Origin of the sequence: Orrella sp. 11846 (assembly GCF_048820935.1) — a bacterium.
Classification (GTDB): domain Bacteria; phylum Pseudomonadota; class Gammaproteobacteria; order Burkholderiales; family Burkholderiaceae_B; genus Algicoccus.
Map to the genome: position 1 here is coordinate 1 of NZ_JBMERD010000015.1, position 57,671 is coordinate 57,671.

50 protein-coding genes (1 of these 50 running past the window's edge) are annotated in these 57,671 nt (G+C 49.3%); 32 read left to right on the forward strand and 18 right to left on the reverse strand.

What is annotated here, in order from left to right:
• Nucleotides 1–44: 44 nt before the first annotated feature.
• A complete protein-coding gene (locus ACOI06_RS11850) occupies nucleotides 45–1,529 on the reverse strand; it encodes an NAD-dependent succinate-semialdehyde dehydrogenase (protein ID WP_420662799.1) in 1,485 nt (494 codons plus the stop codon).
• Between the two features lie 150 nt (nucleotides 1,530–1,679).
• Nucleotides 1,680–2,309, reverse strand: coding sequence for a TIGR00730 family Rossman fold protein (locus ACOI06_RS11855; protein ID WP_420662847.1), 630 nt, complete (start codon nucleotides 2,307–2,309; stop codon nucleotides 1,680–1,682).
• Nucleotides 2,310–2,358: 49 nt separating this feature from the next.
• On the opposite strand from ACOI06_RS11855, the gene polA reads away from it, so the two are divergent.
• Nucleotides 2,359–5,088 (forward strand): DNA polymerase I, encoded by a 2,730-nt coding sequence (gene polA / locus ACOI06_RS11860; protein ID WP_420662800.1) that lies wholly within the window; start codon nucleotides 2,359–2,361, stop codon nucleotides 5,086–5,088.
• Nucleotides 5,089–5,176: 88 nt separating this feature from the next.
• Here polA and htpX read toward each other — a convergent pair whose 3' ends face one another.
• Both htpX and ACOI06_RS11870 read right to left on the reverse strand, forming a co-directional pair.
• Nucleotides 5,177–6,052, reverse strand: a complete 876-nt coding sequence (htpX, locus tag ACOI06_RS11865; RefSeq protein ID WP_420662801.1) for a protease HtpX — start codon at nucleotides 6,050–6,052, stop codon at nucleotides 5,177–5,179.
• A gap of 84 nt (nucleotides 6,053–6,136) precedes the next feature.
• Nucleotides 6,137–7,294 (reverse strand): aromatic ring-hydroxylating oxygenase subunit alpha, encoded by a 1,158-nt coding sequence (locus ACOI06_RS11870; RefSeq protein WP_420662848.1) that lies wholly within the window; start codon nucleotides 7,292–7,294, stop codon nucleotides 6,137–6,139.
• A gap of 389 nt (nucleotides 7,295–7,683) precedes the next feature.
• Between ACOI06_RS11870 and ACOI06_RS11875 the strand changes: the two genes are divergently transcribed.
• From ACOI06_RS11875 to ACOI06_RS11910, 8 genes are all read left to right on the forward strand, one after another.
• Entirely contained in the window at nucleotides 7,684–8,586 is a 903-nt protein-coding gene (locus tag ACOI06_RS11875) for a polyprenyl synthetase family protein (protein ID WP_420662802.1), read from the forward strand.
• Nucleotides 8,587–8,600: 14 nt separating this feature from the next.
• A complete protein-coding gene (dxs, locus tag ACOI06_RS11880) occupies nucleotides 8,601–10,478 on the forward strand; it encodes a 1-deoxy-D-xylulose-5-phosphate synthase (RefSeq protein WP_420662803.1) in 1,878 nt (625 codons plus the stop codon).
• Nucleotides 10,479–10,496: 18 nt separating this feature from the next.
• Nucleotides 10,497–10,736, forward strand: coding sequence for an addiction module antitoxin (locus ACOI06_RS11885; protein WP_420662804.1), 240 nt, complete (start codon nucleotides 10,497–10,499; stop codon nucleotides 10,734–10,736).
• Between the two features lie 167 nt (nucleotides 10,737–10,903).
• Entirely contained in the window at nucleotides 10,904–11,281 is a 378-nt protein-coding gene (gene rpsF, locus ACOI06_RS11890) for a 30S ribosomal protein S6 (RefSeq protein WP_420662805.1), read from the forward strand.
• A gap of 24 nt (nucleotides 11,282–11,305) precedes the next feature.
• Nucleotides 11,306–11,620, forward strand: a complete 315-nt coding sequence (gene priB / locus ACOI06_RS11895; RefSeq protein WP_420662806.1) for a primosomal replication protein N — start codon at nucleotides 11,306–11,308, stop codon at nucleotides 11,618–11,620.
• A gap of 11 nt (nucleotides 11,621–11,631) precedes the next feature.
• Entirely contained in the window at nucleotides 11,632–11,901 is a 270-nt protein-coding gene (gene rpsR / locus ACOI06_RS11900; RefSeq protein WP_420662807.1) for a 30S ribosomal protein S18, read from the forward strand.
• Nucleotides 11,902–11,915: 14 nt separating this feature from the next.
• Nucleotides 11,916–12,371, forward strand: a complete 456-nt coding sequence (rplI, locus tag ACOI06_RS11905; RefSeq protein ID WP_420662808.1) for a 50S ribosomal protein L9 — start codon at nucleotides 11,916–11,918, stop codon at nucleotides 12,369–12,371.
• Between the two features lie 191 nt (nucleotides 12,372–12,562).
• Nucleotides 12,563–13,939 (forward strand): replicative DNA helicase, encoded by a 1,377-nt coding sequence (locus ACOI06_RS11910; protein ID WP_420662809.1) that lies wholly within the window; start codon nucleotides 12,563–12,565, stop codon nucleotides 13,937–13,939.
• Between the two features lie 15 nt (nucleotides 13,940–13,954).
• Here the strand turns inward: ACOI06_RS11910 and pdxA are convergent, their stop codons facing one another.
• The 4 genes from pdxA to ACOI06_RS11930 form a co-directional block, all read right to left on the reverse strand.
• Nucleotides 13,955–14,989, reverse strand: a complete 1,035-nt coding sequence (gene pdxA / locus ACOI06_RS11915; protein WP_420662810.1) for a 4-hydroxythreonine-4-phosphate dehydrogenase PdxA — start codon at nucleotides 14,987–14,989, stop codon at nucleotides 13,955–13,957.
• A gap of 2 nt (nucleotides 14,990–14,991) precedes the next feature.
• Nucleotides 14,992–16,782, reverse strand: coding sequence for a PhoH family protein (locus ACOI06_RS11920; protein WP_420662811.1), 1,791 nt, complete (start codon nucleotides 16,780–16,782; stop codon nucleotides 14,992–14,994).
• Between the two features lie 87 nt (nucleotides 16,783–16,869).
• Nucleotides 16,870–17,337, reverse strand: coding sequence for a peroxiredoxin (locus ACOI06_RS11925; RefSeq protein ID WP_420662812.1), 468 nt, complete (start codon nucleotides 17,335–17,337; stop codon nucleotides 16,870–16,872).
• Complete coding sequence (locus ACOI06_RS11930; RefSeq protein WP_420662813.1) at nucleotides 17,334–17,783, reverse strand: Mth938-like domain-containing protein; 450 nt, start codon at nucleotides 17,781–17,783, stop codon at nucleotides 17,334–17,336. Before ACOI06_RS11930 ends, ACOI06_RS11925 begins: the two co-directional genes overlap by 4 nt.
• 305 nt (nucleotides 17,784–18,088) lie before the next feature.
• On the opposite strand from ACOI06_RS11930, the gene alaC reads away from it, so the two are divergent.
• The 3 genes from alaC to thrC are packed head-to-tail and all read left to right on the forward strand — an operon-like array spanning nucleotide 18,089 to nucleotide 21,986.
• Nucleotides 18,089–19,273, forward strand: coding sequence for an alanine transaminase (gene alaC / locus ACOI06_RS11935; RefSeq protein WP_420662814.1), 1,185 nt, complete (start codon nucleotides 18,089–18,091; stop codon nucleotides 19,271–19,273).
• Nucleotides 19,273–20,577 (forward strand): homoserine dehydrogenase, encoded by a 1,305-nt coding sequence (locus tag ACOI06_RS11940; protein ID WP_420662815.1) that lies wholly within the window; start codon nucleotides 19,273–19,275, stop codon nucleotides 20,575–20,577. Before alaC ends, ACOI06_RS11940 begins: the two co-directional genes overlap by 1 nt.
• Nucleotides 20,577–21,986, forward strand: coding sequence for a threonine synthase (gene thrC, locus ACOI06_RS11945; RefSeq protein ID WP_420662816.1), 1,410 nt, complete (start codon nucleotides 20,577–20,579; stop codon nucleotides 21,984–21,986). The genes ACOI06_RS11940 and thrC overlap by 1 nt, the downstream gene beginning before the upstream one ends.
• A 114-nt stretch (nucleotides 21,987–22,100) precedes the next feature.
• On the opposite strand, the gene hpnE is transcribed toward thrC, so the two are convergent.
• From hpnE to hpnC, 3 genes are read right to left on the reverse strand one after another with little or no spacing between them, the layout of a single operon-like run.
• A complete protein-coding gene (gene hpnE, locus ACOI06_RS11950; protein ID WP_420662817.1) occupies nucleotides 22,101–23,489 on the reverse strand; it encodes a hydroxysqualene dehydroxylase HpnE in 1,389 nt (462 codons plus the stop codon).
• Nucleotides 23,486–24,364, reverse strand: coding sequence for a presqualene diphosphate synthase HpnD (gene hpnD / locus ACOI06_RS11955; RefSeq protein ID WP_420662818.1), 879 nt, complete (start codon nucleotides 24,362–24,364; stop codon nucleotides 23,486–23,488). The genes hpnE and hpnD overlap by 4 nt, the downstream gene beginning before the upstream one ends.
• 4 nt (nucleotides 24,365–24,368) lie before the next feature.
• Nucleotides 24,369–25,229: a squalene synthase HpnC gene (gene hpnC / locus ACOI06_RS11960; RefSeq protein WP_420662819.1), complete on the reverse strand. Its 861-nt coding sequence runs from the start codon at nucleotides 25,227–25,229 to the stop codon at nucleotides 24,369–24,371.
• A gap of 131 nt (nucleotides 25,230–25,360) precedes the next feature.
• On the opposite strand from hpnC, the gene alr reads away from it, so the two are divergent.
• The 16 genes from alr to ACOI06_RS12040 all read left to right on the forward strand — a co-directional run bounded on the left by alr (nucleotide 25,361) and on the right by ACOI06_RS12040 (nucleotide 40,704).
• Complete coding sequence (alr, locus tag ACOI06_RS11965) at nucleotides 25,361–26,548, forward strand: alanine racemase (protein ID WP_420662820.1); 1,188 nt, start codon at nucleotides 25,361–25,363, stop codon at nucleotides 26,546–26,548.
• A 74-nt stretch (nucleotides 26,549–26,622) separates the two neighbouring features.
• Nucleotides 26,623–28,005 carry a DNA repair protein RadA gene (gene radA / locus ACOI06_RS11970; protein WP_420662821.1) on the forward strand — a complete coding sequence of 461 codons (1,383 nt, stop codon included), beginning with the start codon at nucleotides 26,623–26,625 and terminating at the stop codon, nucleotides 28,003–28,005.
• A 17-nt stretch (nucleotides 28,006–28,022) separates the two neighbouring features.
• Complete coding sequence (locus ACOI06_RS11975; RefSeq protein WP_420662822.1) at nucleotides 28,023–30,569, forward strand: ABC transporter permease; 2,547 nt, start codon at nucleotides 28,023–28,025, stop codon at nucleotides 30,567–30,569.
• Entirely contained in the window at nucleotides 30,566–31,285 is a 720-nt protein-coding gene (locus ACOI06_RS11980; RefSeq protein WP_420662823.1) for a 3-deoxy-D-manno-octulosonic acid kinase, read from the forward strand. The genes ACOI06_RS11975 and ACOI06_RS11980 overlap by 4 nt, the downstream gene beginning before the upstream one ends.
• Nucleotides 31,286–31,393: 108 nt before the next feature.
• Nucleotides 31,394–32,494, forward strand: coding sequence for a polyamine ABC transporter substrate-binding protein (locus tag ACOI06_RS11985; RefSeq protein WP_420662824.1), 1,101 nt, complete (start codon nucleotides 31,394–31,396; stop codon nucleotides 32,492–32,494).
• A 21-nt stretch (nucleotides 32,495–32,515) separates the two neighbouring features.
• The gene (locus ACOI06_RS11990) at nucleotides 32,516–33,646 is read left to right on the forward strand and encodes an ABC transporter ATP-binding protein (RefSeq protein ID WP_420662825.1); all 1,131 of its coding nucleotides are present in this window, start codon (nucleotides 32,516–32,518) and stop codon (nucleotides 33,644–33,646) included.
• Nucleotides 33,643–34,554: an ABC transporter permease subunit gene (locus ACOI06_RS11995; protein ID WP_420662826.1), complete on the forward strand. Its 912-nt coding sequence runs from the start codon at nucleotides 33,643–33,645 to the stop codon at nucleotides 34,552–34,554. The genes ACOI06_RS11990 and ACOI06_RS11995 overlap by 4 nt, the downstream gene beginning before the upstream one ends.
• On the forward strand, nucleotides 34,547–35,374 hold the full coding sequence (locus ACOI06_RS12000; RefSeq protein WP_420662827.1) for an ABC transporter permease subunit: 828 nt from the start codon (nucleotides 34,547–34,549) through the stop codon (nucleotides 35,372–35,374). The genes ACOI06_RS11995 and ACOI06_RS12000 overlap by 8 nt, the downstream gene beginning before the upstream one ends.
• Nucleotides 35,371–35,733, forward strand: a complete 363-nt coding sequence (locus ACOI06_RS12005; protein ID WP_420662828.1) for a Spx/MgsR family RNA polymerase-binding regulatory protein — start codon at nucleotides 35,371–35,373, stop codon at nucleotides 35,731–35,733. Before ACOI06_RS12000 ends, ACOI06_RS12005 begins: the two co-directional genes overlap by 4 nt.
• A complete protein-coding gene (locus ACOI06_RS12010; protein WP_420662829.1) occupies nucleotides 35,733–37,067 on the forward strand; it encodes a DNA recombination protein RmuC in 1,335 nt (444 codons plus the stop codon). Before ACOI06_RS12005 ends, ACOI06_RS12010 begins: the two co-directional genes overlap by 1 nt.
• On the forward strand, nucleotides 37,048–37,728 hold the full coding sequence (gene rpiA / locus ACOI06_RS12015) for a ribose-5-phosphate isomerase RpiA (protein WP_420662830.1): 681 nt from the start codon (nucleotides 37,048–37,050) through the stop codon (nucleotides 37,726–37,728). Before ACOI06_RS12010 ends, rpiA begins: the two co-directional genes overlap by 20 nt.
• A gap of 252 nt (nucleotides 37,729–37,980) precedes the next feature.
• Entirely contained in the window at nucleotides 37,981–38,211 is a 231-nt protein-coding gene (locus ACOI06_RS12020) for a hypothetical protein (protein WP_420662831.1), read from the forward strand.
• An 8-nt stretch (nucleotides 38,212–38,219) separates the two neighbouring features.
• Nucleotides 38,220–38,465, forward strand: coding sequence for a YbjN domain-containing protein (locus tag ACOI06_RS12025; protein WP_420662832.1), 246 nt, complete (start codon nucleotides 38,220–38,222; stop codon nucleotides 38,463–38,465).
• Nucleotides 38,466–38,628: 163 nt separating this feature from the next.
• Entirely contained in the window at nucleotides 38,629–38,970 is a 342-nt protein-coding gene (locus ACOI06_RS12030; RefSeq protein WP_420662833.1) for an ArsR/SmtB family transcription factor, read from the forward strand.
• Nucleotides 38,971–38,980: 10 nt separating this feature from the next.
• Nucleotides 38,981–40,291, forward strand: a complete 1,311-nt coding sequence (locus ACOI06_RS12035; protein ID WP_420662834.1) for an arsenic transporter — start codon at nucleotides 38,981–38,983, stop codon at nucleotides 40,289–40,291.
• Between the two features lie 179 nt (nucleotides 40,292–40,470).
• The gene (locus ACOI06_RS12040) at nucleotides 40,471–40,704 is read left to right on the forward strand and encodes a YbjN domain-containing protein (protein ID WP_420662835.1); all 234 of its coding nucleotides are present in this window, start codon (nucleotides 40,471–40,473) and stop codon (nucleotides 40,702–40,704) included.
• 105 nt (nucleotides 40,705–40,809) lie between these two features.
• On the opposite strand, the gene ACOI06_RS12045 is transcribed toward ACOI06_RS12040, so the two are convergent.
• The gene (locus ACOI06_RS12045) at nucleotides 40,810–41,085 is read right to left on the reverse strand and encodes an oxidative damage protection protein (protein WP_420662836.1); all 276 of its coding nucleotides are present in this window, start codon (nucleotides 41,083–41,085) and stop codon (nucleotides 40,810–40,812) included.
• A gap of 107 nt (nucleotides 41,086–41,192) precedes the next feature.
• Nucleotides 41,193–42,542 (reverse strand): amino-acid N-acetyltransferase, encoded by a 1,350-nt coding sequence (gene argA, locus ACOI06_RS12050; protein WP_420662837.1) that lies wholly within the window; start codon nucleotides 42,540–42,542, stop codon nucleotides 41,193–41,195.
• Between the two features lie 241 nt (nucleotides 42,543–42,783).
• Here argA and hrpA point away from each other — a divergent pair, with 241 nt between their 5' ends.
• The gene (gene hrpA, locus ACOI06_RS12055) at nucleotides 42,784–46,650 is read left to right on the forward strand and encodes an ATP-dependent RNA helicase HrpA (RefSeq protein ID WP_420662838.1); all 3,867 of its coding nucleotides are present in this window, start codon (nucleotides 42,784–42,786) and stop codon (nucleotides 46,648–46,650) included.
• Nucleotides 46,651–46,704: 54 nt separating this feature from the next.
• On the opposite strand, the gene ACOI06_RS12060 is transcribed toward hrpA, so the two are convergent.
• Nucleotides 46,705–47,604 (reverse strand): aspartyl/asparaginyl beta-hydroxylase domain-containing protein, encoded by a 900-nt coding sequence (locus ACOI06_RS12060; protein WP_420662839.1) that lies wholly within the window; start codon nucleotides 47,602–47,604, stop codon nucleotides 46,705–46,707.
• A gap of 31 nt (nucleotides 47,605–47,635) precedes the next feature.
• Between ACOI06_RS12060 and dnaE the strand changes: the two genes are divergently transcribed.
• Together dnaE and ACOI06_RS12070 are read left to right on the forward strand one after the other, a co-directional pair.
• Nucleotides 47,636–51,121 (forward strand): DNA polymerase III subunit alpha, encoded by a 3,486-nt coding sequence (gene dnaE, locus ACOI06_RS12065; RefSeq protein ID WP_420662840.1) that lies wholly within the window; start codon nucleotides 47,636–47,638, stop codon nucleotides 51,119–51,121.
• On the forward strand, nucleotides 51,099–52,214 hold the full coding sequence (locus ACOI06_RS12070) for a glycosyltransferase family 9 protein (RefSeq protein ID WP_420662841.1): 1,116 nt from the start codon (nucleotides 51,099–51,101) through the stop codon (nucleotides 52,212–52,214). The genes dnaE and ACOI06_RS12070 overlap by 23 nt, the downstream gene beginning before the upstream one ends.
• Here the strand turns inward: ACOI06_RS12070 and ACOI06_RS12075 are convergent.
• Genes ACOI06_RS12075 through ACOI06_RS12085 form a run of 3 tightly spaced genes read right to left on the reverse strand, consistent with a single transcriptional unit; the run spans nucleotide 52,150 to nucleotide 55,112 of the window.
• Nucleotides 52,150–53,385, reverse strand: coding sequence for an O-antigen ligase family protein (locus tag ACOI06_RS12075; RefSeq protein ID WP_420662842.1), 1,236 nt, complete (start codon nucleotides 53,383–53,385; stop codon nucleotides 52,150–52,152). The two genes, ACOI06_RS12070 and ACOI06_RS12075, sit on opposite strands and share 65 nt — an antisense overlap.
• 33 nt (nucleotides 53,386–53,418) lie before the next feature.
• On the reverse strand, nucleotides 53,419–54,189 hold the full coding sequence (locus tag ACOI06_RS12080; protein WP_420662843.1) for a YdcF family protein: 771 nt from the start codon (nucleotides 54,187–54,189) through the stop codon (nucleotides 53,419–53,421).
• The gene (locus ACOI06_RS12085; RefSeq protein WP_420662844.1) at nucleotides 54,186–55,112 is read right to left on the reverse strand and encodes a glycosyltransferase family 9 protein; all 927 of its coding nucleotides are present in this window, start codon (nucleotides 55,110–55,112) and stop codon (nucleotides 54,186–54,188) included. The genes ACOI06_RS12080 and ACOI06_RS12085 overlap by 4 nt, the downstream gene beginning before the upstream one ends.
• 285 nt (nucleotides 55,113–55,397) lie before the next feature.
• Between ACOI06_RS12085 and msbA the strand changes: the two genes are divergently transcribed.
• Nucleotides 55,398–57,176 carry a lipid A export permease/ATP-binding protein MsbA gene (msbA, locus tag ACOI06_RS12090; protein WP_420662845.1) on the forward strand — a complete coding sequence of 593 codons (1,779 nt, stop codon included), beginning with the start codon at nucleotides 55,398–55,400 and terminating at the stop codon, nucleotides 57,174–57,176.
• Between the two features lie 142 nt (nucleotides 57,177–57,318).
• Here the strand turns inward: msbA and rng are convergent, their stop codons facing one another.
• Nucleotides 57,319–57,671 carry the 3' portion of a ribonuclease G gene (gene rng / locus ACOI06_RS12095; RefSeq protein WP_420662846.1) on the reverse strand. 1,123 nt of this gene lie beyond the right edge of the window, so only the last 353 of its 1,476 coding nucleotides appear in the window; its start codon lies off the right edge, out of view — the gene reads right to left on this strand; it ends in the stop codon at nucleotides 57,319–57,321.

The window sequence follows — 57,671 nt, forward strand, 5'->3', positions numbered from 1 at the left end:
GACGTTTTTGCTAAAAAGTGGGGCGTCTTGGCTTTACATGGAGTTTAGATACCGCCTAAGCAGACGTATTTCATTTCCAAGAAGTCATCAATTCCGTAAACAGAACCTTCGCGACCCAAGCCGGATTGCTTCACACCACCAAATGGACCCACTTCGCTGGAAATAATCCCTGCGTTTACACCGATAATTCCATACTCCAATGCTTCCGCCGTTTTAAAGATACGGCCAATGTCACGGCTATAGAAGTATGCAGCCAATCCAAACTCGGTGTCGTTTGCCTGACGGATGACGTCTGCATCATCTTCAAAACGAACGATGGGTGCCACTGGACCGAACGTTTCTTCACGCATGCAAACCATGTCGGATGACACGTTGACCAGAACAGTGGGTTCGTAAAAACGGCCACCACGTGAATCAGGTTTACCACCTGTTAATACTTTGGCGCCTTTGCTAACAGCATCTTTGATGTGGTGTTCGACTTTGGCGATGGCTTGCTCGTCAATAAGTGGGCCGGTGGTGGCTTGTGGATCAAAGCCTTCACCGACGTGTAATTGCTCCTCAACGGCTTGAGCTAGCTTTTCGCTAAATGCGTCATAGACCTTGGTGTGAACGTAGAAACGGTTCGTACACACGCATGTTTGACCGGCGTTGCGGTATTTAGAGGCCAAAGCGCCTTGCACAGCAGCATCGAGATCCGCATCTTCAAAGACGATAAATGGGGCGTTACCACCGAGTTCAAGAGATAGTTTTTTGATGGTGGGTGCGCACTGACGCATGAGAATGCGACCCACTTCTGTGGAGCCTGTAAAAGTCAGCTTACGCACGACAGGGCTTTCGCACAGTACATTACCTGCCTTGATTGAGTTGTCGCTGTCAGCGGTCACAATGTTGAGCACACCAGCTGGAATACCTGCCTGATGGGCGAGTTCTGCTAATGCCAGTGCAGACAAGGGAGTTTGCTCAGCAGGCTTGAGAACCACGGTACATCCGGCTGCCAATGCGGGAGCCACTTTACGAGTGATCATGGCATTGGGGAAGTTCCAGGGTGTGATTGCGGCGCAGACACCGACGGGTTCACGCAAGACCAGAATACGTGAGTTGGGCATTGGTGCATCGATGGTGTCACCCATGACACGTTTGGCTTGCTCGGCAAACCATTCGACAAATGAGGCGCCGTAGGTGATTTCACCACGGGCTTCGGCAAGAGGTTTACCTTGTTCAACGGTGAGTAACTTGGCGAGATCTTCTGTGTTGGCCACAATGAGATCAAACCAACGACGCAGGATGTCGGCTCTTTCTTTGCCGGTTTTAGCGCGCCAAGCCGGGAAGGCTTTTTCTGCAGCTGCAATGGCACGTTCGGTTTCAATATCACCCATATTGGCAACTTGCGCAATGGTTTGACCGTTGGCGGGGTTGTCGACATTGAAACGTTGATCGTCTTGTGCCGTTTGCCACTGACCGTCGATATAACCCAATGTTCGAAGTAATGCAGGGTTGTCTAAGGTGACGGGGAAGGCTGTGTCGGACATAGTTGACTCCTATGTGTTTGATTCTTTCAAGCAACTCAGAGAAATCGATGGACGTATCCAGATTGAATGACGCAGCGATTTGCTGAGTTGGTGATTTGTTTTTAATTTGTTGGTGCACTAGTGTAACGCCGTGAACCTCTTTTGTTGATATTAAGACCGAGGCAAACTGCTCTTACGGTGTGAGGTTTCTGTGTGTGTTTTGGCATAACTGACGATCTGCGCGACAATGGTGTCTAGGTTGTCTTCGATTGTGAACAAATCCATGTGATCTGGTGTGATCATGCCCAGTGGCAGCATTTGTTCCCTGATCCAGTCCACCATCCCGCACCAGAATTCGGATCCGACTAGATAGACCGGGCCTTTTGGGAGTTTTCCAGTTTGTATAAGGGTGAGCGCTTCAAATAATTCATCAACTGTTCCAAAGCCGCCTGGCAATGCGACATAAGCGCAGCTGTGCATAAAGAAGGTGGCTTTGCGACCGTAGAAATACTCAAACTGTAAAGCGGTGGTCTGATAACCGTTATCGGTTTGTTCGGCGGGTAATTTAATATTTAAGCCAATACTCGTTCCTCCAGCGTCATAGGCGCCGCGGTTTGCGGCTTCCATAATGCCGGGTCCGCCACCGGCGATGACTGCTAGGCCGGCTTTGGCGAGTTTGTGGCTGAGCTCGTAGCTCATTTTGCAGTAAGGCGAATCGCTCGGTAAACGAGCGCTTCCAAATACGCTGACAGCAGGTCCCAGATCAGCCAGGGTGACCGCGGCTGTCAGCATCTCTGACATAATTTGCGGTACCTGCTTCAATGCAGGCAATGAATTTGAGGTGTTGCTCATGAATAAAACCTTGTTACTTGTTGATGGTTCTAGCTATTTGTATCGTGCGTATCACGCGATGCCGGATCTGCGAAATCAGCAGGGTGATCCCACTGGCGCGCTCTACGGCGTTATTAATATGATGCGAAAAATACAGGAAGAGTTCCAGCCACAGTATGCCGCATGTGTGTTTGATTTTCCCGGAAAGACTTTTCGTGACGAGATATTTACTGACTACAAAGCGAATCGTGAGTCGATGCCTGAAGACTTGCGTGCACAGATAGAACCGATCCATCGTGCGATTGCAGCGATGGGGTGGCCAGTGATTGGTGTGGAAGGCGTTGAAGCTGATGATGTGATTGCGACATTATGTGAGCGCGTCAAGGATATGGACATCGAAACCATTGTGTCGACTGGTGATAAGGATTTGGCTCAGTTGGTGACGCCCAAGTGCACTTTGATCAACACCATGACCGGGGTGCGGATGGATGAGGCCACTGTGGAGGAAACATTTGGGGTGCGCCCAGACCAGATTGTAGATTACCTGATGCTGGTTGGAGATACTGTTGATAACGTCCCCGGTGTGAGCAAGGTTGGCCCCAAGACTGCCGCAAAATGGCTGCAAGCGTATGGCAGTGTTGCGAACCTTCTTGAGCATGCCGATGAAATTAAAGGGGTAGTCGGTCAGAATTTGCGCGAAGTGATGGATCAGTTCCCACTGACGCGTGAGTTATTAACCGTAAAAACCGATTGTGAATTGCCCGAAGAGTTTACGCAAATGGATAGTTTGGCTTTGCGTGAACCCGATCAGGATGCGTTACAGGCTGTGTATGAAACATACGGGTTTCGGACTTGGTTGCGGGAGTTAACGGGTGATCAAACCCGAGTACCGCAGGGTGATAGTCGAGCGGTTGCGCAAGAGGTGCTTGAGGCAGAACCAAAAGAGAGCGTGTATGAAACAGTGACAACGATGGAAGCCGCAAAGGCTTGGTTGGCGCGTTTGCAAAAAGCAGAGCTGGTCGCTTTAGACACAGAGACGACTTCTTTGGATTCAATGACGTCCCGTCTCGTGGGATTTTCTGTGTCGGTTGAGCCTGGGCATGCTTGCTATGTGCCGGTTGGGCATTGTGGACCCGATTTGCCTGAGCAGTTAAGTAAGGAGGATGTGTTGGCGTTATTTGGCCCGTGGTTCTCTGATCCGAAGGCCAAGAAGCTTTTACATCATGCCAAATTTGATATGCATGTTTTAGCGAACGAAGGCATTGTCCTGAAAGGGGTTGAGCACGATACGATGTTGCAGGCTTATGTGCTTGAGTCGCATCGGACAGTGGGGTTAAACGATTTGTCATTGCGCTGGTTAGGGCGTAAAGGCGTCAACTACGAAGATCTGTGCGGAAAAGGAAAAAACCAAATCGGGTTTGAGCAAGTTGCCCTCGACGTTGCAAGTTATTACGCTTGCGAAGACGCAGACTTAACGCTCAGATTACACCAGTTGCTTTACCCACAAATCGAGTCTGAGCAAGGCTTGGAGCAAACGTATCGTTTAGAAATGGCGGTCTCGACGGTGCTTTGGCGTATCGAACGTCAAGGTGTTTCCATCGATGTGAAAGAGCTTAAGTCACAAAGTCAGACGATAGGGGACACCTTGCAGGCACTCGAAACGCAAGCCTATGAGCTGGCCGGGCAACCGTTTAACTTGAACTCACCCAAACAGTTGGGTGAAATTCTATTTGAAAAAATGGGTTTGCCAATTATCAGTAAAACACCGGGCGGTGCCCCATCGACCAGTGAAGATGTGTTGTCACAATTGGCGCTGGATTACCCATTACCCAAAGCTCTATTGGAATACCGAGGTTTAGCGAAGCTGAAATCCACCTATACGGACAAGCTTCCTAAAATGGTCAATTCCCAAACAGGTCGTGTGCACACGCATTACGCACAGGCCTCGGTGGTGACAGGGCGTTTGTCATCTTCTGATCCGAACTTACAAAATATCCCGATTCGCACTGAACAAGGTCGACGTGTACGTCGAGCTTTTGTGTCGGAGCATCCGGGTGGCCGCATTGTCTCAGCGGACTATTCTCAGATTGAACTGCGGGTGATGGCCCATGTGTCGTCAGACCCAGGTTTGCTCAATGCTTTTATGCGTGGTGAAGATATTCACAGAGCCACGGCCAGTGAAATTTTTGGGGTTGCGTTGGAAGATGTGAGTCCTGACCAGCGCCGTGCCGCCAAAACGATTAATTTTGGGTTGATCTATGGCATGGGCGTGCATGGTTTAGCCAATGCACTAGATATTGGTCGTGATGCCGCAAAAGCCTATATTGATCGCTATTTCAGTCGCTATCCAGGTGTGTTGGAATATATGGAGTCCATCAAGGAGAAAGCGGATGAGAAAGGCTATGTTGAAACGGTTTTTGGTCGTCGAATTTGGTTGCCAGACATTAAAGTGAAAGGTGCTAGACGTGCAGCGGCACAACGGGCAGCGATTAATGCACCCATGCAAGGCACGGCTGCCGACCTCATTAAAAAGGCTATGGTCGCTGTTGATCAGTGGTTAGAAACTCGAGAAGACCTTGCGAGTTGCGTCATCATGCAGGTCCATGATGAACTGGTGCTGGATGTACCAGAAGCCGAATTGGCTGAAGTGTGTGAAACCTTACCCAAACTAATGTGCCAAGTGGCTGAGCTGTCTGTGCCGCTGTTAGCAGAAGTTGGATCCGGTGATAATTGGGAGCAGGCTCACTAAGGGCTTGCGAAGTTTCGGTTGATTCATCCGACGTGTTATTTGCGTCGGATGAATCAAGTATCAATCGATCTAAAAAAATCTATGTGATTTACAGTTTTTGAAGTGCTTCAATTCGCTCTTCGATGGGTGGGTGAGTCGCAAAAAATGCACCCAAACCACGTTTTCCACTAATGCCGGAAGCCTCAAAGCTCTGAGGCAATTCACCGGGTGTCAGACCGCCCAAGCGTGCAAGTGCCTTAATCATAGGTTCACGAGACTGCATGAGTCGAGCAGAGCCTTCGTCAGCGCGAAATTCACGTTGACGAGAAAACCACGCCACGATCACGCTGGCCAGAATGCCAAAAACAATTTGGCAGACAATCACGGACACGTAGTAACCAGGTCCTAAGCTGTCACGGTCGTTTTTGAGGATGGCTTTGTCCACGATGTAACCCACGATACGTGCCAAAAACACCACAAACGTGTTCACCACACCTTGAATCAAAGTGAGGGTCACCATGTCACCATTGGCGACGTGTGCGACTTCATGCCCTAAAACAGCAGCCACTTCTTCTTCCGTCATGCTTTGCAGCAAACCGGTTGACACTGCCACCAGCGCACTGTTCTTGAAAGCACCTGTTGCGAAGGCATTGGGTGCACCTTCGTAAATGGCGACTTCTGGCATGCCGATGTGAGCCCGTTCGGCCAATTGCTGAACGGTTTGGACAAGCCATCGCTCACGGGCATTGGCTGGAGCTTGTGGGTTGATGACTTTGGCACCGGTGCTCATCTTAGCCATCGGTTTACTCATCAGTAGGGAAATGATTGCACCCCCAAAGCCAATAATGGCTGAAAAGACTAGAAGGGTCGGAATGTCTAAGCCTTCGTGGGTGAGAAACTGATCGGCGCCCGTGATGCTCAGAACGATACTGAGAACCGCAAGCACAGCGATGTTTGTAATCAAAAAGAGAGCGATACGTTTCATAAATAAGCAGACTCTATAAGTTTAAATTGGGTGATAAGTCGTCTGGGTTGATCTGGCAGATCAGTATTTAATTGGACACATTATTCAGGCGAGTTTGTTGGCCATCATGCGCTCGTACCAACGATGGAAATGCACCATACCATCCTCCATTGGTGACTGATAAGGTCCGTATTCGGCATCACCTCGCTGCATTAATGCGCGACGTCCTGCATCCATGCGTTCGGCGATCTCATCATCCTCAATCGCTGTTTCCATATAAGCAGCTCGCTGGGCTTCCACAAATTCTCTGTCAAATGCGGCAATGTCTTCTGGGTAATAAAACTCAACGATGTTAATGGTTTCTTGCGGTGATTTGGGATAAAGCGTCGAAAGCACCAAGACATGTGGATAGATTTCGATCATATGCGTCGGATAGTAGGTTACCCACACGGCACCGAAATCAGGCGCTTGATCCTGACGATATTCCAGTAGTTTTTCATGCCAAGTCTTGTAAGCCGGACTGCCGGGGTTTGCTAGACCCTGATGGACGCCAACTCGCTGGACACTGTACATGTCACTGAAATCCCATTGCAAATCACTACACGTCACAAATTGACCCAAACCAGGGTGAAAAGGTTCCACATGATAGTCTTCTAAATAGACTTCAATGAAGGTTTTCCAGTTGTAATTGCATTGGTGAACCTCGACATGATCCAAGACATAGTCTTCAAAATTGAACTCTGGGCGTGAGAAAAGCTTGCCAATGTCTTGTTGTGGATCGCGTGGGCCTTCAAACAACAAACCATGAAGGTTGTGGAGAGGCCATTGACGCAAGCTTGCACAGGGTTTTGTCTCAAAATGAGGTGCGCCGATCAGCTGACCATCTGGGTTATAGGTCCAGCGATGCAGTGGGCACACGATGTTGCCGCCAGTGCTGGTCAGGTTGCCTGATAAATGAGTGACACCACTGACGTCACCGGCTTGTCCACCCAGCATCAAGGCTTGCCTGTGGCGACAGACATTTGAGAGCAATTGCACTTGATCTTGTCCGCGTACAAGAATTCGGGCATTGCTATCTTGTGCCAGTGCTCGCCAATCACCTGAATTTGGAACTAGTTTTTCGTGACCGACATATAGACTCGATTGTTCGAATATCCGCTTTTTTTCGAGAGCCAGGATTTCAAAATCAAAATAACTGGTGGCAGTTGGTTGTGTCACGTCGGGTGACAGATTGTTTGAATTGGGATATGTGCCGTGAATCATATTTGCGTTTTTCAATACACTCCTCGCCAACAAAAAACAGGTCAGCCACTTTGCGCTGACGCGAAGATTGATCGGATATCCGAAGAGCCTGAATTATACCTCAGCCTCACTCCAGTTCTGCGCAGACAAGTCCTTGCAAACGCTGATGTTTCTTCACATCGAAGTCGAATAATTTGTTGCAATTAATGACAAAGGATGGTTTGTTCAGGCAGGAATAGTGATTCTTCCCTACAATCACACCTCTGCTTTCGTGATAAACGGACAATAACCTGTCTGATATTCTCGATTGAATGCTTCGGATTCGGAAAGAATGGTGTCAGAAAAGTGTGTTGCTGGCACAAATTGGTTAGCCCATGTGAGATGGTGTGCAGCAAGGAATGAATAAACGCATGCAAACGACAGATTCAAATCGCTGGCTCGAGGAGCGCGCTGAACATATTGATACGGTCTTAGATGACCTGTTGCTACAGCCTGAGGGTTTGCTCTCGGATTTACAGTCGGCGATTCGTTGGGCTTCCTTAGGCGCGGGTAAACGAATTCGCGCTGCCTTGGTGTATGCTTCTGCACAAGCCTGTGCGCCGGTGTTTGATTCGGCCATGAATCAAGCTTTGGATCGCTGTGCTGCAGCTGTTGAACTCATTCACGCCTATTCTTTGATACACGATGATTTGCCGTGTATGGATGACGACGATATGCGCCGTGGTAAACCAGCGACGCATATTCAATTCGGTGAAGCTGTCGCCTTGCTTGCGGGTGATGCCATGCAGCCGCTGGCGTATGAATGGTTAGCGCAGATGCCTATTTCGCCCGCATTGATTGTGCAAGCAGTGCAAACTTTGTCACAAGCCACTGGTGTGCAAGGCATGGCCGGTGGGCAGGCAATTGATTTGGCCAGTGATAGCACCGATCTGGATGAGGCCACATTGGCCTGGATGCATCGCTTAAAAACAGGTGCACTTTTAAATGCCAGTGTGATGTTAGGCGCCATTGTGTGTGGCGCGAGCTCTGTCAAACGTCAGGCTTTAAAAGAATATTCGCAGGCGTTGGGTCTGGCCTATCAAGTGATGGATGATGTCCTTGATGTCGTAGGCGATTCTGCGACTTTGGGTAAGACGGCTGGCAAGGATATGGAAATGGGTAAGACAACTTATGTTAGTCTCCTAGGTGTCGAGCGCGCACGCGCGTATGCCGTTGAACTCCATGAGCAGGCCCTGGCAGCAATTCTGCCTTTGGGCGATGCCGCCCGCAATTTACGAACACTTTCAGCCATTGTTGTGCAGCGCAATTATTAAAAATGAGTCAAGCTATGAATGACGGTCTTCTGGAAAAAATCAATTCACCGGAGGATTTGCGTGAACTAAAGCGTGAACAGTTACCGAAACTCGCTAGAGAAATACGAAAGTTTCTGGTGGAATCTGTTGCGCGCACGGGTGGACATTTGTCATCGAATTTGGGGACTGTGGAACTCACACTGGCTTTGCACTATGTGTTGAACACACCCCATGACCGCATCATTTGGGATGTGGGTCATCAATCCTATCCGCACAAAATTCTGACAGGTCGCCGTGACAAGATGTCAGGCTTGCGTCAAGCGGGTGGAATTTCAGGGTTTCCGAAGCGCAGTGAATCCGAATTTGATACGTTTGGGACGGCGCACTCTTCGACCTCGATTTCAGCGGCGCTTGGAATGGCGGTGGCTTCACGCCAGGCAGGCATCGATCGTCAGCATGTGGCTGTGATTGGTGATGGTGCGATGACGGCCGGCATGGTGTATGAAGCCATGAACAATGCAGGGGTGACGCCAGATGTGAATTTGCTGGTGATTCTGAATGACAATGACATGTCGATCAGTCCACCTGTTGGTGCCTTGAACCGTTATTTGGCTCGTTTGTTATCGGGACAGTTTTACTCAACAGCTAAGCGTATGGGGCGGGCGGTGTTGCAACACATTCCGCCTGTGCTGGAGCTGGCTCGACGTGTTGAAGGCCATGCTAAAGGTTTGATTGCGCCCGCAACTTTGTTTGAAGAGCTGGGCTTTAATTATGTGGGTCCAATCGATGGGCATGACCTAGATGCCTTAATCCCCACACTACAAAACTTGGGGGCGCTCAAAGGACCTCAGTTTTTACATGTCGTCACCACAAAAGGACAGGGGTATAAGCTGGCAGAAGCCGATCCCGTCCTGTATCACGGGCCAGGACAATTTGATCCGGCGGTTGGCATTCAGAAGTCGACTAAGCCTTCTAAACCCACCTTCACTCAGGTGTTCGGACAATGGCTTTGTGACATGGCTGAGCAGGATCCGCGTCTGATGGGGATCACCCCTGCGATGCGTGAAGGCAGCGGTCTTGTTGGTTTTGAGAAGCAATTCCCTGATCGCTATTTTGATGTGGGGATTGCAGAGCAGCATGCCGTGACCTTTGCGGCTGGAATCGCTTGTGAAGGTATGAAGCCGGTGGTGGCGATTTATTCCACCTTTTTACAGCGTGCTTATGACCAATTGATCCATGATGTGGCATTGCAAAATCTGGATGTGACGTTCGCACTGGATCGAGCTGGTTTGGTGGGCGCGGATGGGGCAACTCATGCGGGTAATTACGACATTGCTTTCTTGCGTTGCATTCCGAATATGGTGATTGCCACACCATCTGATGAGAACGAAGCTCGTTTGTTGTTGAGCACCTGTTATCAGTATGAGGGCCCTGCGTCAGTGCGTTATCCGCGTGGTGCCGGAGCTGGTGTGCCGATTACGGCGAATCTTGAGACGGTTCCGGTTGGAAAAGCAGTGGTTCGCCATGAAGGTTCTAAGATCGCATTACTTGTTTTTGGGACTTTATTGCCCAGTGCATTGACGGCTGCAGAAAAACTGAATCTGACTGTTGTCGATATGCGCTTTGTGAAACCTTTGGATGTGCAAACCTTACTGGAAGTGGCGCAAAGCCACCAGGCACTTGTGACGCTGGAAGAGGGGTGTGTCATGGGTGGGGCAGGTAGTGCGGTGACAGAGGCCTTGTCGCAAGCACAGGTTGTGATGCCTGTCTTGCAGTTGGGGTTGCCTGATACATACATCGATCACGGTGAGCAAGCGAAACTGCTGGCCGAAGTCGGCTTAGATGCCAAGGGTATTGAAGCTTCGATTACAGAGCGATTTGCAGAGTTGATGTCGACGCAGACAGCAGCTTGAATTATTTAGGAAGTTCGAATGAACGACAAGTTTGGTGATTTTGTGGATATTCGCTTAGGCGAAAGCGGTATTGTGAACAATGTCGGCAAACTGGTCGTCAGCAAACCAATATGTGACTTGAGTCGGCAAGGCTCAGTGTCTACTGAGCAACAGTTGTTTAAGCTTCTAAAAACAGAATTAAGACGCGCCTACGAAGCTCCAGAAGCTGCATATCAATCGTTGACAGCCGCCGAGATCATCGCTCGCAATCAAATCTAATTGTGATTGACTGAAAACTGTGGGATAATGGCAGGCTAACTTCACTGTTTTTACGGGGAGTTAGTCATCTTGCTCGATTCAGTGATTTGTCTGAAATGATGGTTTGCTGAACGGGCTACCGCTGTCGCAATTATTGTGTGACAGGTAACCACAGGAGTTATATCAACATGCGTCATTATGAAGTTGTATTCATCGTGCACCCAGACCAAAGCGAACAGGTGCCTGCGATGATTGAACGCTACCAAGCGATCATTACAGGTCAGAACGGTAAAATCCACCGTCTGGAAGACTGGGGTCGTCGCCAGTTGGCCTATCCCATTCAGAAATTGGTGAAAGCACATTACGTGTGCATGAACATCGAAAGCGATCAGCCCGCCATGGAAGAACTGGAGCATGCATTCCGGTTTAACGACGCTGTGCTGCGCCATCTCGTCATCAAAACAACAGAAGCGCCTGAAGGTGCATCTGTCATGATGAAATCTGTTGAGCGTGAAGAAGCCCGTAAAGCGCCGGCCGAAACCGCTTCGAACGAGAGCAACGACTAATAGAACTGTTGAGGCTGATGGCGCTTGAATAATCTGATCATTTCCGGTGAGCTCGTAGAACTGGAACCGTTGAGAAATACACCTGCTGGTGTACCGGTTTTAAGTTTTAAGTTGGCACATACGGGGACAGTTGTTGAAGCCAATCATCCCAGACAGATTCAATGTGACATTTCGGTCATTGCAATGGGTGATCTAGCGACGATGTTTCAAACGATGAAACTCGGTACGCAGTTAGAAGTTGAGGGATTTATTGCCCCAGTTCGAAAAGGCGCCCAAAAGTTTCGTTTACATGCAGCAATGATCCGAACAGTCCAATCCAATTCAAATACGAACAGTTAAAGGTGTCCAACATGGCATTTGCAAAACGCAGGGACAGAAGAAGATTTACTCAGCAGAATCCGCTTTTTAAGCGTCGTAAATTCTGCCGTTTCACAGCCGCTGGTGTTAAAGAAATCGATTACAAAGATGTCGATACACTGCGCGATTTTATTCAGGAAAATGGCAAGATCATTCCTGCCCGTTTGACCGGTACGAAAGCACACTTTCAGCGTCAGCTGGATACAGCGATCAAACGCGCACGTTTTCTGGCATTGTTGCCGTTTACTGATAACCACAAGTAATCGGGAGATTCGATATGCAAATTATTCTTCTTGAAAAAGTGGTGAATCTGGGTGATCTGGGCGATGTGGTTAAAGTTCGCAGCGGTTACGCACGCAACTACCTGATCCCCCAGCAAAAAGCCCGCCGCGCAACACCAGAAGCACTTAAAGAGTTTGAAGCTCGCCGTGCAGAAATCGAACGCGCTCAGGCCGAACGTTTGGCCGCAGCACAAGCGCTGGCAGCACGTCTGGAAGACTTGGTGATTACCATGTCCGAAAAAGCGGGTGTGGACGGTCGTTTGTTTGGTTCAGTCACTCACATGGATATTGCATCGAAGCTGGCAGCCGCTGGTTTTGAGGGCATTACCAAGAGCCAAGTCCGTGTTGTGGAAGGTGCCATCAAAGCGATCGGCGATTACACCGCAGAATTGTCTCTGCACCCTGATGTAGTGGTTCAGGTCAGCATCAAAGTGGAAGGCGATCTGGTATAAATCGGAGCTTTCACTCGATGTAACGTCTGTCAAACAGCACGCTTTGCGTGCTGTTTTAGTTTAAGCGTACTAAAAAGTCTCGCGTTTAAATAAATCTTTCTGAAAGATGGAATCCTTTCTCAAGCGAATCGTATCCTGTCGATGGATGTTATTCTTTTAAGGATTCTATATTTGTGTTCTTAGGGCGCCTTATGAATTTACCTGTGCAAGAAGCCGATCTCGAATACCTTCGGGTCCCGCCGCATTCCATTGAGGCAGAACAGTCTGTTCTAGGGGGCTTGTTGCTGGATAATGCCGCATTTGAACGCATTTCTGATGTCCTAAGCGAAGAGGATTTCTATCGCCAAGATCATCGACTCATTTGGCACCATATCTTCCAACTGATTAACCTTACACGCCCAGCGGACGTGATTACGGTGCATGAATCACTAGAGAGTGCAGGTAAGTCTGACCTCTCAGGTGGATTGGCTTACCTCAACTCACTGGCGCACAACACACCATCGGCTGCCAATATCCGACGTTATGCAGAAATCGTGCGTGAACGGGCGATGTTGCGTAAGCTAGTGTCTGTGGCTGATGAAATTGCCGATATGGCACTGAATCCGCAAGGAAAAGAAGCGAACCAACTCTTAGATGAAATTGAGGCGCGCGTCTTTAAAATCGCTGAGGAAGGTTCTCGGGGCGAGCAAGGGTTTCAGGAAATTCAGCCCTTATTGGCACAGGTTGTAGAGCGAATTGATGAGCTGTATCACCGTGAGGGCGATTCCGACATCACGGGTATCCCGACTGGCTTTATCGATCTAGATCGCATGACGTCTGGCTTGCAACCTGGTGATTTGGTCATTGTGGCGGGTCGACCATCGATGGGTAAAACATCGTTTTCAATGAACATTGCGGAGCAAGTGGCGATTGAGCAAGGCTTGCCAGTCGCGGTGTTTTCAATGGAAATGGGTGCGGTCCAATTGGCCATGCGCATGATTGGTTCAGTGGGCTTGCTGGATCAACACCGGATGCGAACCGGTAAGCTCAGAGCCGATGACTGGCCCAAGCTTACGCATGCGGTTGAGCGCATGGAAAGTGCGCAGCTTTATATTGATGAAACCCCAGGCTTAAACGTGGTTGAGTTGCGTGCACGCGCACGTCGTTTGTCACGTCAATGTGGGCGCCTCGGTTTGATTGTGATTGACTATATTCAGTTGATGTCCACCACCGGAAAACGCAGTGAGAACAGAGCCACTGAAATTTCTGAGATTAGCCGTTCACTGAAAAGTTTGGCCAAAGAGTTAGATTGTCCAGTGGTTGCCTTGTCGCAGTTGAACCGCAGTCTAGAACAACGTCCGAACAAGCGTCCTATCATGAGTGACTTGCGTGAGTCGGGTGCAATTGAGCAAGATGCTGACGTGATTTTGTTTATTTATCGAGACGAGGTCTATAACCCGGACTCTCCGGATAAAGGCACGGCAGAAATCATTATTGGTAAACAACGTAACGGACCAATTGGAACTGTGCGTTTGACCTTCCAGGGCGAGAGCACGCGCTTCTTGAACTTCTCTGCAGTTGGTTACTAAAAATTGACTGCTTTGTTATCCGTTTAAGCGATGCTGAGAAAGCTGATCAGCCATGACGAGGGCGTGGTAGAGTGACGCTTCGCTGGCAATGCCTTGAGCTGCAATGTCAAACGCGGTGCCATGATCAACGCTAGTTCGCACAAATGGCAATCCTAAAGTGACATTGACGCCTTCATCGAGTCCCAGATACTTCACAGGAATGAGTCCCTGGTCGTGATACTGCGCGACCACGACATCAAATTCACCTTGTCGAGCACGTGCAAAAATGGTGTCACCTGGGTAAGGACCACTCACATTGATGCCCAACGTCTGTGCCTTTTGAATGGCGGGCATGATGATTTCGATTTCTTCTCGACCAAACTGACCGTCTTCACCCGCATGTGGATTGAGGCCTGCCACGGCAACTCGTGGAGATTTAAACCCCAGTTGTTGTCCAGCCTGATGCGCAAACTCTATGGTTTGTAACTCTTTGTCAAAGGTGATTAGATCAGGGACACGTCGGATAGATTCATGGATCGTGACCAACACCACACGTAAACTTGGATTGGCTAGCATCATAGCTACCGGTACATGACCGCTGTAGGCGGCCAACATTTCAGTATGCCCAGGAAATGGAACGCCAGCTAAGGCCATGGCGTGCTTGTGTAAGGGGGCGGTGACGATCGCTCGAATATCACCAGACAACGCATCTTTGACAGCTTGTTCGATACAAGCGTGTGCACAAGCACCAGCTTGCGCACTGATTTGCCCAAGTGTCACTTCATCTGAAACTTGACTCGTTTTGAGAACAGGGATGACTGCGGGTTTCGACTGATGACTTGATGTCTCAGAAAGCTGTGTCAGTTCGCGAGGTGAGTCTATGGTTCGGATCTCACAATCTAGCTGCAGCCATTTGGCTGTTTTTTGTAGCCAATCGGGATCCCCATAAACGACACAAGGCCAAGGCTGTGGTTTGGCCAGTAGCCTCACAATGATCTCTGGTCCGATGCCAGCCGGATCACCCATGGTAAAGCCAATGGGTGTGAGGGTTTCAGAAGAGTGCTCAGTCATGATTAAAGAATATCTGCCGCATAGTCTGCCAAGCGCGAGCGCTCGCCACGTTGCAAGGTGACGTGCCCGGCGTGAGGCCAGTCTTTGAATCGATCCACGACATAAGTGAGGCCAGAACTGCTTTCGGTCAAATAAGGGGTATCAATTTGAGCAATGTTGCCTAGACAAACGACTTTGGTGCCCGGACCTGCCCGAGTGATCAGTGTTTTCATTTGCTTGGGTGTCAGGTTTTGGGCTTCATCGAGAATAAGGAATTTTTTCAGGAAGGTGCGCCCTCGCATGAAGTTTAATGACTTCACTTTAATTTTGGACTGGATCACTTCCATGGCAGCATTCTGACCCCAAGTGGGCTCCTGATTGTCAGGTCGGGCGTTTAAGACTTCTAGGTTGTCTTCCAACGCACCCATCCAGGGTTGCATCTTTTCTTCTTCAGTGCCGGGTAAAAACCCGATGTCTTCAGCGACAGGTACGGTGACCCGGGTCATGATAATTTCACTGTAACGTTGAGTTTCCAGAACTTGCGTTAAACCTGCTGCTAAAGCAAGCAGTGTTTTACCTGTTCCAGCCTGGCCTAGTAGTGTCACAAAATCGCAATCGGGATCCATAAGCAAGTTGAGCGCAAAGTTCTGCTCCTGGTTTCTGGCCATAATGCCCCAAACATGATTCTTTGCGTGTGAATAGTCACGTAAAGTGGCCAGAACGGCAGTTTGACCAGCGATTTCACGAACTTGCACAAACAGTGGAACAGCCGTTTTGATGTGCAGGAACTGATTGACATGGAGTTGTGCGCACAATGGACCATGGATCCGATAAAAGGTCATGCCGTCTTGTTGCCATGATTCGACGTCACTAATTTGCTGGCTCCAGAAATCCTCTTCAAAGGCTTGCACACCGGTGTAGAGAAGATCCGTGTCTTCCAAGACATGATCGTTGTAGTAATCCTCCGCGTTTAAGCACAGTGTTTTGGCTTTTAAACGCATGTTGATGTCTTTGGATACCAACACGACAGCGCGCTGTGGATCGGCTTGTGTGAGCGCCTGTACAACCGCCAGAATCTGATTGTCGGCTTTAGCCATCGGAAAATCTGCGGGAAGCGTTTGACTTAACCCTTTTGTTTGAAAAAACATCCGACCGCTGGCATTACCGTGTCCAAGCGTGTCCAGAGGAACACCTCGCTCAAAATCATCGGGTTGATTGACTTCGCTCACCAGGTCATTGAGCCAGCGACTGACTTGACGGGCGTTGCGAGCGACTTCAGACATGCCTTTTTTCTGCTGATCAAGCTCTTCGAGCGTGGTCATGGGCAGGTAAATGTCATGTTCTTCGAAACGAAACAGGCTGGATGGATCATGCAAAAGGACATTGGTGTCCAACACGAACAAAGCTGGCTGACCTTCGCGACGTTCAGTTGGATGTACGACGCGTGGTTTAGTGGCGATCACAGCGGGTGTGTTTGCTGGCGTGATAGGGGTTGAGGTGATGGAATCCGGACCTGTTGTCTGTGTGTCAACAACCTTTTTGGTTTTTTTAGCTGATGTCTTTGAGGTGGTTTTGCTGGCAGCTTTTGTAGTGGTTTTTGTGGCAGTTTTGGTCGCTGTTTTGACAGCCTTTTTAGCGGCTGTCTTGATTGCTGGTTTTGAAGCAACGACGGTCTCGGTGCTCATATCAGCAGTTTTGATCGCTTTTTTAGCAGCCGTTTTTTGACTGGGTTTCTTCGCTGTTTTAGCGAGCTTGGGCAGCGCATCAATATCCAGCAAGGTGGCAGGCTTTGAGGGCATTTTTGGTAAAGGCATAATCAGTGACTCATCAATAGCGGAGCTTTGGATAGGCGTGGCGTCTAAAACAGCCTGCTGGCTGAAAGGATCTCAAAATAAAACGCATCAAGCGATGGTTTTTGCTTGTTCAATAACCTCAGCGACATGGCCAGGCACTTTGACTTTGCGCCAGATTTGAACGAGCTGACCCTCACGATCTAGTAAAAATGTACTGCGTTCAATGGTACGCACTTGCCGCCCGTACATCATTTTTTCTTTCATAACACCGTAAAGGTTACAGATGGTTTCCTCAGGATCTGCAATGAGCGCAAAAGGCAGATCGAGTTTTTGATGAAACTTCTGGTGTGATGTCATCGTGTCGCGTGAAACACCCAGAATGACACAATCGGTCTCGGTAAATGCTTGAGCTTGATCCCGAAAGTCGGATGCCTCGGTCGTGCAGCCAGGCGTATTGTCACGAGGATAAAAATATAGAACAACTTTTTGACCACGTAACTCACTGAGACGGACCGAACCTTGTGTGCTTTCACCTTCAAAATCTGGAGCGGTTTGTCCAATCGTTAATTCACTCATGATGTGGTTTCCTTAGTTGGTAAGAGGGCGGCGATGACACGTCGGCCTTCAGCCATTAGGACGTTGTATGTGCGCGCAGCGGCTGGGGTGGACATGGCTTCTACACCAATGCCGCGTTTTTGTAATATGGCCAAGAGGCTATGGGCGAGCAAGATTTGCTTTGCACCGGTCCCAATCAGTAAGACTTCTGGTTGATCGGCACTGACCGTCGGGCCGTCATCGTCTAGAAATGCCATTGGGTCTGCAGATTTTTTGTCGAGTCCGCAAATCGTTTTTAGCGCATCAGGTGTAATGTCAGCCGTACTAATGGCATCCCAAGTGCGAATCTCACCTTCAGGCTCAAAAATGACGGCATGAGGGTAGCGCACCTCGTTAATCTCGATGAAGTCATCACCATATGCAGTGACGGTATTGAGTGATTCGGTGTCAGTCGTGTGCAGTTTCAAGCAGAAATCTCCCGTTTTGTGTGCACATTGATGATAGCGCACCCATCCAGATCTGTATGTAAATCTGTGGTTTCCTGCTGGTGTTGATGAAAAAATACGCAAAATCTTTCGGTATGATGAGATTTGTGCGAGGTTAGAAGGGTGACTGATCGCGCACAGGCTTCTAAAGCACTACAATCTGATACCACTTGCGGCGACTCGATATTGCTCTGCAGCATGGATTCGCCGTTTCTCGTTGTGCACCGCTTTGGCGGTGTACCATTCTGGTTTTGTCACCTAACTCGCTTTCCACAAAAGGATCGACAGTGAAGAAGTTCCCACGGATTGAACGGTTGCCTCCGTATGTATTTAATATCACGGCCGAGCATAAAATGGCCGCAAGACGACGTGGCGAGGACATTATTGATATGTCCATGGGGAATCCCGATGCGCCCACTCCGCAGCATATTGTGGATAAGCTGGTTGAGGCGGCAACTCGACCCACAACGCACGGATATTCCGTTTCACGCGGCATTCCGCGTCTCAGAAAAGCGATTGCGGATTGGTATCAGCGTCGTTATGACGTGACGCTGGATCCAGAAACTGAAGCCATTGTGACCATTGGTTCTAAAGAGGGTCTGGCGCATCTGATGCTGGCCACATTGGATACGGGCGATACAGTTCTGGTGCCCAATCCAAGCTACCCCATTCATATCTATGGTGCGGTGATTGCGGGAGCGAACATACGTTCTGTGCGGATTTCACCCGGAGTGGATTTCTTTGAGGAACTTGAACGCGCAGTACGCGAATCGATTCCGAAACCTAAGATGATGATTCTGGGTTTCCCAAGCAATCCGACTGCCCAATGTGTAGATCTGTCATTTTTTGAGCGAGTGGTCGCACTTGCCAAAGAACACGATATTCTGGTCGTGCATGACTTGGCTTATGCAGACATCTGTTTTGATGGGTATCAGGCACCTTCGATTTTGCAAGTGCCGGGGGCACGCGATGTGGCCGTTGAGTTCTTTACCATGAGTAAGAGCTACAACATGGCAGGCTGGCGCATTGGCTATATGGTGGGTAATTCGGAGCTGGTCAGTGCCTTGGCACGGATTAAGAGTTACCACGATTATGGAACGTTTACCCCATTGCAAGTGGCTGCGATTGCAGCACTGGAGGGTCCCCAAGATGTGGTGCATGAAATTACGGCGCGTTATCAAAACCGTCGTGATGTGTTAGCCAAAGGTTTGCAAGAAGCCGGCTGGGATGTTGAGATTCCTAAAGCTTCGATGTACATCTGGGCACGAATTCCAGACGCCTATCAGCATATGGGGTCTCTGGAGTTTTCTAAGCATTTGCTGGATCATGCCAAAGTCGCCGTCTCACCTGGGGTCGGTTTTGGGGATGAGGGCGATGAATACGTGCGATTTGCCTTGATTGAAAACGAGCAAAGGATTCGTCAGGCAGTTCGTGGGATTAAAGATATGTTTCGTAAGGATGGGTTGCTTTAATGGAAGCTATCCGAGTTGGTTTATTGGGTCTGGGTGTCGTCGGTGGTGGCACCTGGAAGGTTTTGCGTCGTAATGCACAGGAAATTACACGCCGTGCAGGCCGTGCCATTGATGTGGTTCAAATTGCGACACGCAATGTCGAAGAAGCCAAACAACGTGTGGGTGCAAATATTCCAGTCACTACGGATGCCTTTGAGGTTGTTCGTAATCCGGAAATTGACATCGTGGTCGAACTGATCGGTGGAATTGAACCTGCCCGCGCCTTGGTGCTTGAAGCCATTGCGCACGGTAAGCACGTGGTGACGGCCAACAAAGCATTGTTGGCATTGCATGGCACTGAGATTTTTGAAGCCGCTTCAAAAAAAGGTGTGATGGTTGCATTTGAAGCCGCGGTGGCCGGTGGTATTCCCATCATCAAAGCGATTCGGGAAGGTTTGACTGCGAACCATATCGAGTGGGTGGCAGGCATTATTAACGGCACCACAAACTACATTTTGACCGAGATGCGTACGAACCAGTTGAGTTTTGCGCAAGCGCTTGAGCAAGCGCAGGCTCTGGGTTATGCCGAAGCGGATCCGACAGCGGATGTGGAGGGCATTGATGCCGCCCACAAGCTGACGTTGTTGGCCGCCATGGCTTTTGGGATTCCTGTGCAGTTTGATAAAGCGTATGTGGAAGGGATTAGCCGCCTCAGCGATGAGGATATTGAAATGGCACAATCTCTGGGCTATCGCATTAAGCTCTTGGGGATTACCCGCCGTCGTGAGCAGGGCATTGAGCTGCGTGTCCATCCGACGCTCGTACCAGCGGAGTCCATGCTGGCCAATGTTGAGAACGCGATGAATGCAGTCTTAGTCAACGGTGATGCTGTGGGTCAGACGCTTTACTATGGTCAAGGCGCCGGTGAAGAACCAACGGCTTCTGCAGTCGTCGCCGATCTCGTAGATGTCACTCGATTGCATACGGCTGATCCCGAACAGCGCGTACCGCATCTAGCCTTTCAACCGCAAGCGATTGCAGATACGCCGATTTTGCCGATGGATGATGTGTGGTGTGCCTGCTATCTGCGTATGACGGTTAAAGATGAGCCAGGAGTGCTGGCTGAGATTGCACGTGAGCTTTCCACTGCAGGTGTGTCGATCGGTTCGATGATTCAGCAACCGTGTGATGAGGAAGGCTCAGCTCAGCTGGTGTTCTTGACACATGAAGCCTTTGAGCGTTCGGTGAATCAAGCCATTGCAGCGATTGAAAAACTGCCCTTTATGCAATCTGAAATCACGCGTTTGCGAGTGGAAACATTCTGATGCAATACATATCGACACGGGGGCAGATGGCCCCTCAGCATTTTAGTGACGTCCTGTTAGAAGGTTTGGCACCGGATGGTGGTTTGGCTGTCCCGCAAACGTTGCCCAAGATCGATGCGCAAACATTAACAGCTTGGCGCGAGCTAACCTATCCCCAATTGGCGCTCGAGATTCTGAGTCTGTTTGTCACGGATATTGATCGTCAGACTTTGTCTGCCATGATTGATCGTGCATACGCAGCCGATAAGTTTCGTAGTGAATCGATTGTGTCGGTGCGTCCATTGGGTGATGAGGCGTATTTGTTGGGTGTGTCGGAAGGCCCGACATTGGCTTTTAAAGATATGGCCATGCAGTTTTTGGGTGAAGCGTTTGGTCATGTACTGACGCAGCGTCAAACAACCTTGAATATTCTGGGTGCAACCTCCGGCGATACAGGTTCAGCTGCCGAATACGCCATGCGACAGCATAAACAGGTGAGTGTCTTTATGCTCTCACCCAAAGGCCGTATGAGTGCTTTTCAGCGTGCACAGATGTATAGCCTGCAAGACGACAATATTCACAATATTGCCGTTGAAGGTGATTTTGATCAGGCACAAGAAATCGTCAAATCTCTGGCGAGCGATCTGGACTTCAAACAGAAGTACCGCATTGGGGCCGTGAACTCCATTAACTGGGCGCGCATTGCGGCTCAGATTGTGTACTACTTCTGGGGCTGGTTGCGTACCACAGAAACAAACGATCAGAAAGTGTCGTTTGCGGTGCCATCGGGTAACTTTGGCAATATTCTGGCAGGTCATTATGCGCGTCAGATGGGCTTGCCCGTGGCGCGTTTGGTTTTAGCCACCAACGAAAACAATGTGTTGGAAGAGTTTTTCCAGACAGGTATTTATCGTCCTCGTTTGCCCATCGATACCCATGTCACATCGAGCCCTTCCATGGACATTTCGAAGGCCTCAAATTTTGAGCGTTTTGTTTATGACTTGGTCGGTCAGGATCCTGAACGTGTGGCTAGTTTGTGGCAAGCCTTGAGCAAAGATGGTTCGTTTGACTTGTCTGAATATCTGCCAGCTTTTGAGTCGCAATATGGTTTTGTGGCGGGCAGTAGTTCCCATGGGGATCGCGTGGCCACGATTCGACGGGTGTTCGATGAGTATGGTGTTCTCATCGATCCGCACACTGCCGATGGTGTGAAAGTTGCTCAAGCCTTTGCGCAGCCCGGGATTCCGATGTTGGTGCTTGAGACGGCTTTACCCGCTAAGTTTGCAGAAACCATTGAAGAGGCGATTGGGCGTACGCCACCCATGCCTGTGGGTCTAGAAGATCTCGAAATACGTCCTCAGAATGTGGTTGAAATGTCTTGTGATGCGAGCGCAGTGCGAGCGTTTGTCGAAGCCAACGCCAATCTGTAATTGTTTAAAGATCGGTGATGTCATTAGCGTTTTTTAAACTCTGACTGACGCATACACAAAACAAATACCCTGGTTGTCCGATTTGAGTGGACTTCCGGGGTTTATTTATGGCTGTCATTCACTTAGTAATGCTTGCGCTGCTTCTTGACCACTGAGGATGGCGCCTTCAAGAACTGCAGGATAGCCCGTGTTCGTCCAGTCACCAGCGATTTTGAGATGAGGCCAGTCCGTGTGCACTGAAGGTCTTTGTAAGCCGGGTTGTGCGGCAAAGGTAGCGCGTCGGTCACTCAGAATTCGGCTTGTACGAATCGATAGCTTATCTGGGACTGTGTGTCCATTACGCTGTAAATCGGCTTTGAGTTGTGCCAAGAGCTGGGTCGGTAATTCGGATCGTTCAAACGTGACAGCTTGATCAGCATGACTAATGACAAATGACAGCTGCGCAGATTCTGTGACGAGATCTTTGGGTAAGAACGCATTGCGATCAAATACCCATTGTCCGGGCTGCAGTGGCTGTTGAACCTGTATGGACTGTTGGGGTTGTGTAGTTGTGTCCGTTTTAGGATGACCACCACTTAAGAGTAAGATCGAGTTTGGTAATCGCCAGGGTTGGTCAAGTGTCATGTAGCAAGTTGTGATGCTGTTGTAGGTCAAACTTTGCGCAGCTTCAATGATGTTGTTCAGGTATGGGTCAGATGCTGCGTGGTGACTGGTTGTTTGCAACAAACGGCTGGTTTCGTGCGGCGTGGTGGCAACAATGGCACCATCAAACGTTTCACCATCAATCTGAGCGTGCTGGTCTGTGAGTTCAATGTCTCGGATGCGTTTACTCGTTCGCAGTGTCAGATTTCGGGCTAGTGGCCCAATCCAGAGATCAGTTAGATTACTGCGTGCAATCAGCATATCCGCAGCTCCGGGTAAAGGACTGAGCAAACTGTCTTGAATCACACGGGCAAATAGCTGTGCGCAAGCGTTTTGAGGGGTCGTGTTGAGTGTGGCTAAGCACAGCGGTGTGATGAGCTTGTCACGGCTAGCAGGATCAATATGATGCTGATCGAGCCACTGATGAACGGTTTGTCCTGCAGATGGACTCGCAAAACCCAGTCGGACTTTGCTAAGCCAGGTCACTAATTGCCAACGTTCGCGTCGAGACAATCCCTGTGCTTGTGTAAATGCACTCAAGCGCTTTAAAGGTCCCGCATGAGTCTGATGGCTTTGGATTCGTATCGAGCCGTCTGCAGCGAGCCACTGTAAGGGTAGGCGAGTTAATACAAGTTCGGGTGCTGGATGAGCCTTGTGAATGAGTTTGAGCGTTTCAGTGTAGGCGCCAATTAAAATGTGTTGACCATTGTCGATATTGACTAGATCGGAGTCGGGCACACCTCTGGCGCGACCACCTGCAATAGCCGCCGCCTCAAAAACTGTGATGTCGTGACCCGCTTCAACGAGGGTTTGGGCTGCAGCCATACCAGCCCAGCCACCCCCGATGATGGCAAACTTCATGATCGATCAGTGTCTTGGCGAATTTGTCGGATGATCGGGCGAGCACCACCCACCCAGTTACGCCAAGCTAACCAGAGTTTACGAATTGGTGTCAACGAAATGCGCTGATCCAGAACAGCCCACTGCTCGGATTCGATTTCACCGAGTAGGGTGTAGTAAATCGCAGCCATCATTAGTCCGGGCCGTTGGGCGCGACGGTCAGTCTCAGGTAAAGCATCGACGGCTTCGCGGTAGAGTTCCCGAGCGCGCTGGGTTTCAAACGCCATGAGTGCAGTGAACTGTTCGGTATGAATACGATTGAGAATGTCGGCGGTTTTGACGCCATGTTGTTCTAAGTCATCAATGGGCAGATAAATGCGTCCACGTCGTGCATCATCGCCGACATCCCGAATGATATTGGTCATCTGAAATGCCAGCCCCAGCTTGGCGGCATATTCCATGGTGCGCTCATCGGTGTACCCAAAGATACCCGCAGACAATTCACCCACAACCCCAGCCACGTGCCAGCAGTATTTCTTAAGCGCAGGCCAATCTAGGTAGCGCGTTTGTTCCAAATCCATTTGCATGCCTTCAATAATGGCAAGCAATTTATCCTGTGTAATATGGCAGGTTTCTAAGTGCGGCTGTAAAGCTTTGGTGACTGGATGAGTTGGCACACCTTGATAGAGGTGTGCAACTTCTGTGCGCCACCATGCCAGCTTTTGGTGCGCAACGCTCACATCGGTGCAATCATCGACGACATCGTCGACTTCCCTACAAAATGCGTATAGCGCTGTGATGGCTTTGCGAGTTGCGGTGGGTAAAAATAAAAATGCGTAATAGAAGCTTGAACCGCTACGGGCGGCTTTGTCCTGGCAATAAGTATCGGGTGTCATAGGCTTACCATAAGGCGCGTAAGGCCATCTTGAGCCAATCCGTGCGCGTTAATGTCGGGCGACGTGTAAAGACGTCGTAGTCGACAGATTCCAATTTTTCCAGCACGCGCATTCCCCCTTGAACAATCATTTTAATTTCGAGCGCCACGCGACCTTTGAGTTGTTTTGTGAGCGGTCGCCCGAAGTTTAACAAGTCCTTACACTCAAGCACCTGATTCCCCATCAATTGACGCCAGTTCTCGTTGACAAGGCCGGCGGCAATCTGAGTTTCATCGACTCCAACGGCAGCCATGGCATCTTGTGGGAGATAAACGCGGCCTTTTTTCCAGTCGATAGCGACATCCTGTAAAAAGTTGATGCGCTGTAAAGCAGTGCAGATGGCATCTGAGCGGGTGAGTGCTATCTCATCGGTTTGGCCGAATAAGTGCAGTAAAAGCCGACCTATCGGATTGGCAGAACGTTGGCAGTAGTCGTTTTGTTGTGCTTGGGTGGCATACCGTTTGACGGTGATGTCTTGCTCAAAGGCCAGTAACAAATCGTTGAGTAAACTCACCGGTAGATCATGTTTTTGTATGGTTTGCGCGAGCGGAATAAAAATGGCTCGAAGTTGCGTGTCTTCACTTTTGATCGTGCCAGTCTGGGCCGCTTCAAACAATCGTTCTCGATAGTGAACCAATGCGTTTAAGCGTTCTTCGTCGCTTGCATCCCCTTCATCCGCAAGGTCATCGGCGGTGCGAGCAAACCAGTAAATGTGAACCACATCTTTGCGGATGCGCCGAGGCATCAGAACAGAGGCAACCGGGAAATTCTCATAGTGATCAACGCCTGTGACCGTACTAGTTTGAATGGAATGTAATTGTGTCATGGTGCCTATTGTAATGATGCCTTGCGAGACGTTACGGTGTCTGGCAGTGTTTGCTTGCAGTGCACAGTATAAAATGGGTGTCTAAGAGTACTCTACGTTAGACTTGTGACAACCAATTCGGGTGAAATTTCATGCCACGACCCATTAAAGCCGTTATTGACCTTGCTGCCTTGTCACATAATCTGGGACGTGTGCGCGCACACCTGTCACAAGCGACTGATTCTGCGTCTCATCAAAATACGCGGATTTGGGCAGTTATTAAAGCCAATGCTTATGGCCATGGGATTGAGGCTGCGGTGCAGGCGTTTGCAGCGGCCGATGGCTTGGCCATGTTGGACTTTGAAGAGGCCGTTCGCTGTCGCCAAGCGGGTTGGCAGGGCCCGATTCTAATGCTGGAAGGCTTTTTTGACGAAACAGACCTTGAGCTTTGTGTGCAGTTGCAGCTTTGGCCAGTTGTGCACGATGCTGATCAAATTGCAACATTGCAAAGTTGGGCGGCCAATGGTTCCAATCCGTTGTCTTCAATGCGCGTGTTTTTAAAGCTTGATACTGGAATGCATCGCTTGGGTTTTACACCGCAAACCTATACGCATGCATGGACGCAGTTGGAAGCGTTGAGAACTCAAGGCAGACTTTTAGGTATTTCGCACATGACGCATTTTGCGTGTGCGGATTCGGATGAGGGGCTGGCACCCGCTTTGGCGGTCTACACGAAAGTGACTGAAGATTTATTGGCGGATCATTGCTTGGCTAACTCAGCTGCAATCTGGCGCCATGCGCCACAAATTGTGGACGGTGCCGTTTGGCAAAATGCCACGACCAGTACAACTCAAATGCCAACCTCGGCCACAACCACTTGGGTACGACCCGGGATTTGTCTGTATGGAGCCTCGCCGTTTGATGATCGCCGAGCACAGGAAGATCTGCGATTGCTGCCTGCGATGACGTTGGAATCTCGAGTTTTACAGATCAGTACCGTCGCAGCCGGTGAAGGGATTGGCTACGGTTATAAGGATCGAGCCAATCAAGCAATGCGAATTGCGGTGGTCGCTTGCGGTTACGCAGATGGTTATCCAAGACATGCGCCGGCTGGGACGCCTGTGGGAACTTCAGCAGGGATTGCAAGCCTAATTGGTCGGGTCTCGATGGATATGCTGACGGTCGATATAACGCATTTGCCTAATGTGCAGCGCGGTGATCCGGTGATTCTCTGGGGACAAGACGGTCCGTCGGTCGATGAGGTGGCCAAACTCAGCGGCACGATTGGTTACGAATTATTAGCCGGTGTCACTGCGAGAGTCCCCCGCGTCGTGGTCTAGCCTCCTTCGCATTCAATGTAAGACATGAGCCAAGTGAGCATGATTCAGTGGTTTGTGTAAATTTCAGGAAATCAATGTCCAAAGTTAAAACGCAGTATGTCTGTCAGGCGTGTGGTGATATCAGCCCGAAATGGCATGGTCAGTGCCCATCGTGTCAAGAATGGAATACGCTCGAACAAATGGTGCGTCCAGCGGCCATGCCAGGTGGGGACCGCTATACATCGATGACGGGCGTACAAGCACAAGTCCAAAAACTCTCGGATGTGCAGGCTAGAGAATTGCCGCGTATGCCCACAGGCATTGCCGAGTTTGATCGCGTCTTAGGTGGCGGATTGGTGCGCGGTGCCGTGGTGCTCATCGGTGGTGATCCGGGCATTGGTAAATCGACTTTACTGCTTCAGGCGCTGGCGAGTGTCTCGCGTGCGCAGCGGGTGTTGTATGTAACAGGTGAGGAATCGGCTGAACAAGTGGCCTTACGGGCTCAACGTTTAGGTGTTGATGGTGCGGCCGTGGATCTGCTTGTTGAGATTCGTCTGGAACTGATTGAAGATCAGTTGCGTAAAACGCAGCCCGCGGTGGCGGTGATTGACTCGATTCAGACGGTTTACAGTGCGCAGTCGAATTCAGCGCCCGGATCGGTGTCGCAAGTTCGGGAGTGTGCTGCACAGCTCACTCGTTTGGCCAAACAAACGGGTGTGCCAATCGTCATGATTGGTCATGTCACAAAAGATGGTACGCTGGCTGGCCCCCGTGTTTTAGAGCACATGGTCGATACGGTGCTGTATTTTGAGGGGGATAGTCATTCCTCGTTTCGTTTGATTCGAGCATTTAAAAACCGCTTTGGCGCAGTCAATGAGCTGGGTGTATTTGCCATGACAGATCGTGGCTTGCGCGGCGTGGCCAACCCTTCAGCGTTGTTTTTATCGCAGCACTCGCGTGATGTGTCGGGTTCTTGCGTGATGGCCACACAAGAAGGCACGCGTCCCTTACTCGTTGAAATTCAAGCACTGGTTGATACCGCGTACGTACCGAATCCAAGACGCCTGGCGTTGGGTCTGGAGGGGCACCGTTTGGCGATGTTGCTCGCGGTGTTACACCGACATGCGGCGGTTGCGACAGCCGATAAAGACGTGTTTGTGAATGCCGTTGGGGGGGTGCGAATTACGGAGCCGGGTGCTGATTTACCGATTTTGTTGGCGATTCTGTCGTCGTTACAAGACAAGCCGTTGCCTGTTGGCTTGGTTTCATTTGGTGAAATTGGGCTCGCTGGTGAAGTGCGACCTGCAGTTCGAGGTCAAGAACGTTTGCGAGAAGCCGCCAAGCTTGGGTTTTCTGTGGCGATTGTGCCTGCTGCGAATGCACCGAAACAAGCGATTGAAGGTTTGCGCGTGATTGGTGTGAATCGACTTCAGGAAGCCATTGAAGCCGTTCTGAATTTGGCGAACCAGCAAGGCTGAGGATGAGTTTGCAATCGATGAATCGAGTTGAGCTAGAACGTCGTCGCAATCAGTCCGTGACAAGTCGGGCGCAATCATGGTGGCGGTTTGGGTTGCGTCAGACTTGGCGTGATGCTCGCTCTGGTGAACTGCGTCTACTTTTGTTCGCAGTCATGATTGCTGTGGCTGCCATCACCAGTGTGGGATTTTTAGCGGATCGGGTGTCTCAAGCACTGAATCAAGATGCGGTGCGTTTGTTGGGTGCTGATTTGCTTGTGGAAAGTCCGCAAGCCGCGCAGCCTGCCTGGGTTCAAGCCGCCCGCGATCAAGGCTTGGCAGCGATACGCATTCAACAGTTCCCTTCGATGGTGGGGTCATCGGATGGACTGTGGCAGCTGGCCTCTGTGAAAGCGGTTGAAGAAGGCTATCCCTTGCGAGGTGCTTTACGCACAGCAGAGTCAATCGATACGCCGGATGCGGTCACCGAAGCGGTGCCAGAAGTAGGGACGGTTTGGATTGATCCCCAGTTGTTGTTGCAAACGGGTTTATCCGTGGGTGAAGACTTGCAGGTTGGCCATTCCGCGCTGACGATTGCGCGTGTTCTGACCTATGAGCCTGATCGAGGTATGCAATTGGTGTCCATGGCGCCTCGTTTGTTGATGCGCGCAGAAGATTTGCAAGCGACAGGGTTGCTGGCCGCGGGCAGTCGGGTTGGCCATAGTTTGATGGTGGCGGGTGAATCGGATGCATTGGCGAACTTTAGGGATTGGTTGGAGCCCCAGTTACAAACCGCTCAAAAAATACTCGACGTACAGGAAGGACGCCCTGAAGTGGGTCGGACGGTTGAACGTGCGCAGAATTTTCTGACGTTGGTGGTCATGATCGCCGTGCTGATTTCAGCAGTTTCGATTGCGCTGGGTGCGCGTCGGTTTGCACAACGTCAGCAGCAAGCGATTGCGGTGATGCGCTGCTTAGGTGCAACTCGGGGGTTGATTCGTCGGGTGTTATTGGTTGAGTTCTCTTGTGTGGCGCTACTGGGTACGGTGTTGGGGGTCGTCATTGGTGCGGCTGCTCAACTTGGTCTAGCGATTACGATGCAATCACTGGTGATGCAGTCTTTGCCTGCGCCTAGCTGGATGCCGGTGTTACAGGGTGTTTATGCGGGGTTTTGGTTGCTGTTTGCATTTTCATTGCCGCCATTGCAGTCATTATCACGCATGAGTCCGGCGCAGATCTTTCGCCAAGAAACCGCGGGTCTGGCTTGGCAAAGTATCAGTGGCTATGGGCTAGCCATTGGCGGGTTTTTTGGTTTGATGTGGTGGATTGCCGGTGATCTGCTCTATGGGCTGGGTTTGGCAGCTGGGTTTGTTGCAGCCGCCGCGCTCTTTGCAGGTCTAACCCTAGCCATGCTGCAAGCATTTTCTTGGTTTAGGAAATGGCATCGTGGGCATGCAACCTGGCGCTTTGCCATGGCAGGGATGGTGCGAAGACGAGGCGCGACGATGGCCCAAGTGAGTGCTCTGGCGGGTGGCATGATGGCGATTTTGTTGTTGCTGATTGTGCGCACGGATTTGTTGGACGGCTGGCAACAAACCTTGCCACCCGATGCGGCCAATCGCTTTCTGATTAACATTCAACCCGATCAAATTGCTGATGTTCGTGTGCAATTGCAAAGCTTAACGAGTCAACCAGCACAGGTCTATCCGATGGTGCGGGGTCGCTTGATTGAACACAATGACAATCCGATTCGGGTCGACGACTATCGTTCACCTCGGATACAGCGTTTATTACAGCGGGACTTTAATCTGACTTACCTGGACTCGTTACAAAACCAAGGGCAGGTGGTGGCAGGTGAAGCTTGGGATCCACAAACGTTGTCGGTTTCCATCGAGGATGAGATTGCCCGTGAACTGGGTTTGCGACTAGGGGATCAAGTCACATTTGATGTGGCGGGTCTGTCTGTGCCGGTTCAAGTGACACAGTTTCGCAAAGTGGATTGGGGGACGTTAAAGCCAAATTTCTTTGCCATTACCACCCCACAGGCCCTACAAAACTCACCCCAGACCTGGATGACGGCAATTCGCTTAGAACAAACGCAACAATCAGAATTAAAAACCTTGCTACAAACGTACCCGAATATCACGGTCTTTGATGTCGATGCTTTGATGAACCAGTTACGATCCGTTTTGGATCGGGTGGTGTTTGCGATACAGGGGCTTTTTGTGTTTGCTGTGTTAGCAGGTGGCTTGGTCCTGATGGCGGCTTTGAGTACGAGTCGTGATGAGCGAGTTCGTGAAGCGGCATTGCTACGCGCTTTGGGCGCAACTGATCGACAATTGCGTTCTGCACAACGGTTAGAGCTTTTAACCATCGGTGCATTGGCAGGTCTGATGGCCAGCGCCGGTGCCACCACAATCGCTTGGGGGTTGTCACGCTGGGTGTTTGAATTTGCCATGGTTTGGTCGTGGCTGCCTTGGGTCACAGGTTTGGTGGTTTGCATGGTGGCTGCTTGGGTGGCAGGTTCACTGGTTTTACGGGGCGTGCTTCAAACGCCGCCCTTGCAGATATTGAGAACATCCTTATGAGTGAGAATGTCGTGCAAACTGAGTCATTAGGGTTCTTTACACTACACCACGATCAAACGTCTGTGGTGAGTGCGCGTTCCGATGTTAAGTTTCAGTGGTTTGATCCAGATTGTGAGTCTCTACACGCACAGCCTGTGCAAACGGGAGGTCGTGGAGCAGCCTGGTTTGTTGATTTGGGTATCCAGCAAGGTGTACTGAGACATTACCGACGCGGTGGTCTGATCTCGCGTCTCACAAAAACGCTCTATGTCTGGGGTGGCTTGTCAAAAACTCGCAGCTTTCAAGAGTTTTATCTGATGCATCAACTCCAGAATCTTGGACTGCCTGTCCCCACTGTGATGGCTGCTCAGGTACAGCGTGTGGGTTTTTTCTTTTACAAGGCGGCTTTAATTACAGAACGTATTGACGGCGCACGCGCCCTGGCTGAGTGTGAGGATCCTGAGCTATGGTATGCAGCGGGCATTCTCATTCAAACAATGCATGCGCTGGGTGTTTGGCATGCGGATCTGAATGTGCATAATATTCTGGTGGATTCGCAAGGTGCTTTGTGGCTGATTGATTTTGATCGTGCGCAATATCCTGTATACGACTCTTCCCGGCTTCAAAGCAATATCGAGCGCCTAGAGCGTTCCGTTCTGAAGGTTTGTCCAGAAAAGCATGAATTACATTGGCAAATGTTGTCTCAGGGATACGCTACAGATGGTCCGCAAGCATAGGTCCTGATCTGAGATGACCTTATCGTGAAAAAGCTTTAGAATTCTAGGGTTTATGTCGTGTTGCGTGCAGAACTGCCCAACATGGCTTTTTTTAATGGGGGGTTTAAAATGAAATCACGCGTTTTGTGGACGTGGCTGCTCAGCGCAGCCGTGGGTGGTTTGAGTCTGACTGGGCTGACACAAGCTCAGACACTGAACGTCTATAACTGGGCAGAATATACCGCCCCCGATACGATTCCTGGGTTTGAACGTGAAGCAGGGGTCAAGGTGCGCTATGACACTTACGATAGCAATGACACGCTTCAAGCCAAGTTGTTAACGGGCAATTCTGGGTATGACGTGGTCGTGCCCTCTACGCATTATGCCGCGCGTCAGATTGAAGGCGGGCTGTTTCAAAAACTCGATAAATCCAGAATCCCAAACTGGGAGAATCTGGATCCAGCCATCATGAAGTTACTCGAGCCGGTTGACCCGGGTAATCAATATCTGGTGCCGTGGGGGTATGGGACCAATGCCTTGGGTTTTAATGTGACTAAAGCCCGTGAGATTTTAGGTGATGATGTCAATCTTGCTGACTGGTCGTTGTTATTCGATCCTGAGAAGATTAAGAAATTTGCCAGTTGTGGGGTTTCGATTCTGGATGAGGCGGCACAAGTGTTTCCAGCCGCATTGCACTATCTGGGCAAAGATCCCAACAGCAGCAAACCTGAAGACATGAAAGCTGCGCTGGAGTTGCTGAAGTCGATCCGACCTTACGTGCGTCAGTTCAGTTCATCGGGCTACATCGATGAGTTGGCAACCGGTGACCTGTGCTTGGTCTATGGGTTCTCAGGTGATGTGTTGATTGCAGCCAGTCGCGCTAAAGAGGGTAAACGTAATTATGAGATTGATTACTTCTTGCCAGAAGATGGTGCACCGGCTTGGTTTGACACCATGGCCATTCCTAAAGATGCGGCCAATCCTGATCTGGCCAACGACTTTGTGAACTACATGTCTAAACCGGAAGTGTCTGCAGCGATCACGAATACGATGTTCTACCCAAACGCCAACAAAGCGGCGCGTCCTTTGGTGATTTCTGAAGTGGCTGACAATCCATCGATTTATCCGAGTGATGAGGTTCAGAGCCGCATCTTTGTGATTCAACCCCATGCACCCAACGTACAACGACAGCAGTCACGGATGTGGGCTGAGTTGAAGTCAGGTCGCTAGGTTTAGATGAGGTTTTTTAAGATGGCAACGTCGGTGAATGGTTTGAGTACCTATGCGGGTGATGGGCAGGATTTTGTGCGTTTAGTGGATGTCACCAAAGTCTACGGAGAAACCGTGGCTGTTCAGACCGTGAATCTGAGCATTCAACGCAATGAGATTTTTGCATTGTTAGGGAGTTCAGGTTGCGGTAAATCGACTTTACTCAGAATGCTGGCAGGGTTTGAAACCGTGAGCTCGGGTCAGATTTTTTTGGATGGTGCCAATATTACGAACTTGGCGCCCTACGAGCGTCCGGTCAATATGATGTTTCAGTCGTATGCCCTGTTTCCCCATATGAATGTGGAAGCGAATGTGGCATTTGGTCTGAAGCAAGAGGGTGTGCCACGTCACGAGATCCATGAACGTGTCTATGAGGCGTTGGAACTGGTGCAAATGTCGCCGTATGCACGACGTAAACCTCATCAATTGTCGGGTGGTCAACAACAGCGAGTGGCGTTGGCTAGAAGTCTGGTTAAACGTCCAAAACTTTTATTGCTCGATGAGCCGATGTCTGCACTAGACAAACAGATTCGCCATAAGACGCAGATCGAGCTTGTGCGTATTCTGGATCAGTTGGGTGTGACGTGTTGCATGGTGACCCACGATCAGGAAGAGGCGATGAGCATGGCGAGTCGATTGGCCGTCATGACTGAGGGACAAATTCGTCAGGTGGGGTCACCGCAAGAGGTTTATGCGTTTCCAAACTCTCGCTTTGTCGCGGGATTCATTGGCTCGACCAACTTGTTTGAAGGTGTGATTTCGGTTGATGAACCAGATCACATCATGATTGAAAGCGAGGACTTGCCTCGTCCCTTTTATGTTGATCATGGGGTGAGCGAACCTTTGGGTATGGACGTGTCTGTGTCATTGCGACCTGAGCAGGTGTTTGTGAGTCGTCAGGCACCTGATAGTGAGTACAACTGGGGCCATGGTGTGGTGAGTCACATGGCCTGGATGGGGAGTTATGCGCTTTATCAGATCCGTCTGGATTCAGGCAAGCTTGTAGAAGCCAATTTGCCTTCACAAATTCTGATGCAATCTGATCCACCGGGTGTCGATGATGAAGTTTATGTGCATTGGAACCAGGATAGCGTGACGGTACTGACATCATGAAGAAATCTTGGCAACAGATCCGAGCGGATCTGCTGAGCATTGCGCCACCATTCTTATGGCTCATTCTGTTTTTGTTGATCCCATTTTTAATGGTTCTCAAAATCAGTTTTGCTGATATGGAGTTTGGGGTGCCTCCCTATACGGCACTGACGCAGTGGGCCGATGAGACATTGGCTTTGTCAGTGCATTTGCGTGGATATTTTTTACTGTTCAGTGATTCGCTGTACATCGCGACTTATATCCAGTCTTTGCGCATGGCGGCTATGACGACGCTAGTGTGCATTCTGATTGGCTACCCCATGGCGTATTACATCGCGCGAGCACCTCAGCGAATTCAACATTTGCTGCTGCTCGCTGTGATTCTGCCTTTCTGGACATCGTTGCTATTGCGCGTATACGCCTGGGTAGGAATTTTGCGCAGTGATGGGTTGCTGAATTCGGTGCTGATGGGATTGGGGCTGATTCAGACACCACTTGAAATCTATCGCACAGATTTTGCGGTGTATATCGGTTTGGTCTACGCGTATTTGCCATTTTTTGTGTTGCCGATGTACGCCGTCTTGGTCAAACTTGATACACGATTGCTAGATGCAGCCTATGACTTAGGTGCGCGCCCATGGCGTGCGTTTATTTCGGTCACTTTGCCGCTGTCCATGCCGGGGGTGATTTCGGGTGCCATGTTGGTATTTATTCCATCCGTTGGTGAGTATGTGATTCCAGAAATGCTCGGAGGTGCGGATACATTGATGATGGGTCGCTTGATGTGGGGTGAGTTCTTTACCAACGCAGACTGGCCGATGGCCTCGGCTGTGACGATTGTCATGGTGGCTTTGCTGTTGTTGCCACTGATCGTGTTCCAGGTCAGTCAAGCCAAGCATTATCAATCTCAGGGAGGTCGTCATGGCTAAAGCTCGACGGGCGCCCAATGCGCCAAGCGCCCTTGGGACTTGGTTGGCTCTGGGATTGGGTTTTTTGTTTTTGTATGTGCCGATTTTAAGTTTGATCGTTTTTTCATTTAACGATTCTGCGATGATGACCAGCTGGAGTGGGTTCTCATTGCGCTGGTACAAGGCGCTATTCAATGACACAGCTCTGTTGCAGGCAGCCTGGCTCTCTTTGCAGGTGGCCTTGATGACAGCAACCGCAGCTAGTGTGATTGGCGTTTGGGCAGGTTATGTGCTGGCCAGAAAAGGGCGGTTTCGCGGGTTTTCTTTATATGTGGGTTTGGTCAGCGCGCCCCTAGTGATTCCTGAAGTGGTGTTGGGTATTTCACTATTACTACTCTTTGTGGAAATGGGTAGCCTGTTTGGTTGGCCAGCACATCGCGGTATGTTTACGATTTGGGTAGGACACACGACGTTTTGTATGGCGTTTGTAACCGTCATTGTGCAGACCCGAATCCGTGATCTGGATCGCTCACTAGAAGAAGCCGCCTTGGACCTAGGCGCAACACCGCTGACAGTATTTTTTAGGGTGACCTTGCCATTGATTGCACCGGCGATTGTTTCCGGATGGTTGCTGGCGTTTACACTGTCATTGGATGATGTGGTGATTGCCTCCTTTTTATCTGGCCCTGGTGCCACATTGCTGTCACCGGAAATTTTCGCACGCGTAAGATTGGGGTTGAAGCCTGAAGTGAATGCGCTTGCGACTTTATTTGTAGTCGTTGTCGGTATTCTCGTGTTTGTTGCGAATGCGGTACAACGTCGTCAAGGAAAAAAATCATGATTCAAGTCTATGGACTGACAAAGTGTTCGACATGTATCAAAGCACTCGACTGGTTAAAAGCGCAGTCGATTGATTTTGAGTTTACGGATTATCGGGATCATCCCATCGAGCCACAAGATTTGGTGCGTTACGCCGAGATACTGGGTGGCTGGGAAAAACTGGTGAACCGTGCGTCTATGACTTGGCGTCAACTCGATGACTCACAAAAATCTGCCAGCACTGAAGCGCAGTGGTTAAGCTTAATTGCTGAATACCCGACGCTGATTCGTCGGCCATTAGTGGTGAGTCCGGATGGTCGAGTGACGAATCGCTTTAATCTGAAGCGCTGGCAGGCGTTTTTTGACGTTCAAGCCAGTTGATGTCGATCGCCCCTGAAACACTCGATCAATGGCTTCAAGCGCACGGACTTTTGAGTGGGCTGTTGTTGCTGATCGTGATTCTGTGTCTCTTGGTTTGGCTGATGGTTCGTTCGGGACGTCATTCGAGTCAAGAAGCAGATGCCCAAGAGATGCTTCTGAAGTTAGACGGGCTTTTACAAAACCAAAGCCGTCTGGAGCAATCACTGCGACTTGAATTAGGACAATCACAGACTCAATTGCGTCACGAGATTTCTGAACAGCAACGTGCTTTTAGACAAGAGTCGACCGTTGGTCTTGAACAACTGATTGACAGTTTTTCTCAACGACTTTCACTCTTGACGCAAACGAGTGAAGGGCGGTTTCAGGATCTGCGTGATACGGTTGAAAAACGTTTAGAGAAAATTCAACAGGATAACCGCCAGCAGCTTGAGCAAATGCGCCAGACTGTCGATGAGAAGTTGCAAGCCTCATTAGAAAAGCGATTGAGTGAGTCGTTTCAGCAAGTCTCTCAACGGCTGGAAGCTGTTCACCAAGGTTTGGGTGAAATGCAGGCTCTCGCACAAGGCGTGGGTGATCTGAAACGCGTCTTAACGAACGTCAAAAGTCGCGGCACTTGGGGTGAGGTGCAGATGATGCGCCTGGTTGAAGACGTTCTGACGCCCGCGCAATATGCCCTCAATGTCAAAACAGTGCCGACTAGTTCAGCAATGGTGGAGCTGGCAATTCGACTGCCGGGTGTAGATCCTGACAGTGGTCCTGTGTGGTTGCCCGTGGATGCTAAATTTCCGAAAGAAGAGTACGAGCGTTTACAACAAGCGCTTGATGCAGGCGATCAAGAGGCGCAGCTCGCTTCAACCAATGGTTTGAGGCGAGCCATTGAAGCACAAGGCAAGTTGATAGCTGAGAAATATCTGGCGCCACCGCATACGACCGATTTTGCCATTATGTTTTTACCCAGCGAAAGTTTGTATGCCGAGGTGCTCAGATTGCCTGGAATGTTAGAACGGTTACAGGCGATGCGTATTGTGGTGGCAGGTCCGGTGAACTTTGCAGCACTTCTGAGTAGTTTGCAAATGGGCTTTAAAACCTTGGCAATTGAGCAACGCTCGTCTGAAGTGTGGCAGATTTTACGGGGTGTTAAAACAGAGTTCGACAAGTTTGGTGTGACGCTCACTAGAATGCGTAAATCACTTGAAACAGCTGCCAATACACTGAGCGATACAGAGCAAAGAACGCGTGTGATGCTCAGAACACTTAAAGACGTGGAGATTCTGGAAACAGATCCGCATGCGATTGAAATACAGGAACCGGACGATGAATCAGCAACAACTTAAACAAGCTGCTGCCCAGGCTGCACTTGACTATATTCAACCATGCCTAACCTCGGACGCCATTATTGGTGTGGGAACCGGGTCGACAGCAGATTGTTTTATTGATTTGTTGTGTCAAGAGGCACACCGATTTGCAGGTGCCGTTGCCAGCTCTGAACGCACCGCACAGCGATTACAAGCGGGTGGCGTTCGCGTTCTAGATTTGAACGATGTGGATTACATGCCGGTGTATGTAGATGGTGCCGATGAAATCAACCCAGCCTTGCAAATGATCAAAGGCGGGGGTGGTGCACTGACTCGAGAAAAAATCGTGGCTTCTGTGGCACAAAAGTTTGTATGCATTGTGGATGCCTCTAAGCAAGTCTCTGTCTTGGGTAACTTCCCGTTGCCAGTAGAGGTTTTACCGATGGCGGTGCGCAACATAAAACGCGCATTTGCAACGATGGGTGGTCAGTCTCGTGTGCGTGAGGGCTTTGTGACGGACAACGGTAATTTGATTTTGGATGTTTCGGGTTTATCGATTGAAGATCCTTTGGCGCTTGAGCAAACCATTAATCAGTGGCCTGGTGTGGTGACCAATGGGATTTTTGCGATTCATGCGGCAGCAGTCGCGCTGGTCGCCTCTGAAGCGGGTGTTCAGCAGATCAAACCGATTGATCATTGATCGAGAAATAAACAAGCCTGTTCGCGATCTGATTTAAATGCGGTGATTGCATATTTGCGTCGTTTGGGTCGCAGTTTCAGATTTTGGTGGCGTAACGAGGAATGGGTGGTATGTTTTTCGCAGTGTTTGTTTTTAGGCCTTGCTTTGTCAGACGAGAGTCTATTGAAAATGTACTGTCCGATCAACAGATGCTGTCGATTGGCGCAAATCGATAGAAGTCATTCAATCTAACAATTAAAACAGAGGTGTCTTATGTTATTTCATCGGATTAGTCGTTTGTTCCGAGCTTTATTGCCCAGTTTATTCATTGCAGCCGCATTATCGGTGATTGCATTGCCTGCGCAGGCACAACGTGGGGAGCTTATTGATTCTGTAACTGGTGAACAAGTTTTTCGTATGATGAAGAAAGAGGGTTACGCGGTTGTGCTCTCTGATGATGACGATGAAGTGATTAAGTGGAAGATTGATGGTACAACACGCTAATACTTATCATGAATCGAGGTTCTTCCTTGCAGTTTTATGCGGGTTTTACGATGGATAAAGTTTCATCCAGAAAATTGAATGAATGGAACGCCAATAGACGCTATTCCCGTACCTATACGGATGACGACGGTGATCCGGTCATTGAGCTGGATTTAGATTTGGAAGGTGGTGTCAGTCAAGCTCGCATTCTTGATTTTCTTAAAACGGCTCAGATCTCATTTGGATACTGGCGCCAAGAAGTGGTTGGTGAATAAACCGAGCTAAGCCACTGCGTAAAACAAAGTGTTTTTAACTCAAGCCAAGCATCTTTCATTGATTCTTGGCTTGAGTTTTTATAGACATAATCATTAATCAGCTATTTTTAAGCTGCCTATTTTTTAGTTGATTTCATGTCCATATGTCGGCTATTATCGACATATGGACATACAGACTGCAATTGCTAGCTTTTCAGCTTTCGCACAAGAGACACGCCTAATGGCGTTTCGCTTGTTGGTGCGTCATGAGCCTGAAGGATTACCTGCTGGAGAAATCGCCCGACAGCTCTCGATTCCACACAACACCTTATCGACTCATCTTGCCGTACTCGAGCGAGCGGGATGGCTGACATCACACAGGCAAGGGCGTTCCATCATTTATCGAGCCAACCTTGCGCACATGCAGACCGTGCTGGACTACTTGGTGCGCGATTGTTGTGCTGGGCATGCTTCGATTTGCGAATTACCCAGCGCATCGCGATGTAACGATACGATTAATTTATAGGAATGACTCAATGCTAGCGCTGTCTATTTTTATCGTCACACTTGTGCTCGTTATCTGGCAACCCAAAAATCTAGGGATAGGTTGGAGTGCTTTAGGTGGAGCCGCTGTGGCGTTGATGACCGGTGTTGTGCAGTTGCCTGATGTTGTCATCGTTTGGGATATCGTTTGGGATGCAACATTTACGTTTGTGGCCCTGATCATCATCTCCCTGATACTCGATGAAGCTGGATTTTTTACGTGGGCCGCTTTGCATATCGCGCGTTGGGGCAATGGCCGTGGACATTTGCTTTTTCCACTCATCGTATTGCTAGGTTCGGTTATTGCAGCATTCTTTGCCAATGATGGTGCCGCTTTGCTACTGACGCCGATTGTCATTGCTATTTTGCATCGACTTAAATTTACCGCATCTGCCACACTGGCTTTCATTATTGCCACCGGATTTATCGCCGATACGGCGAGCCTTGCACTGGTGATCTCTAACCTCGTGAATATCGTTAGTGCCAATTTTTTTGATATTTCGTTCTCCCGCTACGCCTTAGTCATGGTTCCGGTGCATCTGGTCTCAGTGGCTGCTTCATTAGGGGTTCTATGGTTAGTGTTTTATCGTCAGGTGCCGACTCGATATGAGCTTGATGAACTGGACTCTCCAGCCAGTGCAATTGTCGATCATCAAGTGTTTCGTGCAGCAGCGCCCATTTTTATAATGTTACTGATTGCTTATTTCGTCTCGGGACGGTGGCATTTGCCATTTAGTCTGGTGACCGGTATTGCGGCCATCGCTTTATTAGTCATTGCGGGGCGGTTTGGTCAGCCGCATCAGCCGCGCGTTGTACAGCTAGGGAGTGTCCTACGCAGCGCGCCATGGCAAATTGTGCTGTTTTCTCTCGGTATGTATCTCGTGGTGTACGGTCTGGGTCAGGCTGGGTTGACACACTACGGTGCTAGTGCGTTGGACTGGCTTGGTGAGCAAGGGGTAATCGTTGCGACTGTGGGGACAGGTTTTCTGGCTGCGGTAACTGCATCCATTATGAATAACATGCCGTCCACACTTGTCGGTGCGCTGGCGATTGACCAGACTCAGGTGTCAGAACTGACTCGACAACTAATGATCTATGCAAACGTCATTGGGAATGATATTGGTCCAAAACTAACGCCGATTGGCAGCCTAGCCACATTGTTGTGGTTGCATGTGTTGGCGGGTAAAGGCTACCGAATCACTTGGGGGCAATATATGAAAATCGGCCTGTTGATTACACCCCCAGTGCTGCTTGTGACCTTAGTGAGTCTCGCTTTATGGCTACCCATGCTGCCTGTATCTTAGAAACAAAATTGATTGGATCAGAAAAAAACTATTCGACTGCTTTCCAATTCATGGTTGTGGTGAGAGAAGTGATGTGGTGTGATAGTGTTGGAAAAAACGTTAGTTGCAGGATCCTCTTTTTAGATGGATTAATTTAAAACTGACTTAAAAGTTGATAACTGAATTAGCAAAAGATAAGGTTGTTATGGTGTTACGCTGTTTCTGACGATATAGAAAATGTACCCTTCGAACGTCTGAATAAATGGAATTCAGAAAACCCTTATTCCCGTACGTATATCGATAAGGATGGTGATGCAGTGATCAAGTTGAATTTAGATTTGGTCGATGGTGTGATCAAAGCTCGAAGACTGGGTTTCTTTAAAACTTGTCAGAATTTGATTGTAGAGTGGCACAAGGAAGTGCTTGACCAGTAGAGTTTATCGTCAGCTCATACGAATACAGCCCAGAGAAACATGAAGCTCTCTGGGCTGTATTTATTAAATAAACTGCGATATCAATCAGTGTGCTGCTGTTTGAATTTAGGCGGAAGGCGGGACGTAGCCTTGGGCTTCAACATCCTGATCTTCGAACAAGTACATTTCCATTTGCTCGCGCAGGTATTTTCTGGCACGCGCATCGGCAAGATTCAGGCGGTTTTCATTGACCAGACGGGTTTGAATTTCTGTCCATTGTTTCCAAGCGTCTTGAGAGATTTCACGCCAGATACGAACACCCAAATCACCGGGGTAAGGTGGATAGTCCAAACCTAACAACTCAGTTTTTAATTTGGTGCATTGAACCATTCTTTTGCTCATGTGCTTTATTCCCTGAAAAATTGATTACTTGACTGCCATTTTAAACATGGCTAGTGCGTTTTGTAATGAATAAGCACACCAGTCAAAGCGGATACTAATGAAATGCCTTATAAGCGTTTCATAAAAACCAGGCTATTTCGCTGACGGTTATAAGCTGCCTGTCGTTCTTTGGGCAGATCTGAAACCCCACCTTGCACAAATCCCCGTTTTACAAACCAATGTGCGGTGCGGGTCGTTAAAACGAATAATCGTTTGACGCCTAGATTGCGTGCACGGTTTTCCATGTGGCGTAGCAATAAATCGCCTTCACCACCGCCTTGCCATTCTGGATGCACAATCAGACAGGCCATTTCTGCCATTTGCTCTTCGGGATAGTGATTGAGTGTCGCACAACCAAAAATAATGCCGTCATGCTCAAGTACAGAAAAATTCTCAACTTCACGCTCAATCACATCGCGACTGCGCGTGACTAACGTGCCATCTTGCTCAAGTGGTTCGATTAAACGCAAAATCGCACCGACATCATCGATGGTGGCAGCCCGTAAATCATCCAGTGTGTCTTCGACTACCATGGTGCCCACACCATCGTGGGTAAAAATTTCCAACAGAATCGCACCATCCAATGCAAATGGAACCAGATGGGCACGAGCGACCCCTCGTTTGACAGCGCGTGAGGCTTGTTCAAGGTAGCGAGCGGTGTGGTCGGTTTGAGTTTGATTACGCAAAAGCGCATCGGCATCCAAACGGGCGAGTTCAGGAATCACTTGTTCTTCGCCGTCGGTGACCCCTGGGTTTTCGTAGAGAAAGACCAGTTTCTCTGCTTTTAGACTGATGGCCACACTGGTGGTGAGTTCTTCCATCGTTAAGTGAAACGCTTCCCCTGTCGGTGAAAACCCAAGTGGGGAGAGTAAGACAATGGAGCCACTATCTAAAGAGTGACGGATTGCATCGGTATCGATCTTGCGAACTTGGCCTGCGTGCCGATAATCGAGCCCATCGATGACACCAATGGGTTTGGCCGTCACAAAGTTGCCGGAGATGACTCGAATCTTTGCGTGGGACATGGGTGTATTGGGGAGCCCTTGGCTAAACGCAGCTTCAATGTCAAGGCGGATTTCACCGGCTGCTTCTTTGGCGCATTCGAGCGCAGCTGCATCGATAGGGGTGATGCCTTGCGTTAGTTGTTGTTGGTAACCCTTCGCTTGGAGTTGTTCATTGACCTGCGGCTGTGAGCCGTGAATCAAGACAAGTCGAATCCCAAGTGAAGACAGTAGTGACAAATCCTGAACGAGTGTATTGAGTGCATCGGCTTTAATCAGTTCACCTGTAAACCCGACCACAAACGTTTTGCCACGAAATGCGTGTACATAGGGGGCGACTTGCCGAAACCAGCGTACAAATTGAGGTTGTGACGGTTCGGCGGGCTGAGTGGAGCTGTCTATGAGTTCTTGGGTCATTTGTCTGCTGGCCTGTCTGTCCCTTAAAGGGTGACTAAATAAGAATGCTAGAAATCAGTACATTGAATAATGGATGCGAAAGCGTGTATTTTATCTGTACACAGTCAGTTTGATGGGAGTTTGCTTGCGTTTTGTTGCAAATGAATAGAGGCACATGCTTGATGCGCGTATGATGGCAACTCGCTCATTTTGAACACTGAGCCGATACCTATCGTATTTGGCACAAGATTACATAAAACCATTGATAGAAAAAGATTCACACATTTCAGATCATCAACTGCCACCTATCACGTTTGACCCTGCGCTACCGGTTAGCGCAAACCGTGAAGTCATTGAAGCCGCCATACGAGATCACCCTGTGGTCATCGTGAGTGGTGAAACGGGTTCTGGTAAAACAACGCAGTTACCCAAGATATGCCTAGCGATGGGGCGTGGACGCACCGCCATGATTGGCCATACGCAACCCAGACGCTTGGCTGCCACGTCAGTCGCTAGACGCATTGCTCAGGAGCTCGAAACGCCACTGGGTGATTGGGTTGGTTATCAAATTCGATTTCAGGATCGAAGTGCAAAATCTACGGCCATCAAATTGATGACCGATGGGATCTTGTTGGCTCAAACCCAACGCGATCCACTGCTCAAACGTTACGACACGCTCATTATCGATGAAGCGCATGAGCGCAGTCTCAACATTGATTTTTTGCTGGGTTATGTGCATCAGTTGCTGAAACGTCGCGATGATCTCAAAGTCATTATTACGTCAGCAACTTTAGATGCTGAACAATTTGCGCGTCATTTCTGTGATCGTGATGGTCGTCCTGCCCCGATTATTGAAGTGTCTGGGCGTTTGTACCCGGTTGAGATCCTTTATCGACCCTTAGATGGGCAAGATCAGGTGGGTGGTCGCGAAGGCGATCTTGATGAGGACAGTGAGGATGGTTCCGCACAGTCGCAGGTGCGTGAATTGTCGGATGCCATTGTCGATGCGGTGGATGAGTGTCAGGCAATGGGCCAAGGCGACATCCTAGTCTTTTTACCTGGAGAGCGAGAAATACGAGAAGCTACGACTGCTTTGCAAGACCATGCGGATCGAGGTGTGCAGATTTTGCCACTTTTTGCGCGTTTGTCACAAAATGAGCAAGAAGCTATTTTTCGCCCTAAAACAGGCGCAAGGCGCGTTATTCTCGCGACCAACGTCGCCGAAACCTCATTAACTGTCCCGGGTATTCGTTATGTGATCGATAGCGGATTGGCGCGAGTGAAGCGTTACTCTTGGCGTCAAAAAGTAGAACAACTGCTTGTTGAGCCAGTGAGCCAGGCGGCCGCCAATCAGCGTGCAGGTCGCTGTGGTCGTGAAGGTCCTGGTGTTTGCATCCGTCTGTACGATGAACAGGATTTTGAACGTCGGCGTGAGTTTACCGATCCTGAGATTCTTAGATCATCGCTGGCAAGCGTGATTTTACGCATGAAGTCTTTGCGCTTTGATGACATTGAGCATTTTGCCTTTGTGGATGCGCCCACGGGGCGAGCGATTGCAGATGGTTATCAAAGCTTGCAAGAGCTTGGGGCGCTAAACGAACGCAACCAACTGACGCGTACGGGTCAGACGTTGGCCAGACTGCCGCTGGATCCACGAGTTGGACGGATGTTGTTGAGTGCAGTGGATCAACAGTGTTTGTCGGAAATGTTGATTATTGCGTCTGCGTTGGCCGTTCAGGATCCTCGCGAGCGGCCTGTTGAAGCCAGAGAAGCTGCGATGCAGGCGCACGCACCTTTTAAAGATACGCAATCTGAATTTTTATCTTGGCTCAAACTGTGGCAATGGGATCGAGCACAGCTTGCGCAATCGCTCTCCAGACGGGCGATGTCCAATTTATTGAAAAAGAACTTTTTGTCAGCCAATCGCATGCGTGAATGGCGCGATGTCCACGAGCAGTTGGTGTTGCTGGCGAAAGAGCGTCGCTGGCGATTGAATCAATCCGAGGCAACCTATGAGCAACTGCATCGGGCATTGCTGTCCGGTTTGTTGGGTCACGTGGGTTTGAAAGCAGATGAGTCGCCACCTCATTATCGTGGTGTGCGAGATTTACGGTTTTGGGTGCATCCCGGATCGACCTTGCGCAGAAAGGCAGGGAAGTGGGTGGTTGCGGCAGAACTGGTTCAGACCAGTCGTTTGTATGCACGCTGTGTGGCGAACATTGAACCTCAATGGATTGAGGCGGCAAGTACGCATTTACTTAAAAAGTCCTGGGCTGAACCGACTTGGGATCGTAAGCGCGGTCAAGTGATTGCTTTTGAAAGTGCGACTTTATATGGATTGCCACTTTACAGTGGGCGCCGTGTGCACTATGGACCGATCGATGCGCAAGCTGCACGCGAAGTATTTATTCGTGAAGCACTCGTTCAAGGCTTATTAACCAATCCCATTGTCTCCAGAGGTCGTCGTCGAGATGACTATGCTTTTTTGACGCACAACATCCGACTGGTGCGTGAGATTGAGCAATTAGAGCACCGCAGTCGACGCCCGGATATTCTGGTTGATGAGTCTCGGATTGAAGCGTTTTATGAGAAACGATTACCTCCCGACATTCATCAAGCGGTTACTTTTCGTCAGTGGTTTAAAGGCTTGTCGTCCGAAGAAGCGGCATCTTGGTTATTAAAGCGCGACGACTTGATGGTGCATGATGCGACCGAGATTACGGTGGATGTGTTCCCAAAACACGTCATGCACGATGGGACGCGTTTGCGGCTGGAATATCATTTTGAACCGGGTTCCCCTCGCGATGGTGTCACGCTGGTTGTGCCTTTGATGCTTTTGAATCAGCTCGATGCGATTCGCTGGGAATGGCTGGTGCCTGGCATGCTCAAAGAAAAGGTAGAAGCTCTAGTGCGATCGTTGCCACAGCGAATTCGTCGTCATTGTGTGCCGGTGCCTGCTTATGCTGAAACCTTTCATAAAGTCTGGTTTGATCGGTTAGATGAACCGAATGTGAGTTTGTTGCAAGCACTTGCACAAGACATTCGAACGCGATTCAAAGTGGATGTGCGAGAGTCTGACTTCAAACCAGAAACTCTGGCACCTCACTTATTGATGCAATTTAAGATCCTCGATCAGGACGGACGGTTTTTAAACGCTGATCGTGACTTGAACCTCATTCGCTCCAAACTGGGCGTGCAAGCACAAGAAACTTTTCAGAAGCTGACGGCGCAGGCTGAACCAGTTGACCAGCAATTACCCACTGAAGACCTAGTTGATTGGTCGTTTGGTGTGTTGCCAGAAATGATGGAAATTCGGCGTGGTCGACGCAGTGTTGTGGGTTATCCAGCTTTGGTGGATCACCAGACGGTTTGTCGAATTGAGCTGTTTGATGATTTGTTTAGCGCCCAGCGCGCGCACCGCTTAGGTGTGTTGCGACTATTGCGTTTAACGCTGCGAGATCGTGTCAAATATTTGGAGAAAAATACCCCGCATGCACTCAAATTAGGCGTCTTGTTTATGCCCATGGGTGCTTGGGCTGATTTGCACACGCAACTGATCGATGCAGCATTAATGCATGCTGCATTTGAGGACGGTGTGCCTGACGGACCCGAAAGTTTTGAAAAAGCACGCCAAAAAGCCTCACAAAACATGGTGTCCGTGATGCAAACGATGTCAGATCTGGTTTTGAGGGTTCTTGAGACTGCGCAGAACGTGCGCCAAACACTCACTGAGATCCAATCGTTTGTGGAGGCCAGCCAGGATTTGCAAACCCAGCTGCAAGCATTGTTAGCAGATCAGTTTGTGCGCGATACGCCGTATGAACGTTTGGTGCATTTCCCGCGCTATTTGCAAGCCATGGTCATTCGGATGGAAGGGCTGCGCAATCAGCCTAGACGGGATGAACAGTTGATGGATGATTTATCGTCTTTGGAGGCACGGTATGCGAAAGCTCGAACAGTGCCTCAAGATTTGAATGACAAAGCGAGACAGGCGTTAGAGGATTTTGGTTGGCAACTTCAGGAGTTGCGGGTTGCTTTATTTGCACAGCAATTGAGAACACCGTCACCTGTATCTGTGAAGCGGCTTCAGAAAGCTTGGGATGCGCTCAAGCTTCAAGGGATTGTTTGAAAAAAGCTGTGCAGTCTTTTAAAACTGCACAGCCATTAGATCATTAAAAAAAATTTAGATCGCCAAGAATATGAATACTGCCAGCACTAAGAGTGCGACTTTTGTGGCTTTATAAAGTGTGCGGTTGGCATTTTTGAAGGCCTTGCGTTTCTGATCAATCACCCAGTGCGCATGCGTTAAACGGTTAATAAAGCCGGTTTGATCCGATTGCTCATTGGGAGATGAAGCAGCAGACATGAAAATTTTGCCAAACCACTCGTTGACTTTTTCAGTCCAACGCCAGATCAAGGGACGCTCGACGTCACAGAACAAAACAATCCGATTGGTCTCGGTTTTGTTATGCGCACTGTGGACGTAGGTCTCATCGAAAACCATGGCTTGACCGTCGTACCAAGGTTGTTGAATCCCATCGACTTCGATATAACACTGATCATCGTTCGGTGTAGTAAGTCCTAGGTGGTAGCGTAAAGAGCCTGCATAGGGGTCTCGATGTCGGTTAAGTTTTCCACCGGCAGGTAGCTGGGCAAACATCGCTGCCTTGATGTTTGGGATCTCATTGAGTAGGGCCACGGTTTTAGGGCACATTTCGAGTGCCGAGGGGTGTTTAGCGTCATACCATTTCAGATAAAAACGCGTCCAACCTTCTTTAAAGAACGAGTTGAAACCGATGTCATTGTGAGTATCTGGAGCTTTAATGGCATCCTGATCAGCGAGTGCCAAGGCTTCATCACGAATGATTTCCCAATTCTCTTCGAGTTTTTCTAGACCAGGAAATCTAGAAACTGGTGCAAAGGGGGTGGTGGGGATTTTAGAGGTCAGAATCATCAGCGCATTAATTGGCGCAAGGATGACAGAGTGATCCAGTAACTGGCGTCTCAAAGGCAACCGAACTTGTCCTCGGTAGTGGGCAAACAGAACTGCGCCCAGCCATGCAATAAGTATGATCCATTTCATTAATTCGTCGCTCCTTGAGTACAATCGTCCAATGACTGACGATTCGAACTCCTCTCCTATGTTTGTACACCTACGCGTTCATTCGGAATATTCCGTGATGGACGGAACTGTTCGCATTCCTGCGCTGGTGGACCGTGTCCGCTCATTAAATCAGCCGGCTGTAGCGCTGACTGATTTATGTAATGTGTTTGGGCTGATCAAATTCTACCGAGCTGCCAGAAATATGGGGTTAAAGCCAATCGCGGGCAGTGAGGTATGGTTAACGAATGACAACGATCCGAATAAACCCTTCCGTATTCTACTCCTCGTTGCCAATCAAGAGGGCTATCGCGAGCTTTGTGAGCTATTGACTCGTGCGTGGTTACAAAATACGCAAGGTAACAGAGCCGAAGTTCGACGTGAATGGGTGCAAGAAACTCAAGGCTTGATTGTGTTGTCTGGCGCTCGTCATGGCGATGTCGGCCAAACGCTTTTGGCTGGACGACCTGAGCAGGCGCAAGCCCTTGTCTCGCAATGGCGTGAAGCTCTGGGCGATCGGTATTGCCTTGAACTACAACGTACAGAACATGAAGAAGATTGGCTGTGTACGCAGGAAACATTGGCTTTGGCGCAGCGATTAAATTTACCTGTGGTGGCAACCCATCCGGTGCAGTTCTTGCAAGCGGGTGAATACGATGCGCATGAGGTTCGAGTGTGCATCTCACGTGGTGAAATTCTGGCCGATCCTCGGCGTCATAAGGCATTTGTGCCGGATCAGTACCTGAAGTCCACTGAAGAAATGATGACGTTGTTTGCCGATGTGCCATCTGCAATTAGCAATGCCGTGGCGATTGCGCAACGTTGTAATCTAACTTTGACGCTCGGTGAAGCGCGTTTGCCAGAGTTTCCAACACCCGATGGGCTCACAATCGGTGAGTACATGGTGCAACTGTCGGAAGAAGGATTAGAAAAACGTCTGGAGCATTTGTATCCCGACCCTGAAGAACGAACACGTCAGCGACCTGAGTATCAGAAACGCCTAGAGTGGGAGTGTCAGACAATTCTGCAAATGGGGTTTCCAGGCTATTTTCTGATTGTTCAAGACTTTATTAACTGGGGTAAGAATAATGGCGTGCCCGTCGGACCAGGACGTGGCTCTGGTGCGGGCTCATTAGTCGCTTACGCGCTGGGTATTACCGATTTGGATCCGATTCGGTATGACTTGCTCTTTGAGCGTTTCTTGAATCCAGAGCGGGTTTCGATGCCTGACTTCGATATTGACTTTTGTCAGGACAACCGTGAGCGAGTCATTGAGTATGTCAAAGAAAAATATGGTCGTCAGGCAGTGAGTCAAATTGCGACATTTGGGACACTAGGTGCGAAAGCGGTTGTTCGAGATGTGGGGCGAGTGCTGGATATGCCCTATATGATGTGTGATGGTCTCTCCAAGTTGATTCCGTTTAATCCGGCTGACCCATGGACACTGGATCAGACACTAGAAAAAGAGCCTGCGTTTAAAGCCAGATATGAGAAAGAAGAGGAAGTGCGAGAGTTAATTGATCTGGCACGCCCGCTCGAGGGCTTAACCCGAAACATTGGGATGCATGCAGGGGGTGTCTTGATTGCACCCGGGAAGCTGACAGATTTTTGTCCGCTGTACGCGCAGCCGGGTAGTTCTGATGCCGCAGTGTCTCAATTCGATAAGGATGACGTCGAGGCCGCGGGTCTGGTGAAGTTTGACTTTTTAGGTCTGCGTAACCTCACGATTCTTGATTGGGCTGTGCGTTACGTTCGACGCTTTAATCCATCGATGAGTGACTTCGATCTGATGACGCTGTCATTGGATGACCCAGCGGTCTACAGCTTATTGTGTGAGGGCAATACCACGGCGGTGTTCCAACTGGAGTCGCGCGGTATGAAGGAGCTGCTCAAAAAACTGCGCCCAAGTACGTTTGAAGATGTGATTGCGGTTTTGGCACTTTATCGACCTGGACCACTTGAGTCTGGCATGGTCGATGATTTTGTGAATCGTAAACATGGTCGGGCGACGGTAGATTATTTCCATGAGGACTTAGAACCCACTCTGCGCAGTACCTATGGCGTCATTGTGTACCAAGAACAGGTCATGCTGATTTCACAGATCATCGGGGGTTATTCACTCGGTGGTGCCGACTTGTTGCGTCGCGCGATGGGTAAGAAAAAACCCGAGGAAATGGCGCAACAGCGAACTTTGTTTGTGAGTGGCGCAGAAAAGAAAGGTTATGACAGCGAACTGGCTGTGAAGCTGTTTGATCTGATGGAAAAGTTTGCAGGGTACGGTTTTAACAAATCACACTCAGCGGCTTATGCCTTGATTGCGTATCACACTGCATGGCTTAAAGCACACCATCCAGCCGAGTTTTTTGCATCCACGATGTCTTCGGATATGGATGATACAGATAAAGTGCAAGCCTTTTGGCGAGATTGCTTAGCGAATGGTGTGGCTGTGCTGCCGCCTGATGTGAATGCGTCAGGATATCGCTTTGAGCCTGTGCAAGATGCTTATTACGAGAAAGGCCTGCCCCCTAAAACGGTGCGTTATGGATTGGGGGCGATTAAAGGCGTTGGACAGGCTGCGATCGAAGAGATTGTGGCTGAGCGTCAAGCGAATGGTCCATTTGTCTCTTTGTTCGACTTTTGTAAACGAATTAACCGTCAACTTGTGAATCGACGCAGTATTGAAGCCATGATTCGTGCGGGCGGCTTTGACAGTGTGGAGCGCAACCGAGCTGCGCTGCTAGCGTCGTTGAGTACGGCATTGGATGCGGCTGAACAATTGGCCCGCACGGCAAGCCAAGCATCTTTGTTTAGTGACGATACAGATGATGTGGTCGCCATTGAACTTGCGAACGTGTTGCCTTGGGATCTGGTGACTGAGCTGACTGAAGAAAAGAAAGCGATGGGTTACTTCTTTAGTGGTCATTTGTTTGATGTGTGGCGTGAAGAAATTCGTCCCATGATCAGCAAACCCTTGAATCAGATCGCAGCCTCGAAAGAGTCGCAATGGCTTGCTGGTACTGTGGCCAGTTTGCGCACTCAGATGACGCGTCGCGGACGGATGTTGTTTGCCACATTAGATGATGGGACGGCTCAGCTGGAAGTAGCGATTTACAGTGAATTGTTCGAAGAACATCGTCACTGGTTGCGAGAAGATAGCTTGCTGATTCTGTCAGGCAAGGTCACTGTGGATGAATATGCGGGCGGTTTGAGGGTGTCCGTGGATGAATTGTTGAATCTAAGTGATTTCAGGCAAAGTCGTGCGCGTAGCTTGACGATCAAGGTGGATGGCCAAGTGGATGCGAATCGTTTGATGAGTATTTTGAAGCCCCATCATTGTGAAGTGACTGCGGGTGGTGTGCCTGTTGACATCCATTATCGGAGTGAACAAGGTCAGTGTGTACTGCGTTTAGGCGAGCAATGGGGTGCTTTGCTTAATGATGAGTTTTTGAGTGCTTTGCACGCTTGGGTTCGTCCGGATGCCGTTGAGATCCATTACTAAAGCGGTTCGGCAGTCGCTGCGCCGTTTTGGGCAGAGTCGTGATGCATTTCGTAGGCGTTTTTCAAAAACGTTGTTGGATCGCGCACCTCGCCCATTGAAATCGAGCAGACCACAAATTGTCTTTGTGCGATGGGATGGAAAACTGGGTGACAGCATTGTTTTGTCGTGGGTTTATGCCGCATTGGCGCAACAACGCCCAGATTTGCAGGTGACGGTGCTCACGCATGGCGCCTTGGTTGATTTGCACCACAAAGGGTTTGGTGTCACAGATGTCGTGCCGTGCAGTAAACGGCCATCTTGGCGAGAGCTTTGGCGGTTGGCTCGGTCTGTTCGTGGCGCACAAGCCATTGTTCATTTAAGTGAATCCTTTAAACCACGCGACTTTTTGTTTTTGAAGCTAGCTAGACCAGCGCAAGTAGTTGGACTAGATGATGCGACTGAAAGTGTATCTTTTAAATTGGGTCGTAAAACAGAAAATACGCACTTTAGTCAGAAGCTGGTGCCTTGGTTACAGACGCTGGGTGTGGCGCAACCGAATATCCAATACGTGGTGCCGTTTGATGAGACGCTTCAGAAAGCCGTGCAAGCCCATTGGCCTACATCACCCGTGATTGGATTTTGTCCGTTTTCAGGAGGTGGGGGCAGGACTTTTTCATATCCCGTGATGGAAAAGTTGATTCGTTTGATGAGAGAGCACACAACTTGGCCCATCGCCTTGCTGGGGACGCCAGAGCGTCATGCTCAATTAATTCACTGGGTTGAGCAACTAAATGATGATCAGGTTTTTGTGGTGGATCCGTCTCATGGCTTAGGTGGGTTGTTTGCCCATGTTCGTCAATGTGACTGCATCGTGACCGTTGATACCGCAATAGTGCATATCGCTTCTGGATTAGATAAGCCACAGTTGGCAATTTACAGAACTGACATCTTGAATTACCGAAAATGGCACCCCAATTCTTTCCTTGCTCAATCGATGCATGTGAAAGGCGTTGTGGACAAGATTAATCAAGAAGACTTTGCGCTGCTTTTTAAGCAACTTCTGTCACAGATTTCTTACCCATCTGAGCAGATAGTGTCATCAGATACACCATGAATAATGGGGCAAAGCTGAGTATCAGGTCGTAAAAAACGCCCACAATCAAAAAATTTAGAAAGACTAGAAAGCCGCCAATTGCATGTAAGTCGCCTGCTTGACGATTGCGTAGCAGTGAGCATGCGATGCTGATCAGAAACGCAAAGGCCAGAGTGGTCCAAATGATGCCCATCTTTGAGGTGGTGTCAATATAGGTATTGTGCAGATCATTGCCTGGATAAGCGTGTTGCGTCAGGTACTCTTTTTTCTCTTCAGAAAAGTTTTTTGTATCTTCAAAAAATGGCATCAAGTCTTTGATGTGATGTGCAGGTCCTGATCCGAACCAAAATGTGACGGGATCGTGCGTGTATTTGTGCTGTAAATGAGCACCCCCTAACTCCCAAAGTGTCAGGCGAATTTTATTGGAATCATTGTGCTGACTGTCTGCAATGGACACGATTCGAGTTTGCATATGGTTAAACATTTTTGGGGCAAAGTGTTTGGCAGGCCAGACCGCAATGAGACCTATGACAACAAGAAGGAGTAAGACTTTGCGTTGATAAACCAATAAAAACCCGAGCGTTAAGAGCCCGGTCGCTAGCCAAGGTCCTCGGGCTAAGGTCAAAATGAGCATGACAAACGCTGCGAACCAGCATAGCGCCCAGAAAATTTTGTGTTTTAGAGTTTGAGCTTGAAAGATAAAGGGCAGCATAAACACGCAAACGAACCCAGTCATGACGCCCATGACGTCGACACTCCATGAGCCTGCAATCCGTGACCCTTCCCATTGCCAGCCACCAGCTTTGGCGGTCAAAAGGGCAGCGATCCAGAGTCCCAGGATGAGTCCAAAAAGTCCGCTACGTCGGTTTTGTGGGTTTTCGAAGAGCAATAGAAGCGGCGCAAATAGGAGCAAAAACATACATTTTCTGGCGTAGTAGAGAGTGTCAGTCAATGTTCCGGGGTAAATCCAGCAAGCTAAAATGCCCAAAATGAATAAGATTAGCGAAGCCGTCCCAATCCAGCCAGAAAACAACCGCGCACGATACACAGAATCTGTGCTTAAACGAATAATGGCATACAGCAGCACCATGCCTGAACTGACGTACATGCCAGGTTTCCAGAGAAAAATGGAGATGCCAAAAGTAAACGCAATAAGCAATTCAAGTGTTTGAGTGCGCGATAACTGTTTCATAAGTGCCAGATGTTTTCGAGATTGGGAGACACTTTAATCCGTATTTAAACCTAGACGTAGCCAGTAGAGGACAAGTCCGAGATATTCTTTGATGATGGACTGACTCGCCAGCAATGTATGCAGGTCTGGTGTCCAGCGAGATTTGATGGAATCTGAAGACCAGATGATCTGTGCGGGCAGTGGAGCAGGTGTGACTCGCATAGGACGATGCTCAAACGCCATCATCGCTCTGGGCATGTGTAAAGCCGATGTCACCAATAAAATGTGTTGATGCTCAAGGTTGTGTAAAGTTTGTTCAGTTAATCGAGCGTTCTCAAAAGTGTTCTTGCTTTTGGATTCATGCAAGATGGAAGACTGCGGAATGCCTTGCGCGAGCAATGTGTTTTCCATGACGGCTGTGTCACTGACATTACCTTCCAGCGCGCCACCAGACAATAAGATGAGATCTGATCGGTTGGCTTTAAAAAGCTCTGCTGCGATTGATTCCCGACGAATGACTCGATCAGACTCATAAGGCTCAAACCAGTTGTGACGGTTTCCTTGAATATGGCCGCCCAGAACCACGATCGCATCGGCTTTGGGGTATTGCTCAGCCAATTGTGGCGAATAGCGTTTCTCGAGATAGCCGCCAGCGTAGAGTGTGGTGATGGGTAAAGACCAGATGATGACCCAGAACGCTCCCGTACCCATGAACAATAAGGCAGTTCGACGAAAATTCAGCCACCAGCTTAAAGCACTGAGTACTGCCAACGCGATTAGTAGGTTGGGTGGGAATAATAGGCTGTAAAGTGAAGTTGGAATCATAGAGATGATGCCGCATTCTGTAATTTAAGCATCGTCAGGCAGCGTTGCAAGACGACATCAATCTCAGGCCAGGCGTTGAGGCTACCTAGACATTCAGCATGTTCTGACCAAGGTGCTGTGTGTGCAGGTGATGTGACCCCAAAGAGTGTGAGCTGATTGGCCTGAACTAACGCACTTAAATGAGAAACGCCAGAGTCATTGCAAACAACAAAAGCGGCCTGACGGGCGAGTTCACAAAACGCTTCTAATCCCAAAGGGCTGAGCAATTGCGCATCGGGTGCGGCTTGTTTGGCTTGCTCGCTTTCATGAGCGGGCGGACACATGACGACTTTGAATCCTGCAGCTAGAAGTTGTTGAGTTAATTCAGCAAAATGAGGCCATACCTTGATTTTCCCTTTGTGTAAGCCTGTCGCTGTGGGTGCGATTAAGATGTATTGACCCTGAGTTAAAGCATTCTCTTTGAGCAGATTGCGGACTTCAGTCTGAGCCTGAATGTCAGGCACGAAGCAGTAGGGCGCAGGTTTTTCTGGAAGAGGTGCGTGAGTTTTGAAATGCCAAGCCATTTGTGCAGCCTGAATTAACCCATACCACTTCATCACAGCATGGGTAGGATTTTGTGGCTTGTGAATTGGCCAACGTAACAACAAGCTTCGGCCATCGTCACGGTACCCCAGACTGGAAATGCCAGAGAGTTTGAACACCATGGCGCTGGTGAGCGAGTCGGGAAATAGTAAGCCTCTGAGTCGTTTTTTGTTTTTTGGTAAGACAGCTTTGAGACTTTTGACATCTGAAGACACTTTGCCACCGAATTCGACAAATTGATGATTGGGCAGGTTTTTGACCAGTGCACGAGCAAAAGGTTTGCCGCACAAGATCATCGGAAGACCGGTCTGTGCAAGCAAGGCGAGACTGGGTAAAACCATGCAGACATCGCCGACCCAGTTAGGGAGTCGGACAACAAAACAGATGGATTCAGAATGATTCGCTGACATACCTAGCAGAATACGCAATCTGTGACGGTTTGTGTATAGGTCACGTGGTTTATTCTTGGGTTTTCTGGAAATCAGCGTATGTTTGTCGTGACTCGAATACGATCCCAGTACAATGCCACTGGATCTGGGGGCTCATTCGGGTTCCTAATGGGAAGTTGTGCGCGGTTCAGTGATTTCTTGGCCGACGAACAAAACATTTTATAGGATCGTGTTTTTTTGAAACAATCGCATTCAGATACTTCGGCGGATCATCCCCTTAAAAACATTATTTGGAAACGTATTTACGCGCGCGTTGGTGTGTACTGGAAGGCACTCGCGGTAGCCGTCCTGTTTATGGCCTTAGCAGCTGCAACACAACCGACGTTGGCTTTGGCGATGAAGCCGCTGTTAGACGAAGGGATAACAGGTGCGAAACCAGACTATGTGTGGCAGGTTCCACTTGCGATCGTGTCCTTAGTGCTGTTTCGTGGCATTTGTTCATTCTTAAGTGATTATTTGTTGGCTTGGGTTGCGAACAATCTTTTGCGGGGATTGCGCAAAGATATGTTTGACCGTTTGTTGGCGATGCCAGACAGTGAGTTTAAGAAAGGAGATAGCGGACGTTTGTTGAATCGCTTTACAACCGATGCCGGCAATATCACGTCGACTGCGACGAGCGTCATGACGGTGTTGGTACGTGAATCGCTTGTGGTTCTTTCGTTACTGGCGGTTCTGTTTTACATGTCTTGGCAATTGGCGCTGATCATCTTGATTATTATGCCCGCCTCGGTTTTTGTGACACGAATTTTTATGAAACGACTGCGCCGCATTAATCGTGAAACGATCACAACCAATGCGCAGATGACTGAGGTCGTCTCTGAAGGTATCAATGCGCAGCGTGTGATTAAGTTATTTGATGGCTACGAAACAGAACGTGAGCGTTTCCAAACTGCAAATGCCAGACTTCGAAGACACCAGATGCGATCTGCGATTGCAGATTCTGCATTGCGCCCGATTGCACAAGTCATCATTTCAATCGCGGTGGCCATTACGATTGGAGTTGCCTTGCATGAGGCGGACTCAGGTATTTTGACGGTGGGTAGCTTTGCGGCTTTTATGGCTGCACTTGCGCAGATTTTTGATCCAGTTAAACGATTGACCAACGTTGTGGGTAGCATGCAACGGATGTTGGCATCCGCAGAGAGTGTGTTCACTTTGATTGACCATCCAGGTGAAGACCACGATAAAGGCGCATCTTTAAAAACACCCGTTCAAGGTCGTATTGATTTTGTGCATGTGACGCAACGCTTTGATGGTGCGCATCGAGATACTTTAAAAGACATCAATCTCTTAATTGAGCCTGGTCAGGTCGTGGCTTTTGTCGGTCGGTCAGGTAGTGGCAAGACAACGCTCGTTAATATGTTGGCTCGTTTTGTGGATCCAACGCAAGGGTCTGTGTTGGTGGATGGCCAGGATATTGCCAATGTGTCGTTACGTAGTTTGCGTGCGAACTTGTCTTTGGTGAGTCAGGATGTTGTGCTCTTTAACGGTACGATCGCATCCAATGTTGCTTACGGCTCTTTAGAACAAGTGTCTGAACAGGCGATCTGCGATGCTTTGGCTGCTGCGAATTTACTGCAGTTTGTAGAAAGTTTGCCGCAAGGTCTTCATACTGCCGTTGGTGAAAATGCAACCCGTTTATCGGGCGGTCAACGCCAGCGTTTAGCGATTGCAAGAGCATTGATTAAAGACGCACCAATTTTAATTTTGGATGAAGCCACATCTGCGCTGGATAATGAATCCGAGCGTCAGGTGCAAGCCTCACTCGATGTGCTGATGAAGGGGCGCACAACTTTGGTGATTGCACACCGTTTGTCGACAGTGCAAAATGCAGATCGAATTGTGGTGTTGGATCAGGGTGAAATATTGGAGTCCGGCACCCACAGCGAGCTGTTGGCCGCTGATGGTACTTACGCAGCCTTATATAAGATGCAGTTTCACGCTGCAGAGGCATAAGGTATAACGCAAATTAGAAACGGCTGTTATTCAAAATCTGTTGATGTGATGATGCAACAGACTTTGAATAACAGCCGTTCGCTGTTTAACAGCCTTCTGGGATTGTGACTCGTGTTGTACCGATTCAATCTGTATGGATCGGTTAAAGCAACACAATGTCGTATTGCTCTTGGTTGTATTCGTACGACACTTCCAGTGAGATGGGTTTGCCGATGAAATCACCCAGCATGGCTAAATGCTGACTTTCTTCTTCCAGAAACATATCGACCACATCGTTAGAAGCCAGTATGCGGAACTCTTTTGGATTGAATTGCCGTGCTTCACGCAAGATTTCACGAAGAATTTCGTAACAAACACTGCGTGTGGTCAGGATTCGTCCTCGGCTGTCGCAGGTCGGGCATGTTTCACACAGCAAGTTAACGAGTGCATCGCGGGTTCGTTTTCGAGTCATTTCAACAAGCCCTAGTGCACTGAAGTCACTCATTGATGTGCGGG

Bases quoted from the DNA above. Each gene is read 5' to 3' on its own strand.
- ACOI06_RS11850 (WP_420662799.1), bottom strand. From the start codon at position 1,529: ATGTCCGACACAGCCTTCCCCGTCACCTTAGACAACCCTGCATTACTT.
- ACOI06_RS11855 (WP_420662847.1), bottom strand. From the start codon at position 2,309: ATGTCAGAGATGCTGACAGCCGCGGTCACCCTGGCTGATCTGGGACCT.
- polA (WP_420662800.1), top strand. From the start codon at position 2,359: ATGAATAAAACCTTGTTACTTGTTGATGGTTCTAGCTATTTGTATCGT.
- htpX (WP_420662801.1), bottom strand. From the start codon at position 6,052: ATGAAACGTATCGCTCTCTTTTTGATTACAAACATCGCTGTGCTTGCG.
- ACOI06_RS11870 (WP_420662848.1), bottom strand. From the start codon at position 7,294: ATGATTCACGGCACATATCCCAATTCAAACAATCTGTCACCCGACGTG.
- ACOI06_RS11875 (WP_420662802.1), top strand. From the start codon at position 7,684: ATGCAAACGACAGATTCAAATCGCTGGCTCGAGGAGCGCGCTGAACAT.
- dxs (WP_420662803.1), top strand. From the start codon at position 8,601: ATGAATGACGGTCTTCTGGAAAAAATCAATTCACCGGAGGATTTGCGT.
- ACOI06_RS11885 (WP_420662804.1), top strand. From the start codon at position 10,497: ATGAACGACAAGTTTGGTGATTTTGTGGATATTCGCTTAGGCGAAAGC.
- rpsF (WP_420662805.1), top strand. From the start codon at position 10,904: ATGCGTCATTATGAAGTTGTATTCATCGTGCACCCAGACCAAAGCGAA.
- rpsR (WP_420662807.1), top strand. From the start codon at position 11,632: ATGGCATTTGCAAAACGCAGGGACAGAAGAAGATTTACTCAGCAGAAT.
- rplI (WP_420662808.1), top strand. From the start codon at position 11,916: ATGCAAATTATTCTTCTTGAAAAAGTGGTGAATCTGGGTGATCTGGGC.
- ACOI06_RS11910 (WP_420662809.1), top strand. From the start codon at position 12,563: ATGAATTTACCTGTGCAAGAAGCCGATCTCGAATACCTTCGGGTCCCG.
- pdxA (WP_420662810.1), bottom strand. From the start codon at position 14,989: ATGACTGAGCACTCTTCTGAAACCCTCACACCCATTGGCTTTACCATG.
- ACOI06_RS11920 (WP_420662811.1), bottom strand. From the start codon at position 16,782: ATGCCTTTACCAAAAATGCCCTCAAAGCCTGCCACCTTGCTGGATATT.
- ACOI06_RS11925 (WP_420662812.1), bottom strand. From the start codon at position 17,337: ATGAGTGAATTAACGATTGGACAAACCGCTCCAGATTTTGAAGGTGAA.
- ACOI06_RS11940 (WP_420662815.1), top strand. From the start codon at position 19,273: ATGGAAGCTATCCGAGTTGGTTTATTGGGTCTGGGTGTCGTCGGTGGT.
- thrC (WP_420662816.1), top strand. From the start codon at position 20,577: ATGCAATACATATCGACACGGGGGCAGATGGCCCCTCAGCATTTTAGT.
- hpnE (WP_420662817.1), bottom strand. From the start codon at position 23,489: ATGAAGTTTGCCATCATCGGGGGTGGCTGGGCTGGTATGGCTGCAGCC.
- hpnD (WP_420662818.1), bottom strand. From the start codon at position 24,364: ATGACACCCGATACTTATTGCCAGGACAAAGCCGCCCGTAGCGGTTCA.
- hpnC (WP_420662819.1), bottom strand. From the start codon at position 25,229: ATGACACAATTACATTCCATTCAAACTAGTACGGTCACAGGCGTTGAT.
- alr (WP_420662820.1), top strand. From the start codon at position 25,361: ATGCCACGACCCATTAAAGCCGTTATTGACCTTGCTGCCTTGTCACAT.
- radA (WP_420662821.1), top strand. From the start codon at position 26,623: ATGTCCAAAGTTAAAACGCAGTATGTCTGTCAGGCGTGTGGTGATATC.
- ACOI06_RS11975 (WP_420662822.1), top strand. From the start codon at position 28,023: ATGAATCGAGTTGAGCTAGAACGTCGTCGCAATCAGTCCGTGACAAGT.
- ACOI06_RS11980 (WP_420662823.1), top strand. From the start codon at position 30,566: ATGAGTGAGAATGTCGTGCAAACTGAGTCATTAGGGTTCTTTACACTA.
- ACOI06_RS11985 (WP_420662824.1), top strand. From the start codon at position 31,394: ATGAAATCACGCGTTTTGTGGACGTGGCTGCTCAGCGCAGCCGTGGGT.
- ACOI06_RS11990 (WP_420662825.1), top strand. From the start codon at position 32,516: ATGGCAACGTCGGTGAATGGTTTGAGTACCTATGCGGGTGATGGGCAG.
- ACOI06_RS11995 (WP_420662826.1), top strand. From the start codon at position 33,643: ATGAAGAAATCTTGGCAACAGATCCGAGCGGATCTGCTGAGCATTGCG.
- ACOI06_RS12000 (WP_420662827.1), top strand. From the start codon at position 34,547: ATGGCTAAAGCTCGACGGGCGCCCAATGCGCCAAGCGCCCTTGGGACT.
- ACOI06_RS12005 (WP_420662828.1), top strand. From the start codon at position 35,371: ATGATTCAAGTCTATGGACTGACAAAGTGTTCGACATGTATCAAAGCA.
- ACOI06_RS12010 (WP_420662829.1), top strand. From the start codon at position 35,733: ATGTCGATCGCCCCTGAAACACTCGATCAATGGCTTCAAGCGCACGGA.
- rpiA (WP_420662830.1), top strand. From the start codon at position 37,048: ATGAATCAGCAACAACTTAAACAAGCTGCTGCCCAGGCTGCACTTGAC.
- ACOI06_RS12020 (WP_420662831.1), top strand. From the start codon at position 37,981: ATGTTATTTCATCGGATTAGTCGTTTGTTCCGAGCTTTATTGCCCAGT.
- ACOI06_RS12025 (WP_420662832.1), top strand. From the start codon at position 38,220: ATGAATCGAGGTTCTTCCTTGCAGTTTTATGCGGGTTTTACGATGGAT.
- ACOI06_RS12030 (WP_420662833.1), top strand. From the start codon at position 38,629: ATGGACATACAGACTGCAATTGCTAGCTTTTCAGCTTTCGCACAAGAG.
- ACOI06_RS12035 (WP_420662834.1), top strand. From the start codon at position 38,981: ATGCTAGCGCTGTCTATTTTTATCGTCACACTTGTGCTCGTTATCTGG.
- ACOI06_RS12045 (WP_420662836.1), bottom strand. From the start codon at position 41,085: ATGAGCAAAAGAATGGTTCAATGCACCAAATTAAAAACTGAGTTGTTA.
- argA (WP_420662837.1), bottom strand. From the start codon at position 42,542: ATGACCCAAGAACTCATAGACAGCTCCACTCAGCCCGCCGAACCGTCA.
- ACOI06_RS12060 (WP_420662839.1), bottom strand. From the start codon at position 47,604: ATGAAATGGATCATACTTATTGCATGGCTGGGCGCAGTTCTGTTTGCC.
- dnaE (WP_420662840.1), top strand. From the start codon at position 47,636: ATGACTGACGATTCGAACTCCTCTCCTATGTTTGTACACCTACGCGTT.
- ACOI06_RS12070 (WP_420662841.1), top strand. From the start codon at position 51,099: ATGCCGTTGAGATCCATTACTAAAGCGGTTCGGCAGTCGCTGCGCCGT.
- ACOI06_RS12075 (WP_420662842.1), bottom strand. From the start codon at position 53,385: ATGAAACAGTTATCGCGCACTCAAACACTTGAATTGCTTATTGCGTTT.
- ACOI06_RS12080 (WP_420662843.1), bottom strand. From the start codon at position 54,189: ATGATTCCAACTTCACTTTACAGCCTATTATTCCCACCCAACCTACTA.
- ACOI06_RS12085 (WP_420662844.1), bottom strand. From the start codon at position 55,112: ATGGTTTTACCCAGTCTCGCCTTGCTTGCACAGACCGGTCTTCCGATG.